At 60.1% G+C, this 56,201-nt stretch carries 56 protein-coding genes and 2 tRNA genes (2 of these 58 cut by a window edge); 30 read left to right on the plus strand and 28 right to left on the minus strand.

Going from position 1 to position 56,201, the window contains the following annotated elements:
- Window positions 1-555 carry the 3' portion of a cation efflux transmembrane domain-containing protein gene (locus tag CAK95_RS19760; protein WP_086089473.1) on the plus strand. Its footprint begins 300 nt before the window's first position, so the window shows 555 of its 855 coding nt (coding positions 301-855); its start codon lies off the left edge, out of view; it ends in the stop codon at window positions 553-555.
- Between the two features lie 20 nt (window positions 556-575).
- A complete protein-coding gene (locus CAK95_RS19765; RefSeq protein WP_086091529.1) occupies window positions 576-1,307 on the plus strand; it encodes a cytochrome c biogenesis CcdA family protein in 732 nt (243 codons plus the stop codon).
- Window positions 1,308-1,420: 113 nt separating this feature from the next.
- On the opposite strand, the gene CAK95_RS19770 is transcribed toward CAK95_RS19765, so the two are convergent.
- Window positions 1,421-1,494: transfer RNA gene (locus CAK95_RS19770), tRNA-Arg, on the minus strand.
- A gap of 193 nt (window positions 1,495-1,687) precedes the next feature.
- Entirely contained in the window at window positions 1,688-2,746 is a 1,059-nt protein-coding gene (locus tag CAK95_RS19775; protein WP_086089474.1) for a site-specific integrase, read from the minus strand.
- Between the two features lie 112 nt (window positions 2,747-2,858).
- On the opposite strand from CAK95_RS19775, the gene dusA reads away from it, so the two are divergent.
- Entirely contained in the window at window positions 2,859-3,866 is a 1,008-nt protein-coding gene (gene dusA / locus CAK95_RS19780) for a tRNA dihydrouridine(20/20a) synthase DusA (RefSeq protein ID WP_086089475.1), read from the plus strand.
- Window positions 3,867-3,945: 79 nt separating this feature from the next.
- Window positions 3,946-4,734 (plus strand): sulfite exporter TauE/SafE family protein, encoded by a 789-nt coding sequence (locus CAK95_RS19785; protein WP_245303465.1) that lies wholly within the window; start codon window positions 3,946-3,948, stop codon window positions 4,732-4,734.
- Between the two features lie 17 nt (window positions 4,735-4,751).
- Here CAK95_RS19785 and CAK95_RS30040 read toward each other — a convergent pair whose 3' ends face one another.
- The 3 genes from CAK95_RS30040 to CAK95_RS19800 all read right to left on the minus strand — a co-directional run bounded on the left by CAK95_RS30040 (window position 4,752) and on the right by CAK95_RS19800 (window position 7,285).
- The gene (locus CAK95_RS30040; protein ID WP_425349710.1) at window positions 4,752-5,249 is read right to left on the minus strand and encodes a TIGR02281 family clan AA aspartic protease; all 498 of its coding nucleotides are present in this window, start codon (window positions 5,247-5,249) and stop codon (window positions 4,752-4,754) included.
- Between the two features lie 215 nt (window positions 5,250-5,464).
- Window positions 5,465-5,662 (minus strand): DUF1289 domain-containing protein, encoded by a 198-nt coding sequence (locus CAK95_RS19795; RefSeq protein ID WP_425349620.1) that lies wholly within the window; start codon window positions 5,660-5,662, stop codon window positions 5,465-5,467.
- A 51-nt stretch (window positions 5,663-5,713) separates the two neighbouring features.
- Window positions 5,714-7,285, minus strand: coding sequence for a sensor histidine kinase (locus tag CAK95_RS19800; RefSeq protein ID WP_086089478.1), 1,572 nt, complete (start codon window positions 7,283-7,285; stop codon window positions 5,714-5,716).
- Between the two features lie 253 nt (window positions 7,286-7,538).
- Between CAK95_RS19800 and CAK95_RS19805 the strand changes: the two genes are divergently transcribed.
- The 3 genes from CAK95_RS19805 to CAK95_RS19815 all read left to right on the plus strand — a co-directional run bounded on the left by CAK95_RS19805 (window position 7,539) and on the right by CAK95_RS19815 (window position 10,595).
- On the plus strand, window positions 7,539-8,150 hold the full coding sequence (locus CAK95_RS19805; RefSeq protein WP_086089479.1) for a glutathione S-transferase family protein: 612 nt from the start codon (window positions 7,539-7,541) through the stop codon (window positions 8,148-8,150).
- A 151-nt stretch (window positions 8,151-8,301) separates the two neighbouring features.
- Window positions 8,302-10,209, plus strand: coding sequence for a caspase family protein (locus CAK95_RS19810; RefSeq protein ID WP_483434309.1), 1,908 nt, complete (start codon window positions 8,302-8,304; stop codon window positions 10,207-10,209).
- A gap of 50 nt (window positions 10,210-10,259) precedes the next feature.
- The gene (locus CAK95_RS19815) at window positions 10,260-10,595 is read left to right on the plus strand and encodes a hypothetical protein (RefSeq protein WP_086089481.1); all 336 of its coding nucleotides are present in this window, start codon (window positions 10,260-10,262) and stop codon (window positions 10,593-10,595) included.
- Here the strand turns inward: CAK95_RS19815 and CAK95_RS19820 are convergent.
- Window positions 10,592-11,461, minus strand: a complete 870-nt coding sequence (locus CAK95_RS19820) for an NAD(P)-dependent oxidoreductase (RefSeq protein WP_086089482.1) — start codon at window positions 11,459-11,461, stop codon at window positions 10,592-10,594. The two genes, CAK95_RS19815 and CAK95_RS19820, sit on opposite strands and share 4 nt — an antisense overlap.
- Window positions 11,462-11,607: 146 nt before the next feature.
- Between CAK95_RS19820 and CAK95_RS19825 the strand changes: the two genes are divergently transcribed.
- On the plus strand, window positions 11,608-12,738 hold the full coding sequence (locus CAK95_RS19825) for an Mrp/NBP35 family ATP-binding protein (RefSeq protein WP_086091531.1): 1,131 nt from the start codon (window positions 11,608-11,610) through the stop codon (window positions 12,736-12,738).
- Window positions 12,739-12,744: 6 nt separating this feature from the next.
- Window positions 12,745-13,341 (plus strand): hypothetical protein, encoded by a 597-nt coding sequence (locus CAK95_RS19830; RefSeq protein ID WP_086089483.1) that lies wholly within the window; start codon window positions 12,745-12,747, stop codon window positions 13,339-13,341.
- A 308-nt stretch (window positions 13,342-13,649) separates the two neighbouring features.
- On the opposite strand, the gene CAK95_RS19835 is transcribed toward CAK95_RS19830, so the two are convergent.
- A complete protein-coding gene (locus CAK95_RS19835) occupies window positions 13,650-13,871 on the minus strand; it encodes a hypothetical protein (protein ID WP_086089484.1) in 222 nt (73 codons plus the stop codon).
- Between the two features lie 169 nt (window positions 13,872-14,040).
- On the opposite strand from CAK95_RS19835, the gene CAK95_RS19840 reads away from it, so the two are divergent.
- Both CAK95_RS19840 and CAK95_RS29325 read left to right on the plus strand, forming a co-directional pair.
- Window positions 14,041-14,274 carry a hypothetical protein gene (locus CAK95_RS19840; RefSeq protein WP_086089485.1) on the plus strand — a complete coding sequence of 78 codons (234 nt, stop codon included), beginning with the start codon at window positions 14,041-14,043 and terminating at the stop codon, window positions 14,272-14,274.
- Window positions 14,275-14,896: 622 nt separating this feature from the next.
- Window positions 14,897-15,190 carry a hypothetical protein gene (locus tag CAK95_RS29325; RefSeq protein WP_147413468.1) on the plus strand — a complete coding sequence of 98 codons (294 nt, stop codon included), beginning with the start codon at window positions 14,897-14,899 and terminating at the stop codon, window positions 15,188-15,190.
- 118 nt (window positions 15,191-15,308) lie between these two features.
- Here CAK95_RS29325 and CAK95_RS19850 read toward each other — a convergent pair whose 3' ends face one another.
- Entirely contained in the window at window positions 15,309-15,971 is a 663-nt protein-coding gene (locus CAK95_RS19850; protein ID WP_086089487.1) for a Fe2+-dependent dioxygenase, read from the minus strand.
- Between the two features lie 179 nt (window positions 15,972-16,150).
- On the opposite strand from CAK95_RS19850, the gene CAK95_RS19855 reads away from it, so the two are divergent.
- Window positions 16,151-17,113: a hypothetical protein gene (locus CAK95_RS19855; RefSeq protein WP_198343742.1), complete on the plus strand. Its 963-nt coding sequence runs from the start codon at window positions 16,151-16,153 to the stop codon at window positions 17,111-17,113.
- Between the two features lie 205 nt (window positions 17,114-17,318).
- Entirely contained in the window at window positions 17,319-18,407 is a 1,089-nt protein-coding gene (locus CAK95_RS19860) for a TRAP transporter substrate-binding protein (RefSeq protein WP_086091532.1), read from the plus strand.
- Window positions 18,408-18,471: 64 nt separating this feature from the next.
- Here the strand turns inward: CAK95_RS19860 and CAK95_RS19865 are convergent, their stop codons facing one another.
- The 4 genes from CAK95_RS19865 to moaA all read right to left on the minus strand — a co-directional run bounded on the left by CAK95_RS19865 (window position 18,472) and on the right by moaA (window position 22,906).
- A complete protein-coding gene (locus CAK95_RS19865) occupies window positions 18,472-20,136 on the minus strand; it encodes a TRAP transporter large permease (protein WP_086089489.1) in 1,665 nt (554 codons plus the stop codon).
- Between the two features lie 26 nt (window positions 20,137-20,162).
- Window positions 20,163-20,747 (minus strand): TRAP transporter small permease subunit, encoded by a 585-nt coding sequence (locus CAK95_RS19870; RefSeq protein ID WP_086089490.1) that lies wholly within the window; start codon window positions 20,745-20,747, stop codon window positions 20,163-20,165.
- Between the two features lie 170 nt (window positions 20,748-20,917).
- Complete coding sequence (locus CAK95_RS19875) at window positions 20,918-21,817, minus strand: DMT family transporter (protein WP_086089491.1); 900 nt, start codon at window positions 21,815-21,817, stop codon at window positions 20,918-20,920.
- 27 nt (window positions 21,818-21,844) lie between these two features.
- Window positions 21,845-22,906, minus strand: coding sequence for a GTP 3',8-cyclase MoaA (gene moaA / locus CAK95_RS19880; RefSeq protein WP_425349621.1), 1,062 nt, complete (start codon window positions 22,904-22,906; stop codon window positions 21,845-21,847).
- Between the two features lie 123 nt (window positions 22,907-23,029).
- Between moaA and CAK95_RS19885 the strand changes: the two genes are divergently transcribed.
- Complete coding sequence (locus CAK95_RS19885) at window positions 23,030-23,416, plus strand: gamma-butyrobetaine hydroxylase family protein (RefSeq protein ID WP_086089492.1); 387 nt, start codon at window positions 23,030-23,032, stop codon at window positions 23,414-23,416.
- On the opposite strand, the gene CAK95_RS19890 is transcribed toward CAK95_RS19885, so the two are convergent.
- The 3 genes from CAK95_RS19890 to CAK95_RS30045 form a co-directional block, all read right to left on the minus strand.
- Window positions 23,413-25,023 (minus strand): APC family permease, encoded by a 1,611-nt coding sequence (locus tag CAK95_RS19890; protein WP_086089493.1) that lies wholly within the window; start codon window positions 25,021-25,023, stop codon window positions 23,413-23,415. The two genes, CAK95_RS19885 and CAK95_RS19890, sit on opposite strands and share 4 nt — an antisense overlap.
- Before the next feature lie 144 nt (window positions 25,024-25,167).
- Window positions 25,168-25,758 (minus strand): L,D-transpeptidase, encoded by a 591-nt coding sequence (locus CAK95_RS19895; RefSeq protein WP_086089494.1) that lies wholly within the window; start codon window positions 25,756-25,758, stop codon window positions 25,168-25,170.
- A gap of 279 nt (window positions 25,759-26,037) precedes the next feature.
- Entirely contained in the window at window positions 26,038-27,075 is a 1,038-nt protein-coding gene (locus CAK95_RS30045) for a hypothetical protein (RefSeq protein ID WP_245303466.1), read from the minus strand.
- 163 nt (window positions 27,076-27,238) lie between these two features.
- Between CAK95_RS30045 and CAK95_RS19910 the strand changes: the two genes are divergently transcribed.
- The gene (locus CAK95_RS19910; RefSeq protein WP_086089496.1) at window positions 27,239-27,472 is read left to right on the plus strand and encodes a porin; all 234 of its coding nucleotides are present in this window, start codon (window positions 27,239-27,241) and stop codon (window positions 27,470-27,472) included.
- Between the two features lie 66 nt (window positions 27,473-27,538).
- Here CAK95_RS19910 and CAK95_RS19915 read toward each other — a convergent pair.
- The 3 genes from CAK95_RS19915 to gph all read right to left on the minus strand — a co-directional run bounded on the left by CAK95_RS19915 (window position 27,539) and on the right by gph (window position 29,126).
- Window positions 27,539-27,613, minus strand: a tRNA-Val gene (locus tag CAK95_RS19915).
- 72 nt (window positions 27,614-27,685) lie between these two features.
- Entirely contained in the window at window positions 27,686-28,255 is a 570-nt protein-coding gene (locus CAK95_RS19920) for a PEGA domain-containing protein (RefSeq protein ID WP_086089497.1), read from the minus strand.
- A 184-nt stretch (window positions 28,256-28,439) separates the two neighbouring features.
- On the minus strand, window positions 28,440-29,126 hold the full coding sequence (gph, locus tag CAK95_RS19925; protein WP_086089498.1) for a phosphoglycolate phosphatase: 687 nt from the start codon (window positions 29,124-29,126) through the stop codon (window positions 28,440-28,442).
- Window positions 29,127-29,277: 151 nt separating this feature from the next.
- On the opposite strand from gph, the gene rpiA reads away from it, so the two are divergent.
- From rpiA to gor, 3 genes are read left to right on the plus strand one after another with little or no spacing between them, the layout of a single operon-like run.
- Window positions 29,278-29,976, plus strand: coding sequence for a ribose-5-phosphate isomerase RpiA (gene rpiA, locus CAK95_RS19930; RefSeq protein WP_086089499.1), 699 nt, complete (start codon window positions 29,278-29,280; stop codon window positions 29,974-29,976).
- Window positions 29,977-30,002: 26 nt separating this feature from the next.
- On the plus strand, window positions 30,003-30,512 hold the full coding sequence (locus CAK95_RS19935) for a DUF2059 domain-containing protein (RefSeq protein WP_157699687.1): 510 nt from the start codon (window positions 30,003-30,005) through the stop codon (window positions 30,510-30,512).
- A gap of 15 nt (window positions 30,513-30,527) precedes the next feature.
- Window positions 30,528-31,913: a glutathione-disulfide reductase gene (gene gor / locus CAK95_RS19940; protein WP_086089501.1), complete on the plus strand. Its 1,386-nt coding sequence runs from the start codon at window positions 30,528-30,530 to the stop codon at window positions 31,911-31,913.
- A 20-nt stretch (window positions 31,914-31,933) separates the two neighbouring features.
- On the opposite strand, the gene CAK95_RS19945 is transcribed toward gor, so the two are convergent.
- Complete coding sequence (locus CAK95_RS19945; RefSeq protein ID WP_086089502.1) at window positions 31,934-32,659, minus strand: VIT1/CCC1 transporter family protein; 726 nt, start codon at window positions 32,657-32,659, stop codon at window positions 31,934-31,936.
- A gap of 181 nt (window positions 32,660-32,840) precedes the next feature.
- Here CAK95_RS19945 and CAK95_RS19950 point away from each other — a divergent pair, with 181 nt between their 5' ends.
- The 4 genes from CAK95_RS19950 (at window position 32,841) to CAK95_RS19965 (ending at window position 38,164) form a co-directional block, all read left to right on the plus strand.
- Complete coding sequence (locus CAK95_RS19950) at window positions 32,841-33,968, plus strand: transporter substrate-binding domain-containing protein (protein WP_086089503.1); 1,128 nt, start codon at window positions 32,841-32,843, stop codon at window positions 33,966-33,968.
- A gap of 116 nt (window positions 33,969-34,084) precedes the next feature.
- The gene (locus tag CAK95_RS19955) at window positions 34,085-35,473 is read left to right on the plus strand and encodes a class II 3-deoxy-7-phosphoheptulonate synthase (RefSeq protein ID WP_086089504.1); all 1,389 of its coding nucleotides are present in this window, start codon (window positions 34,085-34,087) and stop codon (window positions 35,471-35,473) included.
- A 501-nt stretch (window positions 35,474-35,974) separates the two neighbouring features.
- Complete coding sequence (locus CAK95_RS19960) at window positions 35,975-36,334, plus strand: diacylglycerol kinase (protein ID WP_086089505.1); 360 nt, start codon at window positions 35,975-35,977, stop codon at window positions 36,332-36,334.
- Between the two features lie 93 nt (window positions 36,335-36,427).
- Complete coding sequence (locus CAK95_RS19965; RefSeq protein WP_086089506.1) at window positions 36,428-38,164, plus strand: NAD+ synthase; 1,737 nt, start codon at window positions 36,428-36,430, stop codon at window positions 38,162-38,164.
- Between the two features lie 117 nt (window positions 38,165-38,281).
- Here CAK95_RS19965 and CAK95_RS19970 read toward each other — a convergent pair whose 3' ends face one another.
- The 4 genes from CAK95_RS19970 to CAK95_RS19985 form a co-directional block, all read right to left on the minus strand.
- Window positions 38,282-39,394, minus strand: a complete 1,113-nt coding sequence (locus CAK95_RS19970) for a DUF2865 domain-containing protein (protein ID WP_245303467.1) — start codon at window positions 39,392-39,394, stop codon at window positions 38,282-38,284.
- 144 nt (window positions 39,395-39,538) lie between these two features.
- Complete coding sequence (locus CAK95_RS19975) at window positions 39,539-40,456, minus strand: DMT family transporter (protein WP_086089508.1); 918 nt, start codon at window positions 40,454-40,456, stop codon at window positions 39,539-39,541.
- 42 nt (window positions 40,457-40,498) lie between these two features.
- Entirely contained in the window at window positions 40,499-41,131 is a 633-nt protein-coding gene (maiA, locus tag CAK95_RS19980) for a maleylacetoacetate isomerase (protein ID WP_086089509.1), read from the minus strand.
- 174 nt (window positions 41,132-41,305) lie between these two features.
- Window positions 41,306-41,833, minus strand: a complete 528-nt coding sequence (locus tag CAK95_RS19985; protein WP_086089510.1) for a MarR family winged helix-turn-helix transcriptional regulator — start codon at window positions 41,831-41,833, stop codon at window positions 41,306-41,308.
- A 157-nt stretch (window positions 41,834-41,990) separates the two neighbouring features.
- Here CAK95_RS19985 and CAK95_RS19990 point away from each other — a divergent pair, with 157 nt between their 5' ends.
- The gene (locus tag CAK95_RS19990) at window positions 41,991-43,226 is read left to right on the plus strand and encodes a cytochrome P450 (protein WP_086089511.1); all 1,236 of its coding nucleotides are present in this window, start codon (window positions 41,991-41,993) and stop codon (window positions 43,224-43,226) included.
- Window positions 43,227-43,334: 108 nt separating this feature from the next.
- On the opposite strand, the gene infA is transcribed toward CAK95_RS19990, so the two are convergent.
- A complete protein-coding gene (gene infA / locus CAK95_RS19995) occupies window positions 43,335-43,607 on the minus strand; it encodes a translation initiation factor IF-1 (protein WP_086089512.1) in 273 nt (90 codons plus the stop codon).
- A gap of 124 nt (window positions 43,608-43,731) precedes the next feature.
- The gene (locus tag CAK95_RS20000) at window positions 43,732-45,207 is read right to left on the minus strand and encodes a DEAD/DEAH box helicase (protein ID WP_086089513.1); all 1,476 of its coding nucleotides are present in this window, start codon (window positions 45,205-45,207) and stop codon (window positions 43,732-43,734) included.
- A gap of 439 nt (window positions 45,208-45,646) precedes the next feature.
- Between CAK95_RS20000 and hmgA the strand changes: the two genes are divergently transcribed.
- From hmgA to CAK95_RS20020, 4 genes are all read left to right on the plus strand, one after another.
- A complete protein-coding gene (gene hmgA, locus CAK95_RS20005; protein WP_245303885.1) occupies window positions 45,647-46,942 on the plus strand; it encodes a homogentisate 1,2-dioxygenase in 1,296 nt (431 codons plus the stop codon).
- Window positions 46,943-46,944: 2 nt separating this feature from the next.
- The gene (locus tag CAK95_RS20010; RefSeq protein ID WP_086089515.1) at window positions 46,945-47,964 is read left to right on the plus strand and encodes a fumarylacetoacetate hydrolase family protein; all 1,020 of its coding nucleotides are present in this window, start codon (window positions 46,945-46,947) and stop codon (window positions 47,962-47,964) included.
- Between the two features lie 67 nt (window positions 47,965-48,031).
- On the plus strand, window positions 48,032-48,982 hold the full coding sequence (locus CAK95_RS20015) for an MBL fold metallo-hydrolase (RefSeq protein WP_086089516.1): 951 nt from the start codon (window positions 48,032-48,034) through the stop codon (window positions 48,980-48,982).
- 27 nt (window positions 48,983-49,009) lie between these two features.
- Window positions 49,010-50,614: an FAD-dependent oxidoreductase gene (locus CAK95_RS20020; protein ID WP_183044161.1), complete on the plus strand. Its 1,605-nt coding sequence runs from the start codon at window positions 49,010-49,012 to the stop codon at window positions 50,612-50,614.
- A 9-nt stretch (window positions 50,615-50,623) separates the two neighbouring features.
- On the opposite strand, the gene CAK95_RS20025 is transcribed toward CAK95_RS20020, so the two are convergent.
- Window positions 50,624-51,043 carry a four-helix bundle copper-binding protein gene (locus CAK95_RS20025; protein ID WP_245303468.1) on the minus strand — a complete coding sequence of 140 codons (420 nt, stop codon included), beginning with the start codon at window positions 51,041-51,043 and terminating at the stop codon, window positions 50,624-50,626.
- Between the two features lie 144 nt (window positions 51,044-51,187).
- Here CAK95_RS20025 and CAK95_RS20030 point away from each other — a divergent pair, with 144 nt between their 5' ends.
- Window positions 51,188-51,403: a DUF2783 domain-containing protein gene (locus CAK95_RS20030; RefSeq protein ID WP_086089517.1), complete on the plus strand. Its 216-nt coding sequence runs from the start codon at window positions 51,188-51,190 to the stop codon at window positions 51,401-51,403.
- Here CAK95_RS20030 and CAK95_RS20035 read toward each other — a convergent pair.
- Window positions 51,400-53,718, minus strand: coding sequence for an ATP-binding protein (locus tag CAK95_RS20035; RefSeq protein WP_245303469.1), 2,319 nt, complete (start codon window positions 53,716-53,718; stop codon window positions 51,400-51,402). The genes CAK95_RS20030 and CAK95_RS20035 overlap by 4 nt on opposite strands.
- Window positions 53,719-53,803: 85 nt before the next feature.
- Entirely contained in the window at window positions 53,804-54,112 is a 309-nt protein-coding gene (locus CAK95_RS20040) for a hypothetical protein (RefSeq protein ID WP_183044162.1), read from the minus strand.
- Between the two features lie 262 nt (window positions 54,113-54,374).
- Between CAK95_RS20040 and cysS the strand changes: the two genes are divergently transcribed.
- Window positions 54,375-55,721: a cysteine--tRNA ligase gene (gene cysS, locus CAK95_RS20045; RefSeq protein ID WP_086089519.1), complete on the plus strand. Its 1,347-nt coding sequence runs from the start codon at window positions 54,375-54,377 to the stop codon at window positions 55,719-55,721.
- Window positions 55,718-56,201, plus strand: the 5' portion of a protein-coding gene (locus tag CAK95_RS20050) for a GNAT family N-acetyltransferase (RefSeq protein ID WP_086089520.1). Its footprint extends 38 nt past the window's final position; only the first 484 of its 522 coding nucleotides appear in the window; its start codon is at window positions 55,718-55,720; its stop codon lies off the right edge, out of view. The genes cysS and CAK95_RS20050 overlap by 4 nt, the downstream gene beginning before the upstream one ends.

Raw genomic sequence — 56,201 nt, forward strand, 5'->3', positions numbered from 1 at the left:
CTGAACTGCGGCTACGGCGTGATTGAAATCATTGGCGGGTTCATCGCCGGATCGCAAGCGCTGAAAGCGGACGCGCTCGACTTCCTGGGCGACGGCCTGATCTCGTTTCTGGGTCTCATCGCAATCGGGTGGGGGTTGGCAGCGCGCGCCAAGGCGGCGCTGTTGCAAGGCATCTTCCTCGGCCTGCTCGGACTTGGCGTCCTGGTCATGACCGCCTACCGCGTGCTCGTGTTGCATCAGCCTGAAGCCGAACTGATGGGCATCCTTGGATTGATCGCGCTTGGCGTAAACGTCGCCGCAGCGGTGATCCTGCTGCCGCATCGCCATGGTGACGCCAATATGAAGGCGGTGTGGCTCTTCAGCCGTAACGACGCGATCGGCAATCTTGCCGTGGTGATCGCTGCCGGCCTCGTCGCGTGGACGCAAACGCCGTGGCCCGATCTGGTCGTTGCCGTCATCATCGCGGGTCTATTCTTGCAATCGTCCTTCGCGATTATCCGCGATGCGCGCGGCGACTTGCGGACGGCCGGAAAGCCCCCTGTGAGTGGCAATTAAACGGAGTTTGGCTTGTGAGTTTGCCTGAGCTGTCCGCGATCGGGCTCGCGACCGCGTTCGCGGCGGGCGCGGTCTCGTTTCTGTCACCCTGTGTGCTGCCGCTCGTGCCCGGGTACGTGTCGTTCGTTGCTGGCCGGACCGTCAACGACGGCGAAAGCGCGAAGCCGCTGCGCACGCTGTGGCTCAGCCTGTGTTTCGTGCTTGGCTTCACGACAATCTTCGTCATCCTGGGCGCGGGTGCCAACGCTCTGAACATGTTGCTCGCGCCGTTTCGCTATCAGGTGACGTTGCTGAGCGGCGCGCTGATCGTCCTGTTCGGCATTTTCACGCTCGATCTGTGGCGCCCGCAATGGTCGCAGCGCGAGTTGCGCGTTCATGCGACGCCGCAAGGGGCGGGATCGGCGCCTGCCTATCTGCTTGGCATGGCGTTCGCCTTCGGTTGGACGCCATGCATCGGGCCGGTGCTTGGCGCGATCCTCTCGCTCGCCGCTTCGTCCTCGTCACGCGGGACCGACGGGATGGTGTTGCTGGCCGTGTATTCCCTGGGCCTTGGCCTGCCGTTCATCCTTGCGGCCCTGTTTCTGGGCGGGTTCGTCTCGCGCATGGGCAAGCTGCGCGTTGCCGGCCGCGTGCTCCGCTATGTCGCCGGTGGCGTGATGATCGCAATGGGCATCGCCATGATGACCGGCCATCTGACCGACATCGCGTTCTGGTTTCTGGAGACGTTTCCCGCGCTCGGCCAGATCGGCTGACGGATCTGCTTCCGGCGGCACGCAGCGAGATCACTTCGTAGGGAGAGGAACTAGCAAGACGCATGCGGTGGAAGGGCCGGTTCAGCCGCCGTTCGCAGTCTTGTTCAGAAGTGCGCAGCCGACACGATTCGAACGTGTGACCTCCACCTTCGGAGAGTGGCGCTCTATCCAGCCGAGCTATGGGTGCATCCCTTGCTTACGCAGTGTTTACGCAAACCTGTTGCAGTGTGAAGCGGCGGTAGACAAAGTCCTTGAACTTCCACCGTATTTCACACTCCGTTTTCGCACACGAGCCTTCGGAGGGGCAATGATCAGCCACGACACTCGACCGATCACGACAAAGATATCTCCCCAAATCGTGGAGATCAAGCACGGTATGTTTAAGCGGCACTTTCCGTTCGATGCGTATGCAATGTCTCCGGCTTCAGATGCGTGTACCGCCGGAGCATCTTCCAATCCTTGTGACCCGTAACGAGTGCGACCTGCTCAATGGAGAATCCAGCTTCAAAAAGCCGGCTGGTGCCTTCGTGGCGAAGATCGTGAAAATGAAGATCGTCGATTTTCAGATCTTTGCATTGACGCCGAAACGCTGTGCCAACGGATCGTCCATTGTAGGGGAAAATCCGGCCCTCCCGAATGTTCGAGTATCGGCCCTGCTCCTCGATAATCTTACAGGCGTCGTAACCCGACACGTCGAGCAGCGGAATCTTTTGGTTGTTGCCAGTCTTTCTCCGTGGATCCTTGCGATCGCGAATGAGGAGCATTCGTGACTCCACATCAAAGTCCTTCCACTCGACACGGACGATTTCGTCTTGTCGCATGGCCGTCGCGACCGCGAATCGAACAATGCGACCAACTGGGATTTGCTGCCGCTCGTTCGCTTCAAGAGACGCAATGATACGATCAAGTTCGTCTTGCGTGGGACGTCGATCTCGCTCATTGCCTTTACCAACCAGACCGAGCCGTCCAAGTGCAATTCGGGCGAGATTGATAGGCTCAACCGGGGCCGAAATGCCGTGAACGGCGGCGGCATGCGAAAAGATTGTTTTGATGTAACCCAAATCCATTCCGACGGTGACAGGGCCGGCCCCTTCGGCTGCTCGCTCTTTGCCAAACTTGATCAGCCGTTCACGATCGAGTTCTCCGATGCGGAGATGACCCAGCCGTTCGTCGAGAAAATTCAGACTGGCATCCTTTGACCGACCGAACTTCTTGCCGACCTCCTCGAGGTCCGCGCGGTGAAGCGCAATGAGGTCACCGACCAGCTTGGCGTCTCGGGACCGGGTGGTGGCAGGTTCCTGGCGGTCGATCCGCCGCTCGATGTCGAGTGCCCACTCCTCGGCGTCCTTTCGGCGCCGGAAGGTCTCGTTGACATATTTCCCCTTGCGCCGAATTTGGGCGCGCCACGAACCCGACTTTAATCTGCTAAAGGTAGCCACGGCGTGTGCGCTCCGTGTGCACTGAGACGTCGAAAACCCGGAAAAAGCGTCGTATGACGTCGCAAAATTGAGTGCACACGACGAGCCCTAACGATCTGAATGTACTGAAAAAATGCAGCCAAATCAACTACATAGATTTGCCGTGGCGCCTATGATGGATTGGACGGACCGGCATTGCCGGTACTTCCACCGTCTGTTGACGCGGCATGCGCTGCTCTACACCGAGATGATCACCACGGGTGCGATCTTGCACGGCGATCGCCAGCGGCTGCTGCGGTTCGATCCGGCGGAACATCCTGTGGCGCTGCAACTCGGCGGCTCGAACCCGGCCGATCTGGCGCAAAGTGCGCGGATTGCGGAAGACTTCGGCTACGACGAGATCAACCTGAATGTCGGCTGTCCCTCCGACCGTGTGCAGGAAGGTCGTTTCGGTGCCTGTCTGATGGCGGAGCCGGTGCTGGTCGGCGAATGCGTGGCAGCGATGAAGGCGGCTGTCAGGATCCCGGTGACCGTGAAATGCCGCATCGGCATCGATGAACAGGACCCGGAAGAAGCGCTCGAGACGCTGACCCGCGCGGTCAAAGTTGCCGGTGTCGATGCCCTGATCGTGCATGCCCGGAAGGCGTGGCTGGCGGGTCTTTCACCGAAGGAAAACCGTGACATTCCTCCCTTGGATTACGAACGCGTTTATCGCCTCAAGAAGACGCACCCCGAACCGCCAATTTCAATCAACGGAGGCGTCAGTTCGGTCGAGGCGGCGCATGCTCACCTTCAATTCGTCGATGGCGTGATGATGGGCAGGGCGGCCTATCAGGAGCCATGGCGGCTCCTGGCCGTCGATCCGGTGTTGTTCGGCACCGATGCGACTTTCCGCAGTCCCAAGCAGGCGCTTGAGGCGTTTTTTCCGTATATCGAGCGTGAGCTGGCGCACGGCACGCGCCTACATGCGATGACACGCCATATCCTCGGCCTGTTTCATGCGGTACCGGGCGCGCGGGCTTTCCGTCGCCATATCGCAATCCATGCAGTGAAACCCGGCGCGGACATAGGTGTCCTGCGCGACGCGATGGGCCTTGTGATGGACTCGCCCGCCCAGATGACGCACACCGCTGCTGCCTGACGCCGCTCTCTTCAGAGCTGGTTTCCCGGAGACAGAGATAATGCTCGGCATTCCCGCCGGCGAGCTGACCTTGCTCGCGATGGCCATTGTGATCGGCGGTGTGTTGACCGGCCTTCTCGCCGGATTGTTCGGTGTTGGCGGCGGCGCCATCATCGTGCCGGTGCTCTATGAGATTTTCCGTGTCATGGGCGTTGCCGATGACATCCGCATGCAGCTTTGTGTGGGCACCTCGCTCGCCATCATTATTCCGACCTCCATACGGTCCTTTGCTGCGCATCGTTCGCGAGGCAACCTGCCGATCGACATCCTGAAAACATGGATCGTGCCGATCATTGTCGGAGTCGTTATCGGTGGCTTTCTGGCTGCGACGGCACCGTCTTCGCTCTTTAAAAGCGCCTTTGTCGTCATGGCTTTTATGTTGAGCGCGAAATTTCTCTTCCCAACGAGTAAGTGGCGGCTGGGCAATGCGCTGCCCGGATTGCCGCTGATGTGGCTTTATGGAATTTTCATTGGGTTTTATTCAGCGCTCATGGGCGTTGGGGGCGGAGCGGTAGCAACCGTGATCATGACACTCTATGGGCAGCCCATTCATGCGGCGGTGGGAATATCAGCCGGTATCGGTGTCATTATCTCGTTGGTTGGAACGGTTGGCTTCATTATTGCGGGTCTGCCGCATCAAGATCTGATGCCGCCGCTGTCTCTTGGCTATGTATCTTTGATCGGCTTTGCTCTGATGAGTCCGGTCAGCGCTTTTGTCGCTCCCTATGGCGCAACCATTGCGCACCGGTTGTCCCGGCGCAAACTGGAAATCGCTTTTGGCGTTTTCCTGCTCCTGGTGGGTATGCGTTTTATCGTGAGCCTGACCTGAGCTGGTCCCGTCCCCCGTCAGGGATAGCCGCGCATGATGAGCTTGTCGCCGCGGACTTCCCAGCTCTCCAGCCGATTCAGGAAGCTCATGCCGAGCAGACTCGTTCGCAATTGTCCAGGCTGTGCGATGAGGGCAGGGACGGAGCGCTCAATCAATCCACCGACACCGATGCGGTCAAGTGTAACCGAGGCCGCCCGTGTGCGGCCATTCGCCGTGTCGACGGTCACATTGTAATTGAGCACTTCGAGCGGCAGTCCCGCCGCCTTGGCTGCTTCCTGCGTCAACACAACAGCACTCGCGCCGGTGTCGAGCACCATCGGAATGGTGCCACCATTCACCTGCGTCAAGACGTTGAACTCACCGACGCGCCCGCGCGCGATCTCCACGATGCGGCCGGCTGTTGCCGCGCGGCCGGGTACAAGCTCGGCCATCAGCCGGTCGTAGACCGTGCGCAATTCGAATCGGTACGTGTAGCCGAGTGCCAGCACCAATCCGAGCACCAGCCAGAACACCATCGCCTGCAACGCTTTGGCGAAACGCTCGCGAAAAATCACCAACACGCTGCCGCCGAGAAATACGAGAAAGGCAATCTTGACCGTCAGTGAGGCGAAATCGTTGGTGGTCAAGCTTCCAATTGTTCCCTGTTCATGACGCACGAACAGGATGACCAGTGACAGTCCAAGTCCGATCAACAGGAGCCAAAGCATTCGGCTACGCAAGTGGCTAATCCTCAGGATGCGCCGCTGCGCGTGGCTCTGTCCGCAGCCGCGATTCGGTCCGGCAACAATGCCATGATGCGGCGGCGTTCGCTGTCGGACATTGTGCCCCAGCTAGAAATTTCCTCGATCGTGCGGCCGCAGCCGCGGCACAGCTTCGAGCCCGGTTCAAGCGCACAGATTTTCCGGCACGGAGTTTCGATGGATGCCATGTTCCAATTGGCTCGTCCTTCGCACGACAGGCGAACAAGGACAATTCTATTCTAGCCGTTGCGGCCCGCAACCGAGGACCTGCGGCGTCCATTACGCTCTTCTACAGGGTGGGCCGGTTCTTTTGGCTGCAACGTTGGCGAGGGTTCCGAGAGTGGCGCCAAGGCCGCCATGACGCGTTCCGGTGGTAATGCGATGATGACTTCAGTACCGACGCGCAGTTTGGATTTCAATGTGAATGTGCCGCCGTGCAGGTCAACGAGGCTCTTGGCGATTGGCAGGCCCAGACCCGCGCCTTGCTCTGCCGATTTGATCGCGTTCGAGCCCTGACCGAACGACGCGAGCACGACCGGGATCTCATCCTCCGGGATGCCGGGGCCGGTATCCTTGACGCTGAAATACTGTCCGCCGGATGCGGTCCACCCGACCTTGACCCAGATCTCGCCGCCTTGCGGCGTGAACTTGATCGCATTCGACAGCAGATTAAGAGCGATTTGACGCAAAGCTCGTTCATCGGCCCACACGCGCGGCAGATCCGGCTCGAAATTCTCGTGAATTGTGATCAGCCGGTTTTTGGCGCGCAGCTTTACAAGGTGATGGCAGTCTTCCACCACGCCGATCAGCGAAACCGCTTCCTCATTGAGTTCGTAGCGGCCAGCCTCGATGCGCGAGAGGTCGAGGATTTCGTTGATCAAGCCGAGCAGATGCTGGCCCGAGTCGTGAATGTCGTTCGAATAGTCCTTGTAGGCCGGTACGGTATGCGCACCGAAAATCTCGTTCTTCATGACCTCGGAAAAGCCGAGAATGGCATTAAGGGGTGTGCGCAGTTCGTGACTCATCTGCGCAAGAAAACGCGATTTGGAAATGTTGGCTGCTTCCGCGCGATGGCGCGCCTCGTCGGAAATGATTTTGGCCTGTTCAAGTTCGCCGATCAGCATGTCCTTTTCAGCACGCGCTTGCAGTGTTTGAAGGGCGGACGAATACAGGCGATGGGCAAGCAAGAGGAAGTAGCCTTCGGCGGTGACGGCCATCGCGGCGAGGATATATTCGTACAAACTGCCCTTGAGCGCGAAATTCAAGGCGACGGCACACGTCACCGGCAGCGTCGCTGCGAAGACGGCGATGGGGACGCTGAACGCGAGCATGCTCGAGACGGCGACCACCAGCAGCATCACGAACAGCATGAACGTGCCGGTATTTTCGACCACGCCGATCGGCTGCACCAGATTGAACATCCAGGCGAGGCCGAAGAGGAGGTCGAGCGTAACGAAGCGCAGGCGCCACGACTTGATGTTGACCTCGACCTCGGGTGTGGCGAGGAACTGGCGGCATTTCGTGACGATGATGGCGTGAATGATCAGGACGCAGACTGTCCAGATCGCTGCCGTCGTAGGGCCTGTCCAAAGACCGGAAAGGAAACCGACAGTGATGACCAGCAGCAACACGACGAGCGAGGCGGACAGCCGGTTCTGTGCGAACATGCGCATCAGTTCATAGTCGAAAGCGGGACGGGTGCCGGTGGTCGAGGTCAGCCGATCGCGGGCATCGCGGACACGCTGCGTCGCAACGCGGCGCCGCTTCGCGGCAGCCTCCTCGCGTTGGTCGCTCGCAGTGCTGGTTGTCATTCGCGTGTCCTGAAAATTCCTGCGTCCCGAAGCCGAAATTCGTCTAACCCCACAGCACGTTGTGCGCGAATTTCGGCTTCAAGGGACAATCGTAAGGTATTGATCCAGTGCGGTTTGGTTCGGAAATTCCCTCGATGGCCTCCCGGAGTGACAATGAAGGGAATTTCTGAACCACCACAGGTCAAATTCGCGCAAAAACCTTAAGGGCAACCTTAATAGAGCCCTTAAAACCACAGGTAAAAGAGGAGTGCCGATGAAGCTCTATGATGGCGGGCGCGCTCCCAATCCGCGTCGAGTCCGGGTTTTCCTGAAGGAAAAGGGCATCGAGATCCCGATCGAGCAGGTCGACCTTGGGGCCATGCAGCATAAATCCGAACGCTACACCGCCCTCAATCCGCTCCAGCGGGTGCCGGCGCTCGAATTGGATGACGGGACGATCATTACTGAATCCATTGCCATCTGCCGGTATTTCGAGGCGCTGCGTCCCGAGCCGGCCCTGTTTGGACGCAGCCCCATCGAATTTGCCACGATCGAGATGTGGCAGCGGCGCATCGAATTACATCTTATGCTCGGGATCGCCCAGATTTTCCGGCACCTCCATCCCGGAATGAAGGAATTCGAAGTCCCTCAGGTGGCGGCCTGGGGCGAAGCCAACAAGCCGCGGGTGCTGGATTTCCTTGCTTTGCTCGATCGCGAACTGGCCGGTAGGCGTTTTGCGGCAGGAGATACCTATTCCGTAGCCGACATCACCGGGCTGGTCGCAGTGGACTTCCTCCGGGCGGCCAAGCTGCCACTGCCAGCGGAATTGAACCATGTCATCCGCTGGCATGGTGAGCTTTCCGCTCGGCCTAGCGCATCGGCCTGAACCGGTTAACCGGTTGAAAGGACTACTTTTCTGATGAAGCCGCTGGCCCATTGGCCGAGGCATGCCCCGGCACGGACATCAAGCTCTCGTTATCTGGGTGAACCGCCGACAGTGGGGCTGCGACGAACCTTCAAGGCAAAGGGCTTTGCCTATGGAGGACATCATGTTTCGGAAGGGGTTTGCTTCATTCGTCGTCGCTGCCGCCGCAACCGCCGTCCTCTGGACCGGTTCCGCCAGCGCCCAAGTCCGCACCGCCGCTCTGGAGAACGGCGTGCCCGCTCTGACTGCCGCCACCAACGAAAACCGCATCGCGCTGGTGATCGGCAATTCCGCTTACAAAAATAACAAGCCGTTGAACAATCCGGCCAATGACGCCCAGGCAGTTTCGCAATTGCTGAACACTGCCGGCTTTGAAGTCGTGATGGCATTCGATCTGAATCGCGACGTGATGAAACAGACGGTCGCGGAATTCGCCGCGCGGATTAATGAGAAGGGGCCGAACACCGTTGCGATGGTCTACTACGCCGGTCACGGCCTGCAGGTCGACGGCGAGAATTATCTTGTCCCGGTCGATGCGAAATTCGAAAGCGAAACCGATCTCGTCGAGAACGGCGTGAAACTCGCCGATGTCATGTCGGCGCTGGAAGCCGTGCCGAGCAAGGCGCGCATCGTCATTCTCGATGCTTGCCGCAACAATCCTTTCACAGCGTCCGGCGATGCCGGCGGCAAAGGCCTTGCTATCGTCGATGCGCCGGCTGGTTCGATCGTTGCTTACTCGACAGCGCCCGGCACGGAGGCATTCGACGGTCTTGGGCGGCACAGCCCGTATGCGGCTGCCTTCATGCGCACGGTGAAGCAGCCGAACATGCCGATCGAGCAAGTCTTCAAAAAGGTCCGCGTGCTCGTTCACGAATCCACCGACAGCAAGCAGACACCGTGGGAAAGCTCCTCGCTGACCAGCGACTTCGTGTTCTTTACGAATGCCGTCAATGGTGGTGGAGCAGCGCCTGTTCCTGCGCAAGCGCCGGTGAAGCTGGCATTGGCCGATCTCGGCTCGCGCCCCGTTAACGTTGCTTATGAGGCTGTGGTCGCCGAAGATTCAATTGAATACTACGAAGAATTCGTTCGGCTCTATCCAACAGATCCGCTCTGCGATCGTATCCGCCGCTTGCTGTCACGTCGTCAACAGATGATCGCCTGGCAGAACGTGACGCATCGCAACTCGCCCGATGCTTATGCGAGCTTTGTGTCCCGGTTTAGCGACAGTGATCTGGTTCGCGCTGCCCGTCGCTTGCAGGAACGTCCGCGCCTCGTGAACATCGCGTTTCCCAAGCGTGATGAAGGCCGCTTCGGTGACGGGCGGTTCGGCAATGGCGGCATCAAGATCGGCAATTTGGGCAACAACCGCCCGATCATCGACTTCCCCCGCGGCAATGGTGGCCGTCCGGTGATCGGCTTTCCGCGGAATAGTAACGGCGGTCGTCCGGTCGTTAATCCGCAGGTCGGCAACGGTGGCAATAATGGTGGTCGACCGGTCATTGGCTTCCCGCAGAACGGCCAGAACGGCAGCCGTCCGTTCCCGAACGGCAACACCGGTATCAACGGCTCTGGCCAGCCCAATGCCAATAACTCCGGCGGTCGTGTGATCCCGTTTCCGAATGGTAATACCGGCATCAATGGTTCGGGCCGGCCCAATGCTAACAACTCTGGCAATCGCGTGATCCCATTCCCGCAGAATGGGAATCGTCCAGGACAGGTTGCGAAGCTGCCGCAGAATGGAAACCTTGGCATCAACCCAAGTGCCGGCCGTCCAATCACTAATCGGCAGCAGATCGGCAACCAGGGTATCAATCCGAATGCCGGTCGCCCGATCTTCAACCGGCCGCAGATCGGTAATCAGAGGATCAGCCCGAATATCGGTCGTGCCACGATCTTGCCGCGTCCGTCCTTCCAGCCGCGCGTTGCCAGCGGTGGCAACTTCGGTGGCAGCAATCGCTTCGTCAGTAATGGTGGAGGAGGTGGCGGTCGCTTTGGTGGCGGGTTCGGCGGCCGTCGTTAACAGCAACGCGCACTCCACCTCGGCTGCTGCTAGCAACCGGTTTCGGTTTTATGGCGCTGAGCGCGTTCGGAAGCCTCAGCACAAACGTTTCAGGAGCAATTGCTTACGGCGTCTCGATCTTGTTCTCGTTCATGAGCGGATTGATCCCGGTCGTCATTTTCGACAATGTCCCTCGATTTGCTCCGCACTCCGATCTGAATGGTGCAACAATTGGTTTTGGAATGCAGGGCAACAATATCGGCCTGCTGGTCGGTCCTGTTGCCGCTGGTGCCATCACTGCAGCACACGGATGGTCTGCCGTTCCGCCACTGATAGCATTGATATGCCTTGGCGCGATCGCGTTGGCCGTCCGCATGTTTTCAGACCACGTCGCCGGCCGAAACTAGCGTTCCAGCAGCGCGATTAGGCTCGATGTGTCCCAACGCTTGCCGCCCATCGATTGCACTTCGGAATAAAACTGATCGACGAGGGCCGTGACCGGTAGATGCGCACCGTTGCGTCTGGCTTCCGACAGGCAGATGCCAAGGTCCTTCCGCATCCAGTCGACCGCGAAACCGAAATCAAATTTGCCTTCGGTCATGGTCTTATAGCGGTTTTCCATCTGCCAGGATTGCGCCGCGCCTTTTGAGATGGTGGCGATCAGCTTTTCGATGTCGAGACCGGCCTTCGTCGCGAAATGCAGACCTTCGGACAAGCCTTGGACGACACCGGCAATGCAGATCTGGTTGACCATCTTCGCGAGCTGACCTGCCCCTGGCGCGCCCAGCAGATTGCAGGCGCGTGCATAGGCGCCGATGACCGCCTCCGCGCGCGCGAAAACATCGGCATCGCCACCGCACATCACTGTCAGCGCACCATTCTCCGCGCCGGCCTGCCCGCCGGACACGGGTGCGTCGATCACGTCAACGCCGCGGTCCTTGCCGGCCTTGTACAGGTCGCGCGCAATCTCGGCGGAAGCGGTGGTGTGATCGACGAAGAGGGCGCCCTTTTTCATGCCGGAAAAGGCGCCGTCGGGACCGAGTGTCACCTGACGTAGGTCGTCGTCATTGCCGACGCAGCACATGACGAAATCCTGCCCGTCGGCCGCCAGTTTGGGTGTTGGCGCACTTTTGCCGCCGAACTGCGCAACCCATTTGTCGGCTTTTGCCGCGGTGCGATTGTAGACAGTGACGTCGTGGCCCCCCTTGGTCCTCAAATGTCCTGCCATCGGGTAACCCATCACGCCCAGGCCCAGAAACGCCACTTTCGCCATCGATTCCCTCCCGTTTCCCGTCTTTCCGGCGGCCATTCCGTTTGAATCGGCGCCAATGTGACGGCTTGTGCGCGCCCGTCAACCCGCCCTATCTATGCTCGTAGAAGATCTCTTGTACGCTCGGAGAAGCGGGAAGGAAGTGCGTGTTGGCCCCGACGAAAGAACAGATCCTCGCGCGTCTGGCCGCCATCGCGGCCCCGGACGGCCGTAAAGTCACCGAAACCGGCGCGGTTTCGGACATCGTGATCACTGATGGCAAGGTGTTCTTTTCCGTCAGTGTCGATGCAGCGGCGGTCAAGGCCTGGGAGCCGGTGCGCAAGCAGGTGGAGGAGGCGGTGCGATCGGTGCCGGGTGTCGTATCGGCGATGATCGCCCTGACCGCGGAGCGCGCCGGGGGCAAAAGCGCGCCAGCGCCAGCGGCTCCCCCGCCGCCGACCCACGGCCATGCCCATGCCCAGCCGCAAGGTCCCGCCGGTGTCCCCGGCGTGAAATCCATTATCGCCGTTGCGTCGGGAAAGGGCGGGGTCGGCAAGTCGACGACCGCGATCAATCTCGCTTTGGCCCTGCGCGATCTCGGTCTGAAAGTCGGCGTGCTCGACGCCGATATCTATGGGCCATCGCTGCCGAAGCTGCTGGCAATCCGCGAGAAGCCGGAGACGATCGGCGGCAAACGCCTGAAACCTATCAGTCGTTACGGCCTCAACGTCATGTCCATCGGCTTTTTAATCGACGAAGAAACCCCGATGATCTGGCGCGGACCGATGGTGATGTCGGCGCTGACGCAGATGCTCCGCGAAGTCGAATGGGGCGATCTCGACGTCATGGTGGTCGACATGCCCCCCGGCACCGGTGACGCGCAACTGACGATGGCGCAACAGGTTCCGCTGGCCGGTTCAATCATTGTCTCAACGCCGCAGGATCTCGCCTTGATCGATGCCCGCCGCGGCGTCGCCATGTTCAAGCGCGTGAACGTGCCGATCCTCGGTGTCATCGAAAACATGAGCTACTTCCTCTGCCCGGAATGCGGCACGCGGTCCGACATCTTCGGTCATGGCGGCGCGCGGCACGAAGCAGAACGGCTGAACGTTCCCTTCCTCGGCGAAGTGCCGCTCGACATGACCATCCGCGAGACGTCGGATGCCGGCCTGCCGGTGGTCGCGACGCAGCCGGACGGACCGCATGCCAAAGTCTATCGCGCGATTGCCGAACGGGTGCGCGATTCGCTGGCCGGCCCCGGCGCCGGACGCGCCGCACCGAAGATCGTCATTGAGGCATAGCGCCGCATGACCGAAATCGCAGCGGCGCCAGACGCATCCAAGCCCGGCGCATCCAAGCTCGCCTTGCGGCCGGCCTATTTCGTCATGGCGGCCGGCGCGTTCGCTGCGATGTTCGCCGCCATCCTCGGCCCCAGCCTCTGGTTTCTGACATGGGTCCACATCATGTTCGGTGTGTTGTGGACCGGCATCGATCTGTTTCTTGGTTTTATCATCGGCCCGATCATCCGGCGGCTGCCATTCGAAATGCGCAAGGCGATGATCGGCGCGCTGATCCCGCGCACCATGGTGCTGATGCCGACGCTCGCGATCATCACCGGCACAGCGGGTTATTATCTCGCGCAGCGCATGGGCTACATGGATCTCGGCTATCCCGAATTCTATTGGGTCGCGGCCGCGCTCGCGATCCTTGCCGTGCTGACAGTGCAGGGGCTCGGCATTCTCACGCCGATCAACATTCTAGTTTTTCTGGAAATGCAAAAGGCGCAGCCTGACGGTGAGAAGATCGGGCGCTGGATAAAGACTTATGTTCGCGTCGTCGCGATCCAGGGCACGATGCAGGTGGTGATGATCGTCATCATGGCGCGCTTCGGCAGCGGCCTGTAGCGTTGCCATTCGCTTCGATGTTCTTCCGATCATCGGACGTTTGCCGACAACGCATCATCTCATCGCAAGCGCATGCTGATGTGCGATCTGCTGTCAGCAATCGAATACCTTGTCTGCGCCGTAGCGATGATCGATGCAACGCATCAAGATTCCACACGCTGCTTCTGTAAAGTAAATTAACTTGCACATCATTTCAATGCCGGCGTGCGCGTGGTGTGGTGACAGGACTATCTCAAGACCATCTCCGGCAGCTTTTTTGTTTTGACGCGTTTTCTCACGCCAACCGGCACCACTTCGCATGAGCACGCCTAATCAGAGAATCCTGAGTTGTTCAATCGAAACGTATCCAGGTCAGCAATCACCGCCGGCGGCAACCGTCCGGACATAAATATTGCCATCGCATCTTTCGCAGCCGCTTCATCGTAATTGTAGACTTTTAGAAAATAGCGATAGACGCCGGCAAAGGTGGGCTCCGAGCGGTCCGGCTCCGATCTGACTTTTTCAACCAAGATCGTGAGGAAGTCTGACATGCCCGCTAGAACGGCGCTGGCTATCTTAAGTTCCCGGCGCTGACGTCATTATCAGCGAGCGATGTCTATCGCTATTGTCGTCATCGAATTAGGGCGGATCCTCCAGCATTGCGGTTCTGGGCCGGAAATGCCACCATAAGAACAGCGTACCAGTTGTAGAGTTGCGCTCATGGTGGATTTGACACAGCCGCTCACGTCGCCTGTGGTTCTCAGCGACGGGACCGTTCTTCACAATCTCTCTGACGCCAGCCTTTGGCTTCTGAATTGCGATGACAGCGAACACCCGGAGGTGCAGGCTGCAGCACGATGTCTTGTTGATGCAGCGGATGGAGGCAGCGTTGTGGTTGCCAGTAACGTGCTGAGATTTGCGGCATTCACAACCGGCAAACTTAAAGTGATGTGACCGGCTTTTTATCTGGCGTTATTCGCGCGGCGCTTCAGCGACGATGAAGCGGTGAAGCATGGCCATGAATAAAGCGGATATTTGCAGACAGCTAGAGTTCTTCCGGCTTTGATGGAATCAAAGCCGGGGCTCTAGCTTTTCTTTTAACGCGTTTTCTTCACGCGAACCGGTGCCCACTTCGCTCGAAAACGCTTTAATAGATTCCGTGCCCCGGGAATCGCTGGGTATCGTTCGTTGAGCCGACCGAAAACCGATGAGCGATTTTCGACTTCAGAGCCTTCAGCCAAAGGGCGGTCTTTTCCAGCGGGCGGGCAATGACGTCGAAAGGCGATATCCCATCGTTATCAGCGCGCTCAAGTGCAACCGGCACGATCATGATCGGCGGCTGGATTGAGGACGCGACCGCCGGGAGAGAAGCGTCGAGCCTGGAGGCATCGGCCCTGGTTTTTGCCTGTCGTTTGACGTCATCGACCTGCGGTGTTGCGCCGCTCGTCCTGGTTTGAGGATTGGGCTGGAACGCCGAAGGAGCAGATGAATGTCCTGTCCCCTTTGGTTGAAGAGTCTGTCCGGTTTCCGGATTTGCCGGATGGGCTGACGCAGCCCTCGTTGCGATCCTTGCCATTTGATCAAGAAGAATAGCACGCTCCTGCTGCAGCGTTCGGATCAGGTCCTCGCGAACCGAAGCTTCTGTGCTCGGGGGCGTTATGACCACGGCCGGCCGAAAATACTGGGCGACGAGGATGCTGCCGGTGAAGCTGAGAAGCGCGGCAGGAAACAATTCGAATGTTATTTTCCTGAGCAATGGGGATTTGAACATGGTTTGCTCGCGACGGCAGAAGCAATGACGTCGAGCAAAAGCATTGCTTCGGGGCTAAAGGTGGGCGGAATTTTTGCTTCGGCGTGTCGGGATCTGTAAAGAGTGCAGAAATTTTCATGCGTGTTATTCGCGCATCTTTTGCGATCGGCCATGCAACAGGTCGAAGGCTATTTGTGGTAACCGCTTGCCGTGATCTCTGGACCTTGCGGGGTGCCCCTCAGTCGTCCACCCACATCCGCATCAGGTTGGCGAGCGATTTCGAAATCAGGTCGAATTCGGCGCTCTTGCCGTCGCGCGAAAACATGATCCGGCGCGCAGTGTCGAGATCGAACAGCAATTCGCGCTGCGCCGGATCGCGTACGAAGCTGCGGGCCCAGCCGGCGACGACATGGCGGTGGCCGCGTGTCACCTGCGCCACCCGATGCAATGTGGTGGCCGGGTAGGCGATCATCGATCCGGCCGGCAGCTTGATTTCGTCGTCGCCCCCTGGCGCCTCGATCACCAATTCGCCGCCGTCGTAGTCGGCTGGGTCATCGAGGAAGAGCGTGAAGGCAACATCGGTACGCATGCCTTGCATCAACGCATCGTCGACATGCACGCCATATTGCATGCCAGGCTCATAGCGTGAGAACAACAGGCCGCTGAGTTGCTTCGGACGAACCGCCATCCCGAACAGCTCGTTGTCCATGATCCGTTTGGCGACCAGCGCGCGCGCCGGATCGAGCGAGCGGTCGGAGGCATCCGCCTGTTGATTGTCCTTCACGCGGCGCGCGGCGAATCCGGCCGTTTCCTTGCCGTCGATGAAACGAACATTGGCCAGCGCCTTGCGCACGGACGCGAGGTCATCTGCTTTAAGGATATCGCCAATCACGATCTGCATGTCTGTCTTGCTTTGACGCGTTTTCTTCACGCGAACCGGTGCCCACTTCGCTTGAAAACGCTCTGGTGCCTGAAAACAGGCTCTTTCGCAATTCCTGCTTATGCTTTGGAACAATTCAAAAACGTTGCTGTTGGCGGAGGCTCCCGACAGGATTATGGGTGACGCTGGACGCATTCCTGATGCGTCGCAGATATTTTTCAGCACGCTTCCGCGTGTCAAACATGGGACTGACCATGAAGAAAAGCCGCAAGATCTGGGTCGGCGTCGGCGCCTTCATTCTGGCCGGGAGCAGCGCGTCTTCGCTGCCCGCTACACCGCTGCCGACGGCGGCGCAGAATGACTCGTCCGTCACCTCTGTGCCGGGTCTGCGGGATTTGTCTGTCGCGGGCGGCTTTTCTTATTGGCAGCATCTTGCGCAAGCTGCGACCACCGGTGCCGGCGGTGAAGCTGGAGAGGGAGGAGAAGGTGGCGGCGAGGGCGGTGAGGCCGGCATCAATGTCGAAAGTGCCGCGAAAGATCCGGTGGAATACGGCGTCGCCCTGCAGGTGATTGCGGCGCATTATCATGCCGGCCTTGCGGCTTATGAAGGCAAGGAGCAGGAAGCCGGCGCGCAGATGTTCGCGCACGGTCTGTCGGAAGTCTATTTTGAGATGGAAGACGTCTTCAAGAAGCTTGGCGTGACAGATCTCGGCCAGAAACTCGAGGCCACCGTGAGTGCGGCGAATGAAAAAAAGCCGGCAGCAGACATCAAGCGGCGGGTGAATGCGGTGCTGGCGGCCCTGGCAGCGGCCGAGAAAGTGGCCCCGAAGTCGTCGGCATCGGCGCAAGCGGTCAAGGCGCATGTGGCGGCGGAATTGATCGACCGCGCCGCCGCGCAATTCTCCGTGGTGCAGAAGGACAGCAACCTCGAGGCCTATCTCGACGGTCTAGGCTTTGCGATGGCGGCACGCGATCAGGCGAGGACCGTGCTGCCATGGCTGCATAAGCTCGATGGCAAGAAGGAAAAAGCGTTCCGGCAGGCGCTGGCGCTCACCGAGCAGGCCTTTCCTGGCATCAAGCGTCCGGGGAAATCCAAGGTGACGGAGGCGGATCTCCTGTCAGCGGCATCAGCGGCCAAATTGGCCGTATCCGGCCTCCAATAGCGCCATCCTAAGCTTTCCGGCGGAGGACTTTTCCGGCATAGGCCGACCGCCGGATTGGCCTAATTTGGCATTGACGGTTCGCTGTTGATTTGTGACAGGGCGGGCCTTGCGCGGGTCCGGTCGCCGGATCATGGTCCGCGCGGATGAGGGGCCGCTGCGCCGGCCGGATCCGGTCAGCCACAAAGAATGGCATGGAGAGGAAAGCATGAAACGCCGACAGTTTATCGCCACCATCGGAACGGGCGCCGCGGCCGCCGCGATTGCCAAGCCGGCGATCGCGCAGTCGAGCCCGGAGATCAAATGGCGGCTGACATCGAGTTTTCCGAAATCGCTCGATACGCTGTGGGGCGGTGCCGAAACCTTCGTCAAGGCCGTGGCCGAAGCCACCGACAACAAATTCCAGATCCAGCCGTTTGCGGCTGGTGAGATCGTGCCGGGTCTTGCGGCCGCGGATGCCGTCACCAATGGCACCGTCGAGATGTGCCAGACTGCTTCATATTATTACGTCGGCAAGGACCCGACTTTCGCCCTCGGCAGCGCCATCCCGTTCGGCCTGAACACCCGCATGCAGAATTCGTGGATGTATCAGCACGGCGGCAGCAAGCTGCTGGATGATTTTTACGCGAAGTTCAAATACATCGCACTGCCGGCCGGCAATACGACCTGTCAGATGGGTGGATGGTTTCGCAAGGAAATCAAGGACGTTGCCGACTTGCAGGGCCTGAAATTCCGCATCGCCGGTCTTGCCGGCCGCGTGCTGCAAAAACTTGGCGTCGTGCCGCAACAGCTCGCCGGCGGAGACATCTATCCTGCGTTGGAGAAGGGCACAATCGACGCGGCCGAGTGGGTGGGTCCTTACGACGACGAGAAGCTCGGCTTCCAGAAAGTTGCGCCTTATTATTATTATCCGGGCTGGTGGGAAGGCGGCACTGTCATCCACAACTTCATCAATATCGATAAGTGGAATGCGCTGCCGAAGGCGTATCAGCAGATCCTTCGCTCGGCGTCCGATACCGCCAACGTGTCGATGACTGCCAAATACGATGCCGATAATCCGGGCGCGGTGAGGCGTCTTGTTGCTGCCGGCGCGCAGTTGCGTCCATTTCCGCAGACGGTCCTCGATGCCTGCTTCAAGGCGTCGAATGAGGTCTATGCGGAAATCTCGGCCAGCAATCCGGAATTCAAGAAAATCTACGACAACATCGTGGCCTTCCGCAGCGACGAATATTTGTGGTGGCAGGTCGCTGAATACGCGTTTGACAGCTACATGATCCGGGCGCGAACGCGGTCCTGATATCGATCCAACAAAACCCCGGCTTCACTGGCCGGGGTTTTTTTATGCATGGATCGCTATTGTATTACTTGAACTGCGGCGGCTTATCGAAATCGAGTGGCGCAGGCAGGTCGAAACCCGGCAGGTTCTTGAACTGCTCCTCGACCTTGGCTGGGTCAACCTTCGGGGCCACGCTCTTGTAGTGCATCACCATGGCCGGAAAGGCGATGACCATGGCAACCATGATGCATTGGATGATCACGAACGGCACCGCGCCCCAGTAGATTTCGCCGGTGGTGACGGGGGGCATACGCTTGCGGGTGATGCGATCGATGTAGAAATCGCGCGGAGCGACCGACCGCAGATAGAACAGCGCGAAGCCGAATGGCGGATGCATGAACGACGTCTGCATGTTCACGGCGAGCATCACGCCGAACCAGATCAGATCGATGCCGACCCGTTCCGCAGCGGGAGCGAGGAGCGGAATGATGATGAAGGCGATCTCAAAGAAATCGAGGAAGAACGCCAGGAAGAAGACAAGGATGTTGACGAAAAACAGGAAACCGATCTGACCGCCGGGCAGGCCGAGCAGTAGTTCTTCGACCCAGCGGTGACCATCGACGCCGTAGAAAGTGAGCGAGAAGACGCGTGCGCCGATCAGGATGAAGACGACGAATGCGGCAAGCTTGGCTGTTGATTGTGCCGCCTGTCGCGTGAGGTCGAGAGTCAGACGGCGCTTCAGCAGGGCCAGCAGCATGGCACCGACTGCGCCCATGGCACCGCCTTCGGTTGGGGTTGCGACGCCGATGAAAATAGTGCCGAGAACCAGGAAGATCAGTGCCAGTGGTGGCACCATCACGAAAATGACCTGTTCGGCCAGAACCGACAGCAAATTCAATCGCGTGAAGCGGTTGATGATCGCTAGCGCGAACGCGATGCCGATCGTGATCGACATCGTGAGGATGACAAAATCGGGGCCGCTGCGGACGTTGGTTGTCCGCATATAAAGATAGGAAGCAGCGGTCGAGATCAGCATCACAACGAGGAGAGACAATACGCCACGGCGGCCATCCGCTTCCTTGTAGGTCAAAGCTTCGACCGGCAGGCCAGGAGCGGCGGCCGGCCTCAGGATGGTGACGAGAAAAATGTATCCGGCATAGATGCCGGAGAGCACGAGACCGGGAATGAAGGCGCCCGCATACATGTCGCCAACCGAACGGCCAAGCTGATCCGCCATGACGATCAAAACCAGCGACGGCGGAATGATCTGTGCGAGCGTTCCGGATGCGGCGATGACACCGGTGGCAACGCGACGGTCATAGCCGTAACGCAACATGATCGGCAGCGCGATCAGTCCCATCGAGATCACCGACGCGGCGACCACACCGGTGGTGGCTGCCAGCAGTGCGCCGACAAAGATCACGGCAAAGGCAAGACCGCCGCGGATCGTCCCAAAGAGCTGGCCGATCGTATCGAGCAGATCCTCCGCCATCCCGGATCGTTCGAGGATCAGTCCCATGAAGGTGAAGAAGGGGATTGCCAGCAGCGTGTCATTGTTCATCACGCCGAAGACACGCTCGGGAAGCGCCTGCAGAAAATCGGGCCGGAACAATCCGAGCTCAATGCCGACAAGGCCGAACAACAGGCCGTTGGCCGCCAGCGAGAACGCGACCGGATATCCGAGTAGAAGAAAGACCACCAATGACGCGAACATGATCGGCGCCATATAGTGGATCAGAAGCTGAGTCATGGTTGCTCCGGCCTGTGCGACGATCGTCAGTTATCGGTCTTGACATCCGCCAGCAGGCGTTCGGCTTCCGTTTCAGCCGAGTTCAACGAAAGATCATAAGGTTCAGGGATCAGGCCGCGCATCACCGCGATCCGTTTGATGAGTTCGGAAATGCCCTGAAAGAACAGCAGCGTGAAGCCGATGACGATCAACGATTTGGCTGGCCATTGCGGCAGGCCGCCGGCATTCATCGATTGCTCGTTGATCGAATATGACGCGATGAAGAAAGGCCAGCCGGTCACGATCATGACGATCGTGAGCGGCAGCAGGAATACGACATGGCCGACCACATCAATCACGTTGCGGGTGGTTTTCGAGAACATGCTGTTGATGATGTCGATCCGGATATGTTCGTTCGACATCAATGTCCAAGGCGAGCAGATCAGGAAGATGATGCTGAACATCACCCATTGCAGCTCGAGCCAGGCATTCGACGATGTATCGAACAGCTTGCGGACGGTGGCATTTCCAGCCGACACGATCACGACAACCACAATGAGCCAGGAGACCCATTTGCCGAGCCGGGAGTTTACGGCATCAATGGCCCGGCTCACTGCCAGCAATGCTTGCACTGTTGAGACTTCCCCCCCTTGGGTCACGATGATTTTGGATCAATCCAAAATCATAAACGTGCTCGATTTTAATACATGAGAGGCGCTGGGCGCGCTCTTGGTGGCCGGCCTGCCCGCCGGTCGGGGCAGCTAATCCGAACAGCGAGGCGGCCGTCAATGGGAAGTTCGGCTCAAGCCGGAGGGATAGAGCGCGCTGAAATCTCGCGATGCCGCACGGCTTCGCGGTGCAACGCGTAGAGGCCGCCCAAGGCGATCAGGCCAGCCCCAACGAAAGACCAGCGGTCCGGAACCTCGCCGAAGACCAGGTAGCCGCTGAGAGCCGTCCAGAAGAGGAGTGTATAGCGGAAAGGTGCAACCGTTGGGATATCGACCTCGCGGAACGCCAGTACTGCAAAATAGGCTCCTATCCCCAGAAAGGCCGCGGCGATGGTGATGCCAAGCCATTGGCTGGCGGTCGGCATCGCCCAGGTCTCGGTCAGGCCGAGCGCGGCGCCTGCCAGTGTGACCGCAACGGCCCCGTAGAAACTAACCGACAGTGTCGAAATGCCAGTGTGGATGCTGCGGGTGGCTAGATCGCGGCCGGCGGAAAAGAATGCCGCGGACAATCCGACGAGCGCCCACACATCAAAGGCCTGTGCGCTGGGCTTTACAATGAACAGCGTGCCGATCAATCCGACGGCGATCGCGCTCCAGCGCCGCCACCCAACGCGAGCGCCGAGCGTCAGGGCCGCGAGGGCGGTCAGGATCAACGGTGAGGTGAGGACCACGGCCGCCAGTTCGGCGAAATTCATGCGCACGAGTGCGGCAATGAAAGCGATCGTGCCGAGCGCATCGAACAGCGAACGCCATAGCACCGGCGTGCTGCAGCTCTTCGACAGGCCGCGAAGTTGCCCGGTAACGCTCAGGGCAATGAGCAGAAACAGCACCGACAAAACCCCGCGCAGGAAGATGACCTCGCCGAACGGCAATTCCCGCGCGACCAGCTTCACGCAAGTGTCGTTGACGGTGTAAAGCGCCATGCTGAACGACAAGGCGAGCATCCCGCGGCGATTGGCGGCGGATGGGGTCACGCGTGAACTTTCATCGGATTGGCGGGATTAACCGCCGGTGACGCTCATGTGGCGGGGCAGGGCCGGCCGCTTGTGGCGGCGGTCGATGATGAAGTCATGCCCTTTCGGCTTGCGGGCAACGGCGCTTTCAATCGCGGCATGGAGAAGATCGTCGGATTCGGACGCGCGCAACGGTCCGCGCAGATCGGCCGCATCTTCCTGGCCAAGGCACATGAACAGCGTGCCGGTGCAGGTGAGGCGCACGCGATTGCAGGATTCGCAGAAATTGTGAGTCATCGGCGTGATGAAGCCGAGCCGTCCGCCGGTTTCAGCGACACGGACATACCGCGCCGGGCCGCCGGTCATGTAGTCGATGTCATCGAGCGTGTAGCGTTCCGCGAGCCGGCTGCGCAGCATCGACAGCGGCAGATATTGATCGAGCCGTGTTTCGCCGACATCGCCGAGCGGCATCACCTCGATCAGCGTGAGATCCATGCCGCGGCCATGCGCCCATTCCATCAGCGGCGCGATCTCGTCCTCGTTCACGCCCTTCAGCGCGACGGCATTGATCTTGATCTTCAGCCCTGCCGCCTGTGCTGCGTCAATGCCGGCCATGACGCGCGACAGATCGCCCCAGCGGGTGATGGCGCGGAACTTGTCCGGGTCGAGCGTGTCGAGAGAAACATTGATCCGCTCGACGCCATGGTCCTTCAACTCTGTCGCGTATTTTGCGAGCTGCGAGCCGTTGGTCGTCAGCGTCAGTTCATCGAGTGCACCCGCGCGCAAATGCCGCGACAAAGAGCCGAACAGGGTCATGATCCCCCGCCGGACCAATGGCTCGCCGCCGGTCAGGCGCAGCTTGCGCACCCCGCGCGAGATGAAGGCCGAGCAGACGCGGTCGAGTTCCTCAAGGCTCAGCAGGTCCGCCTTGGGCAGGAAGGCCATGTCCTCGGACATGCAATAGACGCAGCGAAAATCGCAGCGGTCGGTCACCGAGACCCGCAGATAGGAAATGGTCCGCGCAAACGGGTCCACCAGCGGAGCCCGGTTGGCGTTGGTCAGTTGAATAGGTTGCGGTGCAGCATTCATGGTTGCGCTCACGCCTTCCATATAGGCTTTCCTGGCGGTCCGCAAAAGCTGCGTGCCAAGCTTTGCAAACAGAATGGCGTAGAACCTTCGGTGGGGCTATCAGGGTGTTGCAGGATCAGAGTTGCTGCCCAGACATGAGTTCCGATGCCCCTAAATGACGCGCGGCCTTGGCCCACAGAAATCCGTCTCAGCAAGGACGGCCGGACCCTGACGGTCGCTTTCGACAATGGCGAGCGCTACGAACTGTCGGCGGAATATCTGCGTGTCAAAAGCCCGAGCGCCGAAGTGCAGGGGCACTCACCGGACGAGCGTAAAACCGTACCGGGTAAGCGCGATGTCATGATCATCGAGGTCAGGCCGATGGGCAATTATGCCGTGCGGCTGACATTCGACGATATGCATTCCACCGGCATCTATTCATGGGATTATTTCGCCGAGCTTGGCCGCAAACACGCGCAATACTGGCAGGATTATCTCGATGAACTCGCGGCCAAGGGATGGTCGCGCGATCCGGTCCGCAAGTCGCGCTAGTCCAGAATGGCGCTGGCGGAGGAAGGTGGTTCGCTCTCCGCTTTCTCGAAGATGCGTTCCTCGGAGAGGTAGCGGTTGAGCCTCTCCTGTGGCAGTCGGCACCGGACGGCGATCTGGAACGTGGCGAGGGAAAGGCCAAAAAGAAGGATCATGTCCCAGCCAAAGGGAATGTGGCCCGACCCTCCAAAGGAGCCAAAGGCTGAGACCAGACCGAGGGCGATGAGGTAGGGGGGAAGCCATGCCGCTTCCACAAGGTCAAGGTTTGCGAGCCCGTCCCGTCCCATATGGATGAGGAAGAGCACGAGGCCAGCCAGGAGATAAAGGCCGAGCCGCCACAGCGTATCCCAGCCGCTCCAGTAGAGGACGAGCGTGGCGATGACGAAGGCGACAGGAGCAAGGATTTCCACCGCCGGCAGCCGCAGCGGCCTGTTTCGGTGTGGGAGAAGATGGCGCAGTGCCACGACGCCGATCGGTCCTGCGATGAATGACAGCATGATCGCCGAACTATTGAGCTTCACGATCTCTTCAAACGGCAACAGCAGGAAGATGAGCGAGGAGAAAACAAGATTCAAAATAAGTCCCCTGAGAGGCACGCCGCGCGCCGATAAAGTCGCGAACAGACGTGGAAAGAAGCCGTTCTCGGCAAGCGCGTAGGTGAGACGTGCATTCGAGCCGGTTGTAACCAGCCCGCCGCCGAATGGCCCAAGGACGGCGCCGACATTGAGCAGGCTCACGAGCCAGATGAGACCGATGGCGGACGCAATGACTTCGAGCGGCCCGAAACCGCCAGCCGATGCGAGCTGCTTCCAGCCGCCCGCAAGATCCGCCGGCGAAAGAGCGCCCACAAAGGCCAGCTGCAAGCCAGCATAAAGAACGAAGCAGATGGCAATGGACGACAGGAGGGCGAGCGGAATGATGACACCGGGCCGCTTGACCTCGCCGGCCATGTCGACGGCGTGCCGAAAGCCGATATACGAGAAAATAATGCCGCCGCTCGATACGGCGGCCAGAATGCCCTGCAGTCCGAAGGGCGAGAAGCCGTCCGCGACGAAATTCGATGGCTCGAACCGTGCCACGATGAACGCGAAGATGACGATGAGCGGAATAGCGATCTTCACCCAGGTGATCGTCGAATTGACATAGGTGAAGAACTTCACGCCGATCGCATTGATCACCGTGAATAAAACGAGGAAGCCGGTCGCAGTTGTCGTTCCCGCCCAAGAGAGCTTGTCGGTAAGCGCACCGGCATTATCGGCTTCATAAAGCCATGGCAGGTGCAGGGCGAGATACCTGAGCATGGCCTCGACCTCGACCGGAGCGGTCGCGTTGTAGCCGATCCAGGCGCTCCAACCCATGGCCGTGGAGACGACGTTGCCGTGGCTGAATTGCGGGACACGGGCGATGCCACCGGTGACCGGCAGCATGGCCGAGATTTCTGCGTAGGTGAGCGCAAGCAAGAGTATCGCGAAGCCGCCAATGGCCCAGGCAACGATTGCGGCGGGACCGGCGGCTTGGCTCGCCAGAAGTGGAGCGAACAACCAACCCGATCCGACCATTGCACTGACCGCGACGAAGGTCAGGCCGATAAAGCCAATGTCGCGACGCATGGGCGCTCTCCGGCCCCGCTTTCAATGGCCGGGCTGCGGCGCAACCTTGCAATGAGACTTACGCAATCGAGCTTGCACGATTGCGTAAATTTATCTGGGCCTGCGAAAAGTGCGAAAATGCGGCCGCCAGTCAGGTCGCTGCAGTTATTGCTGGACGATGACCTTCGCTCCGACTGACACGCGGCTATAGAGATCGATCACGTCCGGGTTGGTCATGCGGAAGCAGCCCGACGACACCGCCTGGCCGATTGTTTCCGGTTCGTTGGAGCCGTGGATGCGGTAGAGCGTCGAGCCGAGATACATGGCGCGGGCGCCGAGTGGATTGTCCGGACCGCCGGGCATGAAACGCGGCAAATCGGGGCGGCGCTGCAGCATCTGGGCCGGCGGGGTCCAGCTTGGCCATTCCTTCTTGGCCGAGACTGATTTCACGCCGCTCCAGGTGAAGCCATCGCGGCCAACACCGATCCCGTAGCGGAGGGCGGTACCATTTCCCTGGATCAGATACAGCCGCCGCTCGCGCGTATTGATGATGATCGTGCCGGGCCTCTCGTTGGTCGGATAGCTGACGGTTGCCCGCGGCACGGGGGACGTCCCGTACATCCCAAACAGTTTGCCGATGGGTGCTCCGCCATTGTAGCGGCCTTCCGGATCGAAACCGTTGTTGGCGTGGGCGGCGGAAACCATCGTGACCGCAGCGGCGGCCAGAACTGTCAAACGAAAAGCAATTCGCAGCATTCTCTCAGCCCCTATGCATTCGCGCCGACCTTCATGACCAAAAGGTCGCAAAATAAATCCGGCGCGATAGTTCATATTTTCTTACATGTCGCAACCAGGCCTTTCGTCACGCTTTTGCGAGATCATTTCAGAATATGACGCCGAAAAGCGCGGCGCGTGTTCCGCCTTCGCGCCCATTTCGGTGAGCGCAGAAAAGCCGGACGACGACTTCAGTCTCTCACTGATTAGAATCAATCACGTTGATGATTTTGGAGCGATTCGATCCAAAATCATCCTGATCTAGTGACGTCGGCGAAAGGCTGCATAGCCGCCATCGGCGTCGTAGAGCACATCGAAACCATTCAACAGACGGTAGCTGGTATTGACGAAGACGCGGGTCGGCGACACGCGCAGATGAATTCCGTCCGGTGCCAGCGGGGACGTGCTGCCGACTGTAAATTGATACAGTTCCGAGGAATTTTCCGGTGCACCGATCCTGACCGAGACGTTGGTGCCGTCCGGCAGCGTGCGAGTCACCGCGCCGGCTTGGTCCGGCGGCACCGTCATGAACATCGCCGACACGCCGGTATCCATCAGCATGCTGCCGCAGGCTGGGGGCGTCCGTCCGTTCAGCGCAATACAGGCAGGGATGCCGGCCCAGTCACGGCCGTCCGGTTGCCGATCGAGTTTCACGAACCGGAAGTCGCCGCGCGTATTTGCGCCGGTCAAGCCGACATGCACGCCCTCGCGGGTCAGGACATAGCCTTGGCGACGTCGGCCGTCGCCGGGGGCAACCCGCAGCAGCGGATTCTTGTCCGGGGTGCTCTGGTTCTGCCGGTCACCCTCACGGCCGAAGCCAATGCCGACCATGGCAATGTTGCGAGGCGACGAACGCGGCGTGCAGTTGCGCGCATTTCTCAGGCAATCGACGCGTGTGACAGCGAGCACCGGCATCGGTTCGGTATCGAGCCGCTCCCCATTCTGTCCGACAAGAGTAAGCCGCGTGATCACCCATCGACCGCGCATGATGCGGCCCGAGCTTGTATAGGTCAGCTGGCCGTTGCCGATCGATTGAAGCTGACCGAAATTCGGAACGGAGCGCGCGGCGACGACAACGCCGGTCGACCCGGAATCGATCACCGCGCGTATTGTGCGCTCGCCAAAAGACAGGCCGATGCGGGGGACCGCATCGATGCCATCCTTATGCGCGTTGAGATAACGAAGGAAGCGTCCCTCATTGAAAGCCTCGTAACTCGGTGTCGCCTGCGCGGACGCTGCAGCCGTGAAGGCGAGGGAGGCAAGAAAGGTCAAAGCGAGCGTGGGCAGGTCAGGGCGCATCGGTGTTTGTTCTCGTCTTGCGAGTCGCTAAAACCCTTGAGGCTGCGTGTTGAGTTGCCCTTATGGTGCTTCAATTCGAAGATATCGATCCTAAATTCGCGAGTTCCAATACGGAGCATACGTTGTGCTTTGGAACCGGTCCCAGAACGCGTTACAAAAGCTCATGAAACAGATCGCCCTTGCTGCCGTCGCCGTCGCCTTGCCGGCCATGGGCCTTGCCGCCGAGCCGAACAGCAAGCCGACAAAGAAGCCTGCGGATACGAAAGGGCAGACGAGTCACAAGAGCCAGACCAAACCCTGTTCCGAGTATGGTGAGGGCTTTGTGAGGCTCGAGGGCTCATCGACCTGCGTCAAGGTCAGTGGCTATGTGAGATTCCAGGCCGGCCGAAGCCGGTAACGCGACGCAGATTCGATGCGTGCTTCGCTACAAGCAATCCCATCCAGACCGATTGTGAAAACTGAATGGTGGGCGCGACAGGGATTGAACCTGTGACCCCTCCCGTGTGAAGGGAGTGCTCTCCCGCTGAGCTACGCGCCCGAAGCCGCCGCTTTTAAGTGGCTTCCAAAAAGTGTCAAGCGCGCCGAGGCGTGCTCGTTCAACGTGATGGCATTATCGCGGTGCGGGCCACCCGCCCGACGGAGGCGGCGCCGAACGCTGCGGCGCTGGCTGAGTGAAGCCCCCGTTGCTTGCCGGAGGCGGATTGAAGCCGCTGGTCGAGGGGGCAGGCGCGCCGCCGCCGTCGCCGGGTTCGGGCTGCTCCTGTGCTGCCGCGGCCGCCGGTGCGCGCCGCTTCGCGACAGGTGTTTTCTTGGCCGGACGGCGAGCAGGAGTTGCCTTGACCAGTTCGGCCATGACAGGGCTGGGATCAAAGCGCGGCTCGGTCATGGTCACGCCAGAGTCGTCACTGCCGCGGATGTCTTCCGGCGGAATCAGTTTCACCGCCACGGTCTGGGGCTGGTAGCCGTTCAGGCTGTAGGTTACCTGCATGTCGGCGGCAGGCACGGCGAGGGCGCACGGCGTACGGCAGGTCTGACCGCCGGACGTCTTGACCTCGGCACCTGCAGGTTCGGATTCGAATTGCAGCGGAACAGTCGGCGTTGCTGTCTTCATCAGGTCGCCGGACGCCGTACATCCGGCAAGCGCCACCCCGCAGATCGCAAACACTAAAACTTTACTCATGGGTCTTAATCCATCACTGGGGGGCCCCGTCATGCCCCGACCCTGTTGTCGGAACCTTACGGGCCGGCCGGCCCGCGTGCAACCCGGGCCAATTCCGGTCTCCGCTGCGTGCGGCTAGCATTTCACGGGACCAGGCGGAAGCCCACAATCGTATCAAATCTAAGGCGATTTGCGCGGAATATGGTTAATTTACACTGCTGGTTGCAGGCACGAGTTCCATCACCAGAGCCGGCAATTGCTCGAAATGGCTGACTAACCGGTCCGGCGACAGCTTGGCCATGGGAATATCGGTATAGCCGAAATCCACTCCGATGATTGGAATCCCAGCGGCGCGCGCGGTCCGCACGTCGGTATCGGAATCGCCAACCATGACCGCCCGGCTGATGTCGCCACCGGCGTGCTGGATCGTCCGGATGAGCATTTCCGGATCCGGCTTTTTCATCGGAAATGTGTCCTGCCCGCAGATCGCAGCGAAATGTGCCTTCATGTCGAGCGCATCAAGCAAACGCACCGACAGCGATTCGTATTTGTTGGTGCAGACCGCGAGCGTGAAGCCTTGCGCGCCCAGGACCTCGAGCACATCCTCGCATCCGGGATAGGGGCGTGAGTGATCGGCGATATGTTCCTGATAATGCCGGACATATTGCTCAAAAAGAGCATCGACGGCCGCTTCGCCGAGATGACGCTGTTGTTCGATCAGGGCTTCTTCAATCAATGGCCGTACGCCGCCGCCGATCATCGCGCGTGCCTTTTCGAACGGCACCGGTGGGATGTTTTCCAGCGTCAGAACCAGATTGAGGGTCGCGATCAGGTCGGGTGCGGTATCGACGAGGGTGCCGTCCAGGTCGAACACGATGATGGGATTTGACATTGCGCGGCGGGTCCTGGAGCTGGCCTCATGGAATTGGGCTAAAGCGCGCCGGTCCGGAAGGCAAGGGCGTCGGAAAAGGACACTAGTGTTCTGACCCCAAACGAGGCTAGACAACCTCCAAATTTCCTGCGACCCCACACCCATACCCGCCATGACGCCCGATGATCTGAAACGCCAGGCCGCCGCCCGCGCCCTTGATTGGGTGCGACCCGGCATGCGTCTTGGGCTTGGCACCGGGTCGACGGCGCGCCATTTCGTCGAATTGCTTGGTGAACGTGTGCGCGCCGGTCTCGATGTTATTGGCGTGCCGACATCCGAAACGACGCAGGCGGACGCCGAGCGTTTCGGCGTGCCGGTGACAACGCTGGACGACGAGCCCCGCCTGCAAGTCACTGTCGATGGCGCCGATGAGATCGGGCCGGGCCTCTCTCTCATCAAGGGCGGTGGCGGAGCCTTGCTGCGCGAAAAGATCGTTGCCGCTGCGTCGGACCACATGATCGTCATCGCCGACGAATCGAAATTGCTGCCGGCGCTGGGGGCTTTTCCGCTGCCGATCGAAGTCGTGCCGTTTGGTCTCATGGCGACACGCAACGCGATCGCTGCTGCCCTGGAAAGTCTTGCCCTGCCGCCTGAGCTGAAACTGCGGACCGGCAGCGCCGGCCTTGCTTTCGTCACGGATGGCGGCCACTTCATTCTCGACGCGGCGCTCGGCCGCATTCCCGATCCGAAATCGCTGGCTGGCAAGCTCGCTGCGATCCCGGGGGTTGTGGAACACGGCTTGTTTTTGGGGCTTGCACGGACCGCTATTGTCGCAGGGGCGGCCGGCGTTCGCGTGATTGAACAATCATGATGATCAGATCCACAGGAGTTTTCTCGATGCGTGTTGCAACGCTGTACCGCTTGGCTTGCGCCAGCCTCGCTGCCCTTGCGCTGATCGCGCCGACGAAATTCGCACAGGCGCAACAGCCTTCGCCGGCCGCCATTACGACAGCCGGTGAAATTCTCGACATCAAGAATTCGATGGCGATGTTCGATCCTCTGGTTCCCGGCGTGATCGAGCAGTCCAAGACCACGCTGCTGCAGATGAATCCGAACCTGTTCAAGGACCTGAACGAAGTCGCCGGAAACTTGCGCAAGGAATATGCGCCACGCCTGGCCTCGCTGAAATCCGACATCGTCAAGCTTTACGCGGAGCGTTTCACCGAACAGGAATTGAAGGACACGCTGGCCTTCTACAAGTCGCCGCTCGGCAAGAAGATTCTCACCGAGGAAGTGGGCTTTGTCGATCGCACCATGTCGACGGCGCAGGATTGGGCGGTGAAGCTGAATGAGGAAATCCTTGCCCGCTTTCGCGCCGAGATGAAGAAAAAAGGTCACAACCTCTAGCGCCGCTGATGTCCGATGAGTGATTTCGACGTCGATCTGTTCGTCATCGGTGCCGGTTCCGGAGGTGTGCGCGCATCGCGCATTGCCGCAGGCTATGGCGCCAAGGTCATGGTCGCGGAGGAATATCGCGTCGGCGGTACCTGTGTGATCAGGGGCTGCGTTCCGAAGAAGTTGCTGGTTTACGCCTCGCGTTTCGCCGAGGAATTCGAGGATGCTGCGGGCTATGGCTGGACACTTGGTGAGCCCAAATTCGACTGGGCGACGCTGATTGCCAACAAGGATCGCGAGATCGACCGGCTCGAAGCGGCTTATGTCACCAATCTGGAGCGATCCGGTGTCGAGATTGTGCGAAGCCGGGCCATCATTGAAGACGCGCACCGTGTACGGCTCGTCGCCTCCGGCAAGATCGTGCGGGCCAAGCATATCCTGATCGCGACCGGCGGCTGGCCCGACAACGGCGCCGATATCGCCGGGCTCGAGCATGTCATTTCTTCGAACGAGGCGTTTCATCTGAAGGAATTGCCGAAGCGCGTCCTGATCCAGGGCGGTGGTTATATCGCCGTCGAATTCGCCGGTATTTTCCGCGGCCTCGGTTCCGAGGTGACGCTGATCTATCGCGGCGACAACATCCTGCGCGGTTTCGATGACGATGTGCGCGAGCATCTTCGCATCGAAATGGAGCAGCGCGGGATCAAGATCATTACGAAACAGATCGTCGATGGCGTCGAGAAGGTGGATCACGGTTTGTGCGTGTCGCTGTCCGACCATGAATCTCAGGTTGTCGATCTGGTGATGTTCGCGACTGGCCGGCGGCCGAATGTGACAGGGCTTGGTCTCGACAGGGTCGGCGTGCGCGTCAACGCCAAAGGCGCAATCGAGGTCGACAAGTTCTCGCAGACGTCTGTTCCGCATATCTACGCGGTGGGCGATGTCACGGATCGCGTTGCGCTAACGCCGGTTGCGATCCGCGAAGGACACGCCTTTGCCGACACCGTGTTCGGGGGGAAATCGATTGCCGTCGATCACACCGACATTCCAACGGCGGTTTTTTCCGAACCCGAAGTCGGCGTCATCGGACTGACCGAGGCGCAAGCGCGCCGGGACTTCGCGCGCGTCGACATTTACAAGACCAGCTTCCGGCCGATGAAGGCGACGCTGGCCGCGCGCAATACGCGGTCCTTTTTCAAGCTCATCGTCGATGGCGAGACCGACCGCGTGCTCGGATGCCACATCATTGGCCCCGATGCCGGGGAGATTATCCAGGTCGTTGGCATCGCGATCAAGATGCGCGCCACCAAGGCGGATTTCGATTCCGTGATGGCCGTTCACCCGACCGCTGCCGAAGAACTGGTCACCATGCGAACCAAGGCGGCCACCTACGTGCGGGCGGCTGCGGAATAGAGATTTTGCGTCCGCTCAACTCAGATCAGGCGCGCGAGCAGGGCTCCGACCATATAGGCGACCGCGGCTGCGAGCAGGCCGATCGCCAGCGTTTCAAGACCTGATGCCCACCAGCTTCTGTCTGACCACCGGCTTTTCAACGATCCGATCAGCATGAAAACAATGGCGGTGAGTGCGATCGCAATGAAGGGTCCGTCTGTTATTCCCAGCGCGAAGGGAGCAAGTGGCACAAGGCCAGCGATCGCGAAAGCGAGGAATGTGACACCGGCCGCCCAGGCAGGCGATCGCGATGAGGCGGCGATGCCATACTCTTCTGACAGCATCAGATCAATCCAGACGTCGCGCCGCGATACGACAAGACGCGTCAGTGTTTCGAGCGCTTCGTCTGCGTATCCCTTTTTGCGGAATATCTCGCGAACCTCATCGGTTTCGCCCGGGGCGTCGAGCGCGATATGCCGCTCTTCCTGGGCGCGCAGGCGTGATGCCTGTTCAGCCGCAGCCTTGCTCGCGGTGTAATTGCCTGCCGCCATCGAAAAACCGTCAGCCAGCAGATTGGCTGCTCCGAGAATGAGGACAACGCGAGCCGACAGATTGGCGCCGATCGCTCCAGAGACGACGGCAAAGGTGGTTACGGTTCCATCGATCGCGCCATAGACCGCGTCAGGTAGATAGTTGGCGCGAGGACCGCGCGCGAGACGCGCCGCGATCGCGGAGGGATCGTGCGAATGTTCGAGCTCATCGGGCATGGCGTCTCCGGCGGTGAATGACGAACGCGGATGGTCGATCTCAGTCTGGTATATACATGCCCGCTTCCCGAAACGGGACCTCTGCGGGCCGAATCGTCGCCGGCCCGAAATGATGTTAGAAACCGCCTGCCACCCGTCATCGACAGAGATGTGCGGAGACTTGGTTACGAGCACGGAACGAATGATCGACCTGACATCCGATGGCGGTTTGCAGCGAGCTGCAGTAATCGCTGTTGTATCTGTGCTGGCGCTGATTTTCGCAAGAGAGGTCGCCCAAGCGCAGGACCAATTCCATACGGGCAGCCTGCCACATCGCGAATTCCTGGTCGGAACGAAAGAAGCTCCACCCTTTGCGATGAAATCATCCGACGGACAATGGACTGGAATCAGCATCGACCTGTGGCGCCGCATCGCTCAAGAAAAGAATCTGCGCTACCGCTTCGTCGAAGAAGAAACGGTGCAGGGACTGGTCGATGGCATTGCGGAGAAAAAATTCGATATTGCTGTCGCCGCCTTGACGGTGACGGCAGCGCGCGAGGATATGCTGGATTTTACCGCGCCGTTCTACGCAACCGGGCTCGGCATTGCGGTTGCTGCTGGCGGGATCGCGAGTTGGACGCCGGTGCTGCGCGCTCTGACATCGTTCAGCTTCCTCCAGGCAGTGCTGGCTTTAATCGGCCTCGCATTAGTGGTTGGGCTGGTCGTCTGGTTCCTCGAACGGCGTCACAACGAAGAATTCGGTGGTACGATCGCCAAGGGCCTGAGTTCGAGCGTCTGGTGGACCACGGTTGCGATGACCCAGCGCGGCATCGGCCATGCTGGGCCGCGCACCATGCCCGGGCGCTTTGTCGCCATGCTCTGGATGGTCGGATCGATTATCGCCATCGCCGTCTTCACCGCCGGCATCACCTCGGCACTGACCATCCGCCACTTACAGGGCAACGTGCAGAGCGTCACGGATCTGTCGAAGGTCCGCGTCGGGATGGTCGCAAGCTCGTCGACTGAGGAGGTGCTCGACCGGATTCGTGTGAGCTACAAGGCTTATCCGAACGCGAAAGAAGGGCTGCAGGCGATCCGGCGTGGCGAGATCGACGCATTCGTCTATGACCGCCCGCTATTGGCCTGGATCGTGAACCAGGATTTCCGTTTCACGATCCATTTGCTCGACGTCAGCTTCGATCCGCAACACTATGCTTTGGCGCTGCCGCCGGGCAGTCCGCTCCGCAAACCGCTCAATATCGCGATCCTGAAATCGGTCCAGAGCTCCTGGTGGGACGATGTCCTCTATCGCTATATGGGCAGCCGCTGACAGTGTGGTGGCCCCGGCCAGGGCTTCTCGACCGTGGCCAGACCTCTTAAGTCCGGCTATAACGCCGCCGAGTGGAAGTGGCCCAAAGAGGCTTGGGGGCCGCAGGAGTAGCGACAATGCCTGAACGTTGGACGCCCGATGGCTGGCGCGCAAAGCCGGTCGTGCAGGTGCCAGAATACCCGGACAAGGCGGCCTTGGCCGCGGTTGAAAAGCAGCTTGCCAGCTTTCCGCCGCTGGTTTTTGCAGGTGAAGCCCGCAACCTGAAGAAGCAGCTTGCGCGCGTCTGCGCCGGCGAGGCGTTCCTGCTTCAGGGCGGCGATTGCGCCGAAAGCTTCGCCGAACACGGTCCCAACAATATCCGCGACTTCTTCCGCGTCTTCCTGCAGATGGCGGTGGTGCTGACCTTCGCCGGTGGCTCTCCGGTGGTCAAGGTGGGCCGGATCGCCGGCCAGTTCGCCAAGCCGCGTTCCTCGCCGACCGAAAAGCGCGGCGATGTCGAATTGCCGAGCTATCGCGGCGACATCATCAACGGCAACGAGTTCACACCGGAAGCGCGCATTCCCGATCCGCGCCGCCAGATAGAGGCTTATCGTCAGTCGGCGGCGACGCTGAACCTCCTGCGCGCCTTTGCCCATGGTGGCTACGCCAATCTCGCGACCGTGCATCAATGGATGCTGGGCTTCGTGAAGGATTCGCCGCAGGCCCGCCGCTATCAGGAACTGGCAGATCGTATCTCCGAAGCCCTCGGCTTCATGCGCGCCTGCGGGCTCGATCTCGAAAGTCATCCCGAGCTGCGCACGACCGATCTCTATACGAGCCACGAGGCGTTGCTGCTTGGCTTCGAAGAGGCGATGACGCGCGTCGATTCGACCAGCGGTGACTGGTACTGCACCTCCGGGCATATGGTCTGGATCGGTGACCGCACCCGACAACTCGACCACGCTCATGTGGAATATTGCCGCGGCATCAAGAATCCGATTGGCCTGAAATGCGGTCCGTCATTGAAGGCTGACGATCTCCTGAAGCTGATCGACATTCTCAATCCGGACAACGAGCCTGGCCGGCTGACGCTCATCGGCCGCTTCGGCAACGAGAAAGTTGCCGAGCATTTGCCAGCGCTGGTTCGCGCTGTGAAGCGCGAAGGCCGTGAGGTTGTGTGGTCATGCGATCCCATGCATGGCAACACGATCACCTCGGTGTCAGGCTACAAGACGCGGCCGTTCGATCGCATCCTCAATGAGGTGAAGGACTTCTTTGCCGTGCATACCGCTGAAGGCACTTACGCCGGCGGCGTGCATCTCGAAATGACCGGCCAGAACGTCACCGAGTGCACCGGCGGCGCGCGCGCGATTTCGGATTCCGATCTCAACGATCGCTATCATACCTTCTGCGATCCACGCCTGAATGCCGAACAGTCGATCGATATGGCATTCCTGGTTGCTGAATTGCTGAAGAAGGAGCGTGAGGCGAAGGCCAAGCCGCTGCCGCAGGTGGCAGGGCTTTAAGGGAAACGAAGCATTTTCCCTTTTCTCCGCGTAAGCGAGGATCCAGTCTTCCATTTTGTTACTGGGTCCCAGCTTTCGCGGGGACCAGCGGATGATGGTGCGGTTGTGGATAATCTGGATCAGGTCATCCTCAACAAAATCTTGATCCGCAGAAGCCGTTGTTTTTCGGGCTTTTTGAGCACGTCGCGATATCACCAACCCGGTAAATTGTCGCCCCGTTAACGCTGCATCGAGCGAACCCATTTCGTCGGCCCCGCGTGGCAATAAATCGAAAACAATTTGGTTCAAATCTTACGCACACAAGGCGTGATCATGGATCGCAAGAATCTGGACGCGCCCGGGATTGCCGGGGAGGCAGTCGTGGCCGAGAAAAACAGGTCACACGGCATTTGCGATCGCGGTCATGCCCAGCATGGCCGTGATCGCGAAAGCTGAAAACAAGTGGATTTTCTGATTTAGTCGACCGTCGAATCGACTCAAAATCCATGCCGGACCTCTCTCGTGCAACGCATCCTGCAAGCCACGCTCAATACGCTGAACGGGTTGCGCGCTGCGGCATCGAGCGAGGCGGCATTCCGCCAGGAAATCATAGCCTTTGTGATCGCTGTTCCGCTGGCACTCGTGATTGCAACAGACCTGTGGATGCGGGTGGCGCTCATTGGCGTGGTGTTGGCGCTCCTGATCGTGGAATTGCTCAACACCGCGATCGAAAAACTCGCCGATCGCGTCACGCTCGACCGTGATCCGATGATCGGCCGTGTCAAGGATATGGGCTCGGCCGCCGTCGGTCTGACGCTGCTGCTGGCGGGTCTTGTCTGGCTCGTTGCCCTCTGGGAACGCATTGCAGCCCTGTGGGCTTGACTGCGCATTGCGGCGAGCGGCGGCGCCGCGCTAAAGCATGATCCCGAAAAGTGGGAACCCGGTTTTCGGAAAGATCATGCTAAAGAAATGCCCATGAACGCCCGTCCCGTCGATCGCCTTGCCATAGCCATTGCCCAGCTCAATCCGATCGTCGGAGATGTCGCAGGCAATGCCGCTAAAGTCCGCGCTGCTCGCACGCAGGCCAGCGATGCCGACCTGATCCTGTTTCCGGAATTGTTCATTGCCGGCTATCCGCCCGAGGACCTTGTTCTCAAGCCAGCCTTCCAGGCTGCGTGCCGGGCGGCGATCGAGGACCTCGCGCGCGAGACTGGGCAGGGCGGTCCGGCCATGCTGGTCGGCACGCCATGGGTCGAGAACGGCAAGCTCTATAACGCCGTGGCCTTGCTCGATGGTGGACGCATCGCGGCACTGCGCTTCAAGGTCGATCTGCCGAATTACGGCGTTTTCGATGAGAAGCGGGTGTTCGCCGTTGGGCCGATGCCGGGGCCGGTGAATTTCCGCGGTGTTCGCATCGGCATTCCGATCTGCGAAGACATCTGGGGACCGGAGCCGGCGGAATGCATCGCCGAGACCGGCGGCGAAATCCTTCTTGTGCCGAACGGTTCGCCTTATCGCCGCGGTGTGGTCGATCAGCGTCTCAGCGTGTCGGTTGCGCGTGTGACCGAAACGCGCTTGCCATTGCTCTACACCAATCAGGTCGGCGGTCAGGATGAACTCGTGTTCGAAGGGGCGTCCTTCGTGCTGAACGCCGATGCTTCGATGGCGGTGCAGTTGCCGGCATTCAAGGAATGCGTGGTCACGACGCATTGGGTGCGCGAGCCTGACGGCTGGCGCTGCGAGAGCGGGCCGCTTGCCGCGCTCGATCCGCAAGACAAGACCGACTACGCAGTCTGCGTTCTTGGTCTGCGTGATTACGTCAACAAAAATGGTTTTCCCGGCGTCGTGCTTGGATTGTCCGGTGGGATCGATTCCGCACTTGTCGCCGCGATGGGTGTCGATGCGCTCGGCCGTGATCGGGTCCGTGCGGTGATGTTGCCGTACAAGTACACGTCCGAGGAGTCGTTTGCGGATGCTGCCGCGGTCGCGTCCGCGCTTGGCATCCGTTACGATATCGTGCCAATCGAAAGCGCGGTGAAGGGACTTGAACAGGCGCTTGCGCCGGTGTTCGAAGGATTGAAGCGCGATGTCACCGAGGAAAATCTGCAGGCGCGTGCCCGCGGCACGATCCTGATGGCGTTGTCGAACAAATTCGGCTCGATGGTGATGACGACCGGCAACAAGTCGGAGATGTCCACCGGTTACGCGACGCTGTATGGCGACATGAATGGCGGCTTCAATCCGATCAAGGATCTCTACAAGACCGAGGTCTTTCGTCTGAGCGAACTCCGCAACCGCTGGAAGCCGGACGGCGCGCTGGGACCCGATGGCGTCGTCATTCCGCAAAACATCATCACCAAGCCACCAACGGCTGAGCTGCGTGAAAATCAGAAGGACCAGGATTCGCTGCCGCCTTACGAGATCCTGGATCAGATTCTCGAACGTCTGGTCGAACAGGAGCAGCCGATCGCCGACATTATTGCCGCGGGTTTCGATCCTGGGATCGTTACGCGCGTCGACCGCATGCTCAATCTTGCTGAATACAAGCGGCGGCAAGCGGCGCCCGGCGTCAAGGTGACATTGCGCGGCTTCGGCCGCGACCGGCGCTATCCGATCACCAACAAGTTTCGCGATCCGGGCACGCCGTTGCCAAAGCCCGATACGACATTGGTCAATAACATCGCGGCGCGATCGGAAGCGTTCGATTTTTAGAGTTTGAGCTGCTGCGGAGCTTAACCCGCCTCATCCTTCGAGACGCATTGCTTTGCAATGCTCCTCAGGATGAGGCCGATCGAGGCTTCAGAACGGAGAACAACAGCAGGCGTTAGGTTACTGCGTCTGCAGGAATTTCGGCCCGACCGTGCGGATCGGCTTTTTCTCACCCGAGGACTCAGGAGTAGGTGTTTCCGCAGCTGCGGGTGCCGATGCTGCGTCCGCAGCAGCAGGACCTTTCTGGCCAGGCAGCAGCATCAGTCGGCCCTTGGCGTCGCGCGGGGCGGACATCTGCCGGGCGCGTTCCTCGGTAACGATGATATCTCCGCGAGGCGGCGCATTCGGATCGTCCTTCACCGCATTGGCCCAGCTTTCGCCCGCCTGTTTGCACGAGCACGCTGCGTTCCATTCGGTCTTGTATTTGAAGGCGTTCGGCATCTCGGTGTAGAGACGGCCCCCGGTAGAGACCGCTTGCCGCATATCCTCGCCGGGGTTGCGATGCGAATAGAGCACCACTTCGGCTGCAGGACACATGCGCTGGCATGTCGCTTCGTCGTCCTGGAAACGGTCAGGCGAGGTCGAGAACGAGATCGGGAAGAAATAACCGTCGCAGGTGCGCACGCACACCGTGCGATAACCGCTACCGCCACCGCCGGGCATATTCGGATCCGGCTCGGGAGCCACAATGGAGCCTGGCCCGCCGAAAAGCTGTTCGAAGAAATTGCGGGGCCCTGCATTGGCGGCCGCCGAGCGGTATTGTGGTCCGCAATCGTTCTGCGCAAGGGCCGTCAGAACCGCGCGCCGCTGATTGTCGCGTTCATACCCGCCGCCAGCACCCTGCAGCCGCTGCAAGTCGCCTTGGGTCCGCGCCAGATTGGAGCGCAGCTGCTGGATCTGATTATTCAGCGGTCCGCATTGGTCGGAGCGCCCACCGCCGCCGAAAAGCTGGAAAAAGCCGGACGCGTCGCAACCGAGCCGGCGCGACTGCATCGTGGCCCGGTCGAGTTCCGCCTGCTGCCGGCCGGCCATCTCCTCGAAGCGGCGGACCTGGTCGGCACGGCCAGGATCGCCGCCCGAGCGATCGATCGAGGCGAGCTGGCCCTCAAGCCGCTGACAGACCTGATCGCGGCCCCCGTATTGGGGAAATTGCTGGGCGGAGGCACTGACAAGGCCGCAGGCCATCAAAAGGCAGCCAAGCGACGAGATTTTAAAGCTGGTGGATCGGGCCATGCTTTTCATTGGGTTCCCGCTGAATGTGCCCTCACTGCCCTCCGAATGAGGCGCCGGGATGGTTATCAAACGGTTAAGCACCAGGCAAATTCTCGCAATCAATCACAGATTGAAAGCGTCGGGCGAAGTCATTGTCCGATCTCGCTATTTGCGCGGTTCGGGCAAACCCTCATCCTCCGGCAGGCTGACATTTTGGGCGCCGCCCTTGGCTTCGGCCCTCAGGTTCCACAAAATGCCGGCGAGGATGATGCCGGCGCCAATGAAAACCAACGCATCCACGCTTTCGCCGAAGAACATCCAGCCGACGACGGCGATCAGCGGCACACGCAGGAAATCGAGCGGGACCACGACGCTCGCGTCGCCGTACCGGAAAGCGTTGGCGATGCAGTAATGCGCGAACAAGCCGGCAATGCCGATGCAGGCCAGCGGCAGGAACTGCCATGGCTCAAGCCGCAGGACGAACAGCGGATCACTGCCTGCAAGTCCAAGCGGGAATTGCAACAGGTTCATCCAGAAGACGATGCCGAAAGTCGTCTCCGTTGCCGTCATCTTTTTCGTATAGACATTGAAAACGGCATAGAAAAACGAGCAGGCCAGCACCAGCAGCGCTGCCGGCTGAAAGGCTTGAATGCCTGGCCGCAAGATCACCAGACAGCCAATCAGGCCCATCACGATCACAATGACGCGGCCTTTTGTCAGTTTCTCGCCAAGAACGAAAATCGAAAGAAGCAGCGCCCAGGCTGGCAAGGTGAATTCGAGAGCGAAGACCATCGCAAACGGCAGCAATGTCAGGCTCAAAGCCCAGCAATATTGCCCGGCGAAATGGGTTGCCGAGCGGAAGAAATGCATCGGCAGCCGTTTGGTTTTCATCTGCGGCCACAGGCTCGGCCGGATCGCCAGCAACGCAAACAGGATCACAAGTGCGCCAAAGCTGCGGACGAGCAGAACTTCGAAGACCGTCAGCTTGTTGCTCACGAGACGAATCGAAACCGCCATGGCCGAGAAGGACAGCAGCGTGCCGGTCATCCACAGGACGACGCGGGTTATGTTCTGTGTTTGCACGGGGCTGATCTCGCAATCGTCATGCCGGAAGGCATGCGATCGTTATTCGGCGTCAGGTTGGTTTTCCGGGCGGGCCTTGTCGAATGCTGCGAGCTTTGCGCAGGCAGCCTCGATGGCGAGGATCCTCGGAAACGCATCGAGGGGAGTCTTGAACCGCCGTGCGTTGAAGATCTGCGGCACAAGGCAAATGTCGGCCAGAGTTACGCGGCCGCCGAATGCATAAGGGCCGGGCTTGAGCAGCGGTTCGATCGCTTCGAAGCCCGCCAAAACCCAGGACCTGTACCATTCGTCGACGGCAGCCTGATCGTGGCCGAGCTTTTTCAGATAGTTCAGCGTGACGAGATTGTTCAGCGGGTGAATGTCTGCCGCAATGATCTGCGAGACGGCGCGGACATGCGCGCGGTCGATCGCATCTGCGGGCAATAGCGCCGGCTCCGGGAACACCTCATCGAGATATTCGATGATCGCGAGCGACTGCAGAATCCGGTCGCCGTTCGACAATTCCAGCGTCGGTACGCGCATCTGCGGATTGATGGCCCGGTATTCCGGGGTCTTGTGCTTGCCGCCATCCTTGGTGAGATGGATCGGGATCATCTCGTAAGGCAGGTCCTTCAAGTTCAGCGCGATACGGACGCGATAGGCGGCCGACGAACGGAAATAGCCATAGAGTTTCACGTGTCCTCCGGGTAGCGATGGGCATCATGCGCCACTGATGTGCGGCGAACCAAACGCGGTCGCGCCGCGCTTGTCCAGAGCGGTTCCGTCGATCCTGCAATGCGTTGGCTGGCGTCGTTTTGCTTTGACGCATTTTCTTCACGCGAACCGGTACCCACTTCGCTCGAAAACGCTCTAGCTGTCCGGAATTTCCGCCTCGGCGGCCAGCGGCTTGGATCGCCGAATCAATTGCTGCAGTGCACGGGCAAAGGCATCCCGGTCGGCCGGATCGATGGCCTCGATCAGTTCGCGCGCGAACGCGACGGCGCCGGGCGCAAGTTCGTCATAAATGGCCCGGCCCTCCGGTGTCAGCGACAGGAAGGATTCGCGTAGATCCGAACGATTGACCCGTCGGGCCAGAAGCTTGTTCTTCTCCAATTGTGCGACCGCCCGCGACACCTTGGTCTTGTGCATGTGGGTGTGCTCGCCCACGGCCTTGCCGGTCATGGTCTCGAATTCGCCGAGCGTAACCAGCACACGCCATTCCGGCACACCGATGCCGTATCGTTCCACGTAGAGGCGTGACAGGGCTTGTGAGACGAGGCTGGCCGCGACGTTGAGTTGATAGGGCAGGAAATCATCGAGGCGTAGCGGCGCATGGCGGTTTGATCGCCGTGGCTCGCTCGTCTCGGCAGTGGGTTGTCCTTTGATCTGCGTCGCCATGATCGCGCTTGGTTATTCCTCGTATTGGCGGTCGGGGACCATGGCGTAACTTTCTGGCCCGCGCAACGCCGCGCCGCATCGCGGTAAATAGAATGGTCGGATTGACAATCGATGGCCGCTCGGGCTGCTAATCCGCCAAAAGAGCACGGGAGCCGAAATGCCCAGATTTGCCAACGCGGACGAAGCGGCGCAGGCGGCGCGCTCGTTTGACCTGAAACGCCTGCCGCCGGATTTTATCGACGATCCGTATCCTTGGTATCATGCACTGCGCGAGCACGATCCTGTGCATCGCATGCCGGACGGCAGCTATTTCATCACGCGCTACGACGATTGCGAAGCGCTCTACAAGGACGCGAAGACCTATTCGTCCGACAAGAAGATCGAGTTCAGACCGAAATACGGCGACTCGCTTCTGTTCGAGCATCACACCACCAGTCTCGTCTTCAACGATCCGCCACTGCACACCCACGTGCGCCGGGCTATCTCCGGCGCGCTATCGCCGCGTGCCATCGCCGAGATGGAGGTCGGGTTGATCGAATTGGTGGATCGCCTTCTGGCACGGCTGGAGCAGAAACGGAATGTCGATCTCATCGAGGATTTTGCCTCTGCGATTCCGGTCGAAATCATCGGGAATCTGCTCGGCGTTCCGCATAATGAGCGTGAGCCCTTGCGCGGCTGGTCGCTCGCGATTCTCGGTGCGCTGGAGCCGGTGTTGACCGACGCACAAACCAAAGCCGGGAACGACGCGGTGCGCGATTTCCTCGCTTATCTGAAAATCCTGACCGACGACCGCCGCCGCAATCCGGGCGATCCCGACAAGGATGTGCTGACGCGCCTGATCAACGGCGAGCATGACGGCCACAAGCTGACCGAAACCGAGCTCCTCCAGAATTGTATTTTCATCCTGAATGCCGGTCACGAGACAACGACCAATCTGATCGGCAATGCCCTGCATCTGCTGCAGCAATGGCCCGATCAGAAGCGCCGGCTGATGGACGACCCCGGCCTGATGAAAACGGCGGTGGAAGAGGTGTTGCGTTTTGAAAGCTCGAACCAGCTCGGCAACCGGCGTGTGGTGATCGACACGGTGCTGGGCGGGGTGCCGATGAAGGAGGGCGATCTCATCACCATTGCCATCGGCGCGGCCAATCGCGATCCGAAATATTTTCCCGATCCGGACCGGTTCGATGTCGGCCGCAACCCCAACCGGCATCTGGCCTTTGCCAGCGGCATTCACGTCTGCGCGGGCATGAATGTCGCGCGGCTCGAGGGCCGCATTGCGCTGGAGCGATTTTTGAAACGCTTCCCGAACTATCGGCTGGATGGCGAGCCGTTACGCTCGCCACGGGCGCGGTTCCGCGGGTTCATTACGCTGCCGGCGGTCGTAGGATGAGTGAAGCGCCACATCGCGATGTATCGTATTCGCAGTGCCGTCGCGCGTCGGCTCACGGTCGGACTTATAGTGCTGAAAAGCCGGCGCGAAGCGCACGCTTTTGGAACCTTACCGCTTCCGGACGAAGGTCTGACGCCGGGTCGGCGGTGCGGCCATGGCGTTGCCACGGTGGCGGAAGCTGATGCGGCCACGTGACAAGTCGTAAGGCGACATCTCCACGATCACGCGATCGCCTACGCCCGTGCGGATGCGGAATTTGCGCATCTTGCCCGCGGTGTAGGCGAGGATCTCGTGCTCGTTGTCGAGCTTCACCCGAAAATTGCCGTCCGGCAGCACTTCCGTCACCGTGCCATCGAACTCGAGCATCTCTTCTTTCGACATTCAAACTTCCTTCTACGGCTGGAGCACTTTCCGGCAGAGCTTGCAGCGGCTCGCTGCGGAAGTGACCAAATATAAGACGCTGGAGCATGATCCGATCCCACAGGACGGATCATGCTCCGGTTTATCAACGCGGGGCGGGCGCGTTCTGCCGTTGCCCACGGCGATCAGATCTGCGGCCCCGCATGAAGCCGGCGGACGATATATCACCGCCGCCGGTTCCGCCATTGCGTTGCGGCTTGCCTGTGTATGGCTGGCCGGGGCCACGGCCGCCATTGTTTTGCGGCCTCGCAGTCTGCTGCGGCCCTCGCGGGGCACCGTCTTGTGTCCCTTGCGCTTCGCGTTCCCTCCGGCGGCGGCGCTGGCCGGCCCGGTTGCGCGGCTTGCCGTCGGGGCGGGCGGCGTGATTTTCCGAAGCGACCGAACGCGGTTCGGAAGTCGAACGGGCCTCGGCCGGCCTGCCTTCTGTCGATTTGCCGGCGCGTTTGTCCGTTGACGGCAGCTTCATGCGGATCAGTCTTTCGATGTCACGCAGATAGGCCCGCTCGTCATTGTCGCAGAACGAGATCGCGACACCATCGGCGCCGGCACGGGCGGTCCGGCCGATGCGGTGCACATAGCTGTCCGGCATGTTTGGCAAGTCATAGTTGATGACATGCGTGATGCCGTCGACATCGATGCCGCGTGCGGCGATGTCGGTTGCGATCAGTGTCTTGATGCGGCCGTTGCGGAAGGCGGCGAGGGCGCGCTCGCGCTGGTTCTGCGACTTGTTGCCATGGATCGCTTCGGCGGCCAGGCCCTTCTGCTCGAGCTGACGCACCACCTTGTCGGCACCGTGCTTGGTGCGGGTGAAGACGATAGCGCGGTCGATCGGCTCATTGCGCAAGATATCGGCGAGAAGGCCGGGCTTGCTGGCTTTGTCCACCAGCACGACACTCTGCGTGACACGCTCGGCGGTCGATGCCTGCGGCGTTACCGCGACGCGCGCCGGATCGCGCAGCATGATGCGGCCGAGTTCTTCGATCGGCGGCGGCATGGTGGCCGAAAAGAACAGCGTCTGGCGCTCTTTCGGCAGGCGGCTGACGATTTTGCGGATATCGTTGATGAAGCCCATGTCGAGCATGCGGTCGGCTTCGTCGAGGACGAAGATTTCCACCTGATCGAGCGTGATCGCCTTCGCCTGGACGAGATCCAGCAGCCGGCCAGGCGTGGCGACCAGAACATCGGCGCCATTCGCAGACGCCCTGATTTGGCGACCGATCGGAACGCCACCAATGGCCAGATTAACGGCGCACTTCATGTAGCGGCCATAGGTCTTGAAGCTGTCGACGATCTGACCGGACAATTCGCGGGTCGGGCTCAGCACCAGCACACGACAGGTTTTGCGTTCGGGACGGCGGCGGTTGTTGGCGAGGTGATTGAGGATCGGCAGCGCGAAGGCAGCGGTCTTGCCGGTGCCGGTCTGCGCAATGCCGACGACATCGCGGCCCGCCAGAACCTGAGGAATGGTTTGCGCCTGAATAGGGGTCGGGGTTTCGTAACGTTCGTCAGTCAAGGCACGGGCGATGGGCTCGGCCAATCCAAGGTCAAGGAAAGCAGTCAAAATTTCAATCTTTCATGCGGCACGGTCGCCCGGCCCCATTGGGGGACACGGACGCGACGCGCGGGGTTCAAAGGACATCCCGCGTGGTCAGGGCTGCCGGCTAGATCTGTGGTGAAAAGCGGGCCGAAAACCAGCGTGTTAGATAAATGGTCTTCGTTCACGCGGCCCGCGAGCGGCTGAAGCCGACTCAAGGTGAGGATCATATGGCGGGTTTATTTGTTCGATTCAAGGCGGATATCGGGGGAAGGCGAGCAAATTGACAATGGTTTCAAATGTAACTATCTTCCATCGTGCATAAGCGGTCCCTTGAGAGTCCGTACGTTGAGGAGGATGTGTCATGGCTGATATCGACACCGCGCCGCGGGTCAAGCGGCAGGCTTCTCCCGCAGCTGTTACTGACAAGATCCGCACCGAACCGCTGGTCGATGCCGCCGAATACATGTCCGGTTTCGGCAATTCTTTCGAAACCGAAGCGCTCCCCGGGGCACTGCCGATCGGCCGCAACTCGCCGCAGAAGATCAATTACGGCCTCTATGCCGAGCAATTGAGCGGCTCGCCCTTCACAGCGCCGCAGGCGAGCAATCAGCGTTCGTGGCTGTACCGCATCAGGCCGACCGTGCGGCATACCGGCCGGTTCCAAAAGATCGATCGCGGCTTCATTCGCACTGCGCCAGAACGCGATGACAGTGACTTGCCGCTCGGGCAATTGCGCTGGGGCCCGGTACCGATCCCGAAAAAAAAGCTGACCTTTGTCACCGGCCTGCACACCATCACAGTTGCCGGTGATAGCGAGGCCATGAGTGGCATGGCCGCGCATGTGGTGATTGTCACCGAGTCGATGGTGCATGAGCATTTCTTCAATGCCGATGGCGAATTGCTGATCGTCGCACAGCAGGGCGCATTGCGCTTTCGTACGGAATTCGGACTGATCGAGATTGCGCCCGGCGAAATCTGTGTGATCCCGCGCGGGGTGATCTTCCGCGTCGAACTCGTCGATGGTCCGGCACGCGCTTACGTCTGCGAGAATTATGGTGGCGGCTTCACGCTGCCGGATCGCGGGCCGATTGGCGCCAATTGCCTTGCAAACCCGCGCGATTTCCTGACGCCTGTCGCCGCTTACGAGGATGTCGAAGAGCCATGTACGCTCTATGTCAAATGGGGCGGCGAACTCTTCAAGACCGAGGTGCCGCATTCGCCGCTCGATGTCGTCGCATGGCACGGCAATTACGCACCCTACAAATACAACCTGAAACACTTTTCGCCGGTCGGGGCGGTATTGTTCGATCATCCCGATCCGTCGATCTTCACGGTGCTGACGTCGCCGTCCGAAACGCCAGGGACTGCGAATATCGACTTCGTGATCTTCCCGGAGCGCTGGGGCGTTGCCGAAAACACATTCCGCCCGCCCTGGTATCACCGCAACATCATGTCGGAATTCATGGGATTGGTGGAGGGCGTCTATGACGCCAAGCCCGAGGGCTTCGTGCCGGGTGGTTTCTCGCTGCACAATACCATGCTGCCGCATGGCCCTGATGTCGAAGCTTTCGAACAGGCCAGTAATGTCGAACTGAAGCCGGTGAAGCTCAGCAACACGCTCGCCTTCATGTTCGAGACTCGTTTCCGTCAGCGTGTGACGAAATATGCGGCCGAGCATGAAGCGCGACAAGACGATTACATTGATTGCTGGAAGGGGCTAAAGAAGCATTTCGATCCGAAACGCCGCGAGCCCCGCTGACAATGAAACTTGCCTCCTTGAAGAACGGCCGTGATGGACGGCTGATTGTTGTATCGCGCGATCTGTCGCGCTTTGCCGATGCCTCCGCCGTCGCTCCGACGCTGCAGGCCGCGCTCGATGATTGGGATTCGGCGTTGCCGCGCCTGACTGAAATTGCCGATGGGCTCGAATCCGGCCGGCTGGCGAATCAGCCATTCGATCCGGCGAAATGTGCCTCGCCTTTGCCGCGTGCCTATCAATGGCTCGATGGGTCGGCCTATGTGAATCACGTCGCGCTGGTGCGCCAGGCGCGCGGTGCCGAGGTTCCTGAGACCTTTTGGACCGATCCACTGATGTATCAGGGAATCTCCGACGTCATCATAGGACCACGCGATCCGATCTTGCTCGCCGACGAGGCGTATGGGATCGATCTCGAAGCCGAGGTCGTTGTCGTGCTCGGTGATGTGCCGATGGGCGCAACCCGCGAACAAGCCGTCAAGGCGATCAAGCTGATCATGCTGGTCAATGACGTTTCGCTGCGTAACCTGATTCCCGCCGAACTCGCCAAGACCTTCGGCTTCCTGCAATCGAAACCGTCATCGGCTTTCTCGCCGGTCGCGGTGACGCCGGACGAACTCGGCAAGGCCTGGGACGGAGCCAAAGTGGACTTGCCGCTGCTGAGCTTTATCAACGGCCAGCCGCTCGGCAAGCCGGTCGCTTCGGTCGACATGACATTCGATTTTCCGACCTTGATCATGCACGCGACCAAGACTCGCGCGCTTAGCGCCGGCACCATTCTTGGCGCCGGCACGGTCTCGAACCGCGACGCCAATGGCGGACCCGGCAAGACCATCGCAGATGGGGGCTTGGGCTATTCGTGCCTTGCGGAACAGCGGACGGTCGAAACCATTTTACACGGCAAACCGTCGACGCCGTTCCTGAAATTTGGCGATCGCGTCCGTATCGAAATGAACGACAAGGACGGCAAATCGATCTTTGGCGCGATCGATCATGAGGTGGTGCGCTACACGCCGCCGAAATAACGACGATAAAAGACGCGAGCCTGCGACATGCGCAGGCCATTTCAGGGTTGGAAACGAAAGGTGGCTGATGGCCAAGGGCTTTGCTTCGACCGGCGACACCGCCGACAAGACCATCTCATTCGATGAGATCGGTCGCGATCTCTATGCCTTCACCGCGGAAGGCGACCCGAATTCCGGCATCATCATTGGCGATGACGGCGTCATGGTGGTGGATGCGCAGGCAACACCGGTGATGGCGCTGGAGGTGATCGAGCGGGTGCGCAAGGTCACCGACAAGCCGATCAAGTATGTGCTGCTGAGCCATTATCATGCCGTGCGGGTGCTCGGGGCGTCGGCCTATGATGAGGCGGAGATTCTTGCATCCGACACGACGCGTGACCTGATCGTCGAACGTGGTCAGCAGGACAAGGATTCGGAGATCGGCCGTTTCCCGCGGCTGTTTCGGGCGGTCGAATCCATTCCGGGTCTGACATGGCCGACCATCACCTTCCAGAAGCAGATGTCGGTCTGGCTCGGCAAGCGCGAAGTGCGCATCATGCATATCGGGCGCGGGCACACGGCGGGCGACGTCGTCGCCTGGGTGCCGGACGCCAATGTTGTCTTCTCCGGCGATCTCGTCGAATATCATTCGGCCTGTTACTGTGGCGATGCGCATCTGAAGGACTGGCCAGAGACATTGAAGCGTCTCGGCGAATTCAAGGCCAATGCGTTGGTGCCGGGCCGCGGTGCTGCGCTGGCGACGCCGGACAAAGTGCGTGATGGTATCGAAGGCACGCGCGATTTTCTGTCGGCGCTTTATGATTCCGCGAAAGCAGGCGTCGCCAAGGGCTTGTCGCTGAAAGATACATTCGTTGCGACGAAGCAGGTCATGGACCCGAAATTCGGAAGCTACGCGATCTACGAACATTGCATGCCGTTCAACGTTGCACGGGCATATGACGAGGCCAAGGGCGTCGATCATCCCGTGATCTGGACGGCGGAGCGCGATCGCGAAATGTGGGCGGCATTGCAGGGTTAGCATCGAGACGTAACGGGAGCACGGGCCGTGGGCGTCAATGAAAGAAAGTCGCTGTTTCATTTTGGCTATCGGCGTTCGCCTGATCAGGGCGCGGCAACGCCGGTGCGGCATCAGGTGGTCATTGTCGGGGCCGGGCCTGTAGGGTTGTCGATGGCGATTGATCTTGCCCAGCGCGGAATATCATCCGTGCTGCTCGACGACGCCGATCGGATCGGGGAGGGCTCGCGCGGACTTTGCTACTCGAAGCGCGCGCTGGAGATCTGGGACCGGCTCGGCGTCGGCGAGAAGCTCGTCGGCATGGGGGTCACCTGGAAACTCGGCAAGGTCTATCTTGGCAACGAGATGGTCTATGCGTTCGATCTCCTGCCGGAGGACGGCCATAAGATGCCGGCTTTCATCAATCTGCAGCAATATTATCTGGAAAAGGCACTGGTCGACCGCGTGCTTGAGCTGCCGTCTATCGACCTGCGCTGGCGCAATCGCGTGACCGGCATGGAGAAGCGCAATGACGGGGCGACGCTCACGATCGAAACTCCGGACGGTCCCTATCGGCTCGATGCTGCGTGGGTGATTGCGGCTGACGGCGCCCGCTCGACCATGCGGGATCTTCTTGGGCTGGAATTCAAGGGCCACACCTTCGAGGAAAAGTTCCTGATTGCCGATCTCAGGATGCCGGCCGATGACATCCCGACCGAACGGCGCTTCTGGTTCGATCCGCCATTTCATTCCGGACAGTCGGCATTGATGCACCGGCAGCCGGACGAATCCTGGCGCATCGACCTGCAGCTCGGTCCCGACGCGAATATCGAGGAAGAACTCAAGCCCGAAAGCTACGAGCCGCGCATCCGAAAGATGCTGGGGGATCGCAATTTCCACATCGATTGGGTCTCGATCTATCGCTTCAACTGCCGCAGGATCGATCGCTTCGTTCACGGGCGCGTCGTGTTTGTCGGCGATGCGGCGCACCAGGTTTCTCCGTTCGGAGCGCGCGGTGCCAATTCCGGCGTCGAGGATGCCGAGAACCTGGCCTGGAAACTGGTGGCTGTCCTCCGCGGGGACGCGGGCGAGAACCTCATCGAAAGTTATGATCTCGAGCGCACGCAGGCTGCGGACGAGAATATCGGGCATTCGACCCGCTCGACCGATTTCATCGCCCCGCGCTCGCCTGCCGAGCGAGCGCTGCGCAACGCCGTGTTATCGCTGGCGCCGCACGCGGAATTTGCGCGCCGCATGGTCAATTCCGGGCGGCTTTCGGTCGCGAGCATCTACGATACGCCGCTGTCCACTCCCGATGAGGAAAGCTTCGGTGGTTCGGCATGCCTTGGCGGTCCGGCGCTCGACGCCGCGATGCAGACCGCCGACGGCGCTGCCTGTTATCTCCTGGAGAATCTGTCGGATCGGTTCGAGCTATTGTACGTCGCCAACGGTTCAGCGCCAGTGGTCCCGGACGACATCAAACTCACGGTCATCGGCCACGACCTCATCGACGCGCGCAATGATTTCCAAACACGTTTCGATGCCGAGCCGGGATCGGCTTACTTGCTGCGGCCTGACCAGCACATCTGCGCACGCTGGCGGCATCCGACCTTCGACAAGATCGCCGCGGCGCGAGCCCGCGCTCTTGCGCGATAAGCGTAAGGATCACGCCGGCATGCGCATCGACGACAGCATTTCGCCACAGGCCTTGATGCAGTCGTTACAGACCTTGGCGCAGACCGCGCAGTGCTTGTGCAATTCGGCATGCCGCTCGCATTCGGCGGCACAGGCGCGGCAGAAGGCGATGCAAGTCGTCAATTGTGCTTCGAGCAACTGGCGATGGCCGACCTTGTTGGCGCGCGACATGATGCTTCCGGTCGCCGTACAGACGGCCGCGCAATCATGATTGAGGCGGATGCACGATATCAGACGGTCGACGTCCTTTTCCGCGAGGCAGGCATCGGCACAAGCCGTGCAGGTTTCGACGCAGGCAAAACAGGCGTCGATGCAGCGGCTCATAACCTCAGCGTGGCTTGGATGCTCCGGGTGCGAGCGGAACATGTTTTTGACGACGGCAGCGGACATTTTTCAGGTTCCCTTCCAGCGTTCCTCGACCACCGACTGCAACATTCACGACCGTCGATAGTTCCGGGAGACGGGAAGTTTCATCCATGAACCGCAAAACAGGGGAAACTCTGGCTCGAGCGGCTCCAAAAACGGGTTAGACGCATGCCACTGACTGTTGCTTCGCAGTTCAAGGATCCGGATGTGGCCTTTGTCACGCTGATCGAGGCGCGGCGAGGGCTGTCACAGGAGGAGGCCGCTGCACTCGATGCGAAGCTGGTGCTGATCCTCGCCAATCACATCGGTGACATCGACGTGCTGAAGGAGGCGATCACGCTGGCGAAGCAGGGCCGGCCGCCAGCGGGTTTGAATGCCGCTTAGGTGTCGGAATCGTTTGCCGGCTTGTCCTTGATGCTGTCGATAATGGCGCTCACCCGCGTGATCGGATCTTTTGCATCCAGGTCGAGAATTTGGCGCACTTTCTTCGCCAGCGCTTCGGAGGTGAATGGCTTTGTCAGCAGATCGACATCGGCATCCAGCCGGCCATGATGGATGATGGCGTTACGCGTGTAGCCGGTGGTGAATAGCACCCGCAGGTTCGGCCGCCGGCGAAGGGCTTCATCGGCAAGCTGACGCCCGTTCATGCCACCCGGCAGCACGACATCTGTGAACAACAGCTTGATGTCCGGGTTTGCATCCAGCAGCCGCAATCCGGCCGCGGCATCATGCGTCGAGATAACGTGGTAGCCGTCTTCGCGCAGTACTTCGCTCGAAAAGTGGTTCACCTCTTCATCATCCTCCACCAGCAAAATTTGGTCCGGCCGGTCGTCGGCGCCGTTTTTCCGTTCGGCCGCTGGCTCGGTCGGAACCCACGGTTCGACCTGATTTTCGTCCATCAGCCGCGGCAGATACAGTTTGATCGCAGTGCCTTCGCCGGCTTCGCTGTAAATCTTGATATGCCCGCCGGATTGCTTGACGAAACCATAGACCATGCTCAAGCCAAGGCCGGTTCCTGAACCGCTGGGCTTGGTGGTGAAGAACGGCTCGAACGCGCGCTCGATCACCTCTTTGCTCATGCCGCCGCCGGTATCGCTGATGGCAATGAGAATGTACTGGCCTGATGAGACGTCGCTGGCATTTGCTGTGACATAGGCGTCGTCGAGATAGGTATTGGCGGTCTCGATCGTCAACCGTCCGCCGCCGGGCATGGCGTCGCGCGCATTGACCGCAAGATTGAGCAGTGCATTCTCGAGCTGATTGGGATCGACGGCCGTCTTCCAGAGGCCTCCTGCAAGAACGGATTCGACAGTGATGGTTTCGCCGATGGTCCGGCGCAGCAATTCCGACATGCCCTGAACCAATTTATTCACGTCGACCGCCCGCACTTCGAGCGGATGCTGGCGGGAGAAGGCGAGCAACCGCTGGACGAGGCTCGCTGCGCGCTCCGAGGCTTGCCGGGCGGAATTGAGCGAACGCTTTAGCCGTTCATCACCGTCCCCTAAGCGCCGCAGCGCAAGATCGACATTGCCGAGAATAGCGGTGAGGAGATTGTTGAAATCATGGGCGATGCCGCCGGTCAGGCGGCCGACAGCTTCCATCTTCTGTGATTGCTGAAGCGCAAGCTCGGTTCGCTCGCGGCGCACCACCTCCTGCCGCAGCTTCGTATAGGCAAAGGCCTCGCGGCGGGTTCGCCGCAATGCGATCAGCCCAAGGCCGATCATCGCCACCGTTGCCGGCAAACCGAAGACAAGATGACTGGCCATGCTTTTTAACCAGCCCTGGATGATGACCTCGCCCGGAATACCGGAAACAACATAGATGTTGTAATTCGGCATCTTGCGATAGGCGAGCAACCGCGAATGGTCGTCGAAGCTCGACGCGCCCGATACAAGACCTTCTCCCGGCTGTTCAGCAATGCTGCGCATCACCGCGCTGTCTGGTGCGAGCTTGTCGAGCTGCATCGAGATATCGGGATAACGCGCAAGGATCGCGCCGTCATCACGGATCAGCGCAAACACGCCTGGCGGCGGCAGCTTGGCATAGAATTTAACGAAATATTCCGGCGCGATCGACACGGTCGTCACGCCGGCGAATGAATTCTTCGGCCCCGATCGCCTGCGGCTTAGTGTGAAGAAGGTCGTATCGGCCGCACGCGCTTTCAGCACTTCGCTGACATAAGTGCCGGCATTGGGATTGTCGCGATGAACACGAAAATAATCGCGGTCCGACAGGTCCAGCTTCGGTATCGGTTGGATGGTGGCCGAGGCAAGAGGCGTACCGGCGGCACTAATCACCCACAGATCGCGCAGTTGCGGCAGCTTGTCGGTGATCGATTTCAGGCGGGCGCTGAAATCGGACTCGCTTTTCCGGATTTCCGCGTCACTCTGGTAACCCGCCAATTCGTCAAGGTAGCGGGAGCTCAGTTCGAAGGTTTCGAACACTTTTAGCGCATGTTCGTAAATCGTGTTCAGGTTACGCTGAACGCGGTCCTGCGCCTCGCTCAGGTGTTGCTGGTAGGAAACCCATGACGCGAGCGCAAAGATCGCAATTGGCAGCAGAATCGATGCAGCCAGCAAAAACCGCACCGGCCGCACCGCCGAGGCGAGTTCTTTTTGTGTGGCGAGATCGTCCCGCGCGGCATTTTTGTTCGTCTTGGACGTCGCGTTCATCGGCACGGGAAAGGAGGGTGGCTGCAACTCGCCATCCTATCGACCGCAGTCAGTCTCGCGCAAGCATCGCAACAGCGCGACAGACCCAGCGGAACTTATTGAAAGGCTGCTGTCAGCGCGCGCATTCGATTGCAACAAAATCGCCACAACCGCTGCGCCCGCAACTGGTACTGACCGGCACTACTCCCGTGATTTCGTCGCGCTCGATCCTGCGATAGGAGGCCGCCTTGGCAAATTGCTTTGACTGGCAATAGACCAACGCCGCGGCGGCTCCGCAGGCCGAGCCGTCCGCAAGGCAGCGGTCGACGCCGTAAGCATCGGGGCTGTTGGCGACGATGAAGGTGCGCTTTTCCGCCTGCACCAGGGCCGTCCCGGCAAGCAGGCAGCATGCAGCGAGGAACGCGGCAAAGAGGGATCGCATGGGATCGCTCGCAGGACAGGAGGGTGATACCAGCCGAATTTGCGCCTAAAATACTAAGAGTCTGTTAACCGTGGCCTGTTGTCCGCTATCCACTTGACGGAATGGATAAATTTTCACATTTTGGGGACATGACCGACCGCAACGCAATTTTCGGCATTTGCCGGGAGATTATTCGCTAGCGCCTGACGCTGGCTGCGGCTGTCTTTTGTCCATCGCGATAAAGAGAACGCCCGGGCCAGCGAGGCCGGGGAAAGCCTTTTCGATGGAACTTCGCCTTTACGACACCCTGACGCGCGAGAAGCGGGTCTTCCAGCCAATCGACCCTGCGCGCGTGCGAATGTATGTGTGCGGACCGACGGTCTACGACTTCGCCCATATCGGCAATGCGCGCCCGGTCATCGTTTTCGACCTGCTATATCGGCTGTTGCGCCACCTCTACGGCGCCGACCACGTCACCTATGTCCGTAACATCACCGACGTGGATGACAAGATCAACGCGCGGGCGGCCGAGCAGGGCGTCTCGATCCGCGAATTGACCGAGACGACTTACGCGAATTTCAGGGCCGACGTCGCCGCGCTTGGCTGCCTGCCGCCGGACATCGAACCGCGCGCGACCGAGCATATCGAGGAGATGAGAACCCTGATCGAGCGCCTGGTCGCCTCTGGGCATGCCTATGTCGCCGAGGATCACGTGCTGTTCTCGGTGCCGTCGATGTCCGATTACGGCAAGCTGTCCAAGCGTCCGCTGGACGAGATGATCGCCGGCGCGCGGGTTGATGTCGCACCTTACAAGCGGCACGATCAGGATTTCGTGCTATGGAAGCCGAGCAAGGACAACGAGCCCGGTTGGCCGTCGCCGTCTGGCATCGCCGTGCCGGGCCGCCCCGGCTGGCATATCGAATGCTCGGCGATGTCGTGGAAGCATCTCGGCGAAACTTTCGACATCCATGGCGGCGGCATCGATCTCGTTTTCCCGCATCACGAGAACGAAATTGCGCAATCGCGCTGCGCTTTCCATACGCAGGTGATGGCGAATTTCTGGATGCATAACGGCTTCCTGCAGGTCGAAGGCGAGAAGATGTCGAAGAGCCTCGGCAATTTCATCACCATCCGCGAGGTGCTGAACGACTGGCCGGGTGATGTTGTGCGCCTTGCGATGCTCTCTTCGCAGTATCGCCAGCCGATCAACTGGACCGTGAAAGGCTTGCAAGAGGCCGAGAAGGCGTTGTCCGGTTTCTTTGATGCGGCCTCGGCGGAAGCCGATCCGCGTCCCGCGCCAGGCGTGCTGGAGGCCTTGGCTGACGACCTCAATACGCCCAAGGCGATTGCCGAAATGCACGCCTTGAAGAATGCCGCCGGCCGCAAGGCTTTGGCCGGTACGCTGGCATTTTTCGGCTTCCGTGAAGACGAGCTGAAAGCGTGGCAGCAATCGCATGCACCGGCGCCGGCGCTGGCCGAGAGCGAAATCGAAAGCCGCATCTCGGCCCGCAATGCTGCGCGTGCGGCGAAGAACTGGGCCGAGTCGGATCGCATCCGCGAGGAGCTTGCCGGCATGGGCATCGTGCTGAAGGATTCCAAGGATGGCACCACCTGGGAGGTCGCGCGATGACGTCCCGAGTTAATCCCAGCCTGTCCATGCGGCCGATGCTGCCGGACGATGTTCCTCTGCTGGCCGAGATTTTCCGCGCCAGCATCGAGGAGATTTGCGCCGAGGATTATTCCGATGCGCAGATCGAAGCCTGGATCGAAAGCGCTGACGACGAAGCGGCATTCGGCAAGAAGCTCGGCGAACAACTCACCCTGATCGCGACGATGGATGGTGCGCCGGTCGGCTTTGCGTCGCTGAAGGGTAACGAAAATCTCGACATGCTCTATGTGCATCCGGCCGCGATCGGGCAGGGTGCGGCGTCGATGCTGGTCGACGCCCTGGAGCGGCTTGCGCAATCGCGCGGCGCGACGAAAATCAAGGTCGACGCCAGCGACACCGCGCATGATTTCTTCAAGAAGCGTGGCTATGCGCCGCAAAGCCGGAACACGGTGACGCGCGGCGATGAATGGCTCGCCAATACCACGATGGAAAAGCCGCTTG

This window comes from Pseudorhodoplanes sinuspersici (assembly GCF_002119765.1).
Lineage (GTDB): Bacteria > Pseudomonadota > Alphaproteobacteria > Rhizobiales > Xanthobacteraceae > Pseudorhodoplanes > Pseudorhodoplanes sinuspersici.

What these genes read in the sequence shown, in the direction of transcription:
- CAK95_RS19820 (WP_086089482.1), bottom strand. Translation starts at nt 11,461, where the DNA reads ATGGCGAAAGTGGCGTTTCTGGGCCTGGGCGTGATGGGTTACCCGATG.
- CAK95_RS20030 (WP_086089517.1), top strand. Translation starts at nt 51,188, where the DNA reads ATGCCACTGACTGTTGCTTCGCAGTTCAAGGATCCGGATGTGGCCTTT.
- cysS (WP_086089519.1), top strand. Translation starts at nt 54,375, where the DNA reads ATGGAACTTCGCCTTTACGACACCCTGACGCGCGAGAAGCGGGTCTTC.
- CAK95_RS19805 (WP_086089479.1), top strand. Translation starts at nt 7,539, where the DNA reads ATGAAGCTCTATGATGGCGGGCGCGCTCCCAATCCGCGTCGAGTCCGG.
- CAK95_RS19985 (WP_086089510.1), bottom strand. Translation starts at nt 41,833, where the DNA reads ATGGCGACGCAGATCAAAGGACAACCCACTGCCGAGACGAGCGAGCCA.
- moaA (WP_425349621.1), bottom strand. Translation starts at nt 22,906, where the DNA reads ATGGAAGGCGTGAGCGCAACCATGAATGCTGCACCGCAACCTATTCAA.
- CAK95_RS19860 (WP_086091532.1), top strand. Translation starts at nt 17,319, where the DNA reads ATGAAACGCCGACAGTTTATCGCCACCATCGGAACGGGCGCCGCGGCC.
- CAK95_RS19885 (WP_086089492.1), top strand. Translation starts at nt 23,030, where the DNA reads ATGCCCCTAAATGACGCGCGGCCTTGGCCCACAGAAATCCGTCTCAGC.
- CAK95_RS19835 (WP_086089484.1), bottom strand. Translation starts at nt 13,871, where the DNA reads ATGTCAGACTTCCTCACGATCTTGGTTGAAAAAGTCAGATCGGAGCCG.
- CAK95_RS19990 (WP_086089511.1), top strand. Translation starts at nt 41,991, where the DNA reads ATGCCCAGATTTGCCAACGCGGACGAAGCGGCGCAGGCGGCGCGCTCG.
- gor (WP_086089501.1), top strand. Translation starts at nt 30,528, where the DNA reads ATGAGTGATTTCGACGTCGATCTGTTCGTCATCGGTGCCGGTTCCGGA.
- CAK95_RS30045 (WP_245303466.1), bottom strand. Translation starts at nt 27,075, where the DNA reads ATGCGCCCTGACCTGCCCACGCTCGCTTTGACCTTTCTTGCCTCCCTC.
- dusA (WP_086089475.1), top strand. Translation starts at nt 2,859, where the DNA reads ATGCAGCCAAATCAACTACATAGATTTGCCGTGGCGCCTATGATGGAT.
- CAK95_RS19865 (WP_086089489.1), bottom strand. Translation starts at nt 20,136, where the DNA reads ATGACTCAGCTTCTGATCCACTATATGGCGCCGATCATGTTCGCGTCA.
- CAK95_RS19945 (WP_086089502.1), bottom strand. Translation starts at nt 32,659, where the DNA reads ATGCCCGATGAGCTCGAACATTCGCACGATCCCTCCGCGATCGCGGCG.
- CAK95_RS19855 (WP_198343742.1), top strand. Translation starts at nt 16,151, where the DNA reads ATGCGTCGCAGATATTTTTCAGCACGCTTCCGCGTGTCAAACATGGGA.
- hmgA (WP_245303885.1), top strand. Translation starts at nt 45,647, where the DNA reads ATGTCCGGTTTCGGCAATTCTTTCGAAACCGAAGCGCTCCCCGGGGCA.
- gph (WP_086089498.1), bottom strand. Translation starts at nt 29,126, where the DNA reads ATGTCAAATCCCATCATCGTGTTCGACCTGGACGGCACCCTCGTCGAT.
- CAK95_RS19850 (WP_086089487.1), bottom strand. Translation starts at nt 15,971, where the DNA reads ATGCAGATCGTGATTGGCGATATCCTTAAAGCAGATGACCTCGCGTCC.
- CAK95_RS20025 (WP_245303468.1), bottom strand. Translation starts at nt 51,043, where the DNA reads ATGTCCGCTGCCGTCGTCAAAAACATGTTCCGCTCGCACCCGGAGCAT.
- infA (WP_086089512.1), bottom strand. Translation starts at nt 43,607, where the DNA reads ATGTCGAAAGAAGAGATGCTCGAGTTCGATGGCACGGTGACGGAAGTG.
- CAK95_RS19800 (WP_086089478.1), bottom strand. Translation starts at nt 7,285, where the DNA reads ATGACAACCAGCACTGCGAGCGACCAACGCGAGGAGGCTGCCGCGAAG.
- CAK95_RS19910 (WP_086089496.1), top strand. Translation starts at nt 27,239, where the DNA reads ATGAAACAGATCGCCCTTGCTGCCGTCGCCGTCGCCTTGCCGGCCATG.
- CAK95_RS19840 (WP_086089485.1), top strand. Translation starts at nt 14,041, where the DNA reads ATGGTGGATTTGACACAGCCGCTCACGTCGCCTGTGGTTCTCAGCGAC.
- CAK95_RS19795 (WP_425349620.1), bottom strand. Translation starts at nt 5,662, where the DNA reads ATGGCATCCATCGAAACTCCGTGCCGGAAAATCTGTGCGCTTGAACCG.
- CAK95_RS19785 (WP_245303465.1), top strand. Translation starts at nt 3,946, where the DNA reads ATGGCCATTGTGATCGGCGGTGTGTTGACCGGCCTTCTCGCCGGATTG.
- CAK95_RS19830 (WP_086089483.1), top strand. Translation starts at nt 12,745, where the DNA reads ATGACCGAAATCGCAGCGGCGCCAGACGCATCCAAGCCCGGCGCATCC.
- CAK95_RS20010 (WP_086089515.1), top strand. Translation starts at nt 46,945, where the DNA reads ATGAAACTTGCCTCCTTGAAGAACGGCCGTGATGGACGGCTGATTGTT.
- CAK95_RS19815 (WP_086089481.1), top strand. Translation starts at nt 10,260, where the DNA reads ATGGCGCTGAGCGCGTTCGGAAGCCTCAGCACAAACGTTTCAGGAGCA.
- CAK95_RS19895 (WP_086089494.1), bottom strand. Translation starts at nt 25,758, where the DNA reads ATGCTGCGAATTGCTTTTCGTTTGACAGTTCTGGCCGCCGCTGCGGTC.
- CAK95_RS20040 (WP_183044162.1), bottom strand. Translation starts at nt 54,112, where the DNA reads ATGCGATCCCTCTTTGCCGCGTTCCTCGCTGCATGCTGCCTGCTTGCC.
- CAK95_RS20015 (WP_086089516.1), top strand. Translation starts at nt 48,032, where the DNA reads ATGGCCAAGGGCTTTGCTTCGACCGGCGACACCGCCGACAAGACCATC.
- CAK95_RS19810 (WP_483434309.1), top strand. Translation starts at nt 8,302, where the DNA reads ATGGAGGACATCATGTTTCGGAAGGGGTTTGCTTCATTCGTCGTCGCT.
- CAK95_RS30040 (WP_425349710.1), bottom strand. Translation starts at nt 5,249, where the DNA reads ATGGTGTTCTGGCTGGTGCTCGGATTGGTGCTGGCACTCGGCTACACG.
- CAK95_RS19970 (WP_245303467.1), bottom strand. Translation starts at nt 39,394, where the DNA reads ATGGCCCGATCCACCAGCTTTAAAATCTCGTCGCTTGGCTGCCTTTTG.
- rpiA (WP_086089499.1), top strand. Translation starts at nt 29,278, where the DNA reads ATGACGCCCGATGATCTGAAACGCCAGGCCGCCGCCCGCGCCCTTGAT.
- CAK95_RS19950 (WP_086089503.1), top strand. Translation starts at nt 32,841, where the DNA reads ATGATCGACCTGACATCCGATGGCGGTTTGCAGCGAGCTGCAGTAATC.
- CAK95_RS19935 (WP_157699687.1), top strand. Translation starts at nt 30,003, where the DNA reads ATGCGTGTTGCAACGCTGTACCGCTTGGCTTGCGCCAGCCTCGCTGCC.
- CAK95_RS19965 (WP_086089506.1), top strand. Translation starts at nt 36,428, where the DNA reads ATGAACGCCCGTCCCGTCGATCGCCTTGCCATAGCCATTGCCCAGCTC.
- CAK95_RS19955 (WP_086089504.1), top strand. Translation starts at nt 34,085, where the DNA reads ATGCCTGAACGTTGGACGCCCGATGGCTGGCGCGCAAAGCCGGTCGTG.
- CAK95_RS19890 (WP_086089493.1), bottom strand. Translation starts at nt 25,023, where the DNA reads ATGCGTCGCGACATTGGCTTTATCGGCCTGACCTTCGTCGCGGTCAGT.
- CAK95_RS19920 (WP_086089497.1), bottom strand. Translation starts at nt 28,255, where the DNA reads ATGAGTAAAGTTTTAGTGTTTGCGATCTGCGGGGTGGCGCTTGCCGGA.